This window comes from Nocardia callitridis, from assembly GCF_039543305.1.
GTDB classification, from domain to species: domain Bacteria; phylum Actinomycetota; class Actinomycetes; order Mycobacteriales; family Mycobacteriaceae; genus Nocardia; species Nocardia callitridis.
The window spans coordinates 115344-173014 of record NZ_BAABJM010000009.1; the positions used below are offsets into that span (position 1 = coordinate 115344).

Here is a 57671-nt window from a genome sequence, read left to right on the forward strand (position 1 = left end):
TCGAGCAGCGTGTGCACGTTGGCGTCGACCTCCAAGATCACGTCGCCGCCATTGCCACCGTTGCCGCCGTCGGGGCCGCCCAACGGCTTGAACTTCTCGCGGTGCACCGAGGCACAGCCGTGCCCGCCCTTACCCGCACGCACATGCAGCACGACACGGTCGATGAATTTGGACATAGGCCGATCATCCTCCTTCGGGAGTGGTCGTACTCGAGGTCGCGTCGCGGGTTCGCGGCACAGCCGATGACAGATCGCGTCGTCACGAGACACAGAAAGCGGGCCAGGGTGAAACCCTGACCCGCTCAGCTGTTGTCTACGTTGGGCCAGGCTATGCCTCGACCGGCTCCGGGACGACAATGTTGACGGTCTTGCGGCCACGCTTGCTACCGAAAGTGACCGCACCGGCTTCGAGCGCGAACAGCGTGTCGTCGCCGCCACGGCCGACGTTCACGCCGGGGTGGAAGTGCGTGCCACGCTGACGCACCAGGATCTCGCCCGCCTTGACGGCCTGACCGCCGAAGCGCTTGACGCCGAGGCGCTGGGCGTTGGAATCGCGTCCGTTCCTGGAACTGGACGCACCCTTCTTGTGTGCCATAGCTGATTCTCCTCGAAGTCTTTACTTGATGCCGGTGACCTTGATGACCGTCAGCGGCTGACGGTGACCCTGGCGCTTGTGGTAGCCGGTCTTGTTCTTGAACTTGTGGATGCGGATCTTCGGGCCCTTGGTCTGCTCGACGACCTCGGCGGCCACGGAGACCTTCGCGAGCTTCGCGGCATCGGCGGTGAGGTCGGCGCCATCGACGACGAGGACCGGGTCGAGCGCGACGGCCGTGCCGGGCGCTCCCTCGATCTTCTCCACCTTCACCAGGTCACCGACCGCGACCTTGTACTGCTTTCCGCCGGTCTTGACGATCGCGTACGTTGCCATCGGTCGGCTGCCCTTCTTCCTGTAGTGCTCGGCACTCGCTCACGCGGCAAAGGCAACCGGCCGGATGATTCCGCCGGACGCGCACAGCCGCAAGACTGGTCTGGTATTTACCGCCGCCTCGGCGCCTGGTGATGCTCGGTGTCGACCTTCGACGACGTCTTGCGACGGCGTGAACGCCTCTCCTCGAGTACCGGGGCCACGAAGACAGCACATGCTGTCACCTGGCAGCGACTGGCCAAGATTACAGGACGGGCACCATCACAACCAAACCGGTCCCCGGCACGACCTCGACAGCAGTGCCCGAACCGCACGAACACGTGTGGCCTCCGTCATCGATCGATGACGGAGGCCACACGTGAACTGGCACAACTCAGTCCGGCGCCCCCGCAGGACGGCCGACGGCCCGACGCCGCGGGCGCCGCACCGGAACCTCGGGCGGCTCGGGATCGGAGTAGTCGATCGCCACCGGCGCGGCCTGCTCGGCGCTCGGCAGGACGAACACCGCACCGGCGCTGTCGGCCGCCGGAGCCGCGGTGGAACGCGCCACCCTCCGGCGACGCGCGGGACGCTGCGCGGGCGCTGGCGCACCGTTGGTCGGCGCGTCCGACCCTGCGGGTGCCGTCGGCTCAGCGGGAGCGTGCGCTTGCGCCGGGACGCTCGCCTCGACCACCGCACTCGTTGCCGCGGCCTCCTGCGTGTCCGTCGGCGCGGTGACGGCCTCCGGCTGCTCCACGGCAGCACTGTCGGCGGGCTTGTCCGAGGAGCGGTTCTTGGCCGACCGTCCGCGTCCGGAACGCTTCCGAGGGCTCGCCTCCCGCGCTTCGGCGACCTCGACCGCCTCCGCGGGCACCACCTCGGCATCGTCGGCGGGCACCGCGACGGCGGCCTCCTGCTCGACCACCGCCGTGTCGTCCGACGACGCGGCGACCTCGTCGGAATCCGGGTGATGCGAGGCCATCGCCAACGCGACCGGATGCGCGCGCTTGACCGCGATGTCTTCCTCGGCGGGTGCTGGGGCCGACCCGTTGGTCGCGGGCTCCGGCGTACTCGGCGCAGCGGCGGCGGGCGCGTTCTTGTCCCGACCGCGACGACGCCGCGAACCACTGTCCTTACGGCCACCGTCGTCGTTGGACGACGACGCGGACGCCTCCACCGGGTAGGTGTGCACCAGAATGCCGCGACCCTGGCAGTGCTCGCAGGTGGTCGAGAACGCCTCGACCAGCCCGGTTCCCAACTTCTTGCGGGTCATCTGCACCAGGCCGAGCGAGGTCACCTCCGACACCTGGTGTCGGGTCCGGTCGCGCCCGAGCGCCTCGGTGAGCCGACGCAGCACCAGATCCCGATTCGACTCGAGCACCATGTCGATGAAGTCGACGACGATCATGCCGCCGATATCGCGCAGCCGCATCTGGCGCACGATCTCCTCGGCCGCCTCCAGATTGTTGCGGGTGACGGTCTCCTCGAGATTGCTGCCGCCGGACCCGGTGAACTTGCCGGTGTTGACGTCGATCACGGTCATCGCCTCGGTGCGGTCGATGACGAGCGTGCCACCCGAGGGCAGCCACACCTTGCGATCCAACGCCTTCGACAACTGCTCGTCGATGCGATGCGCCTCGAACACGTCGACACCGTTGTTCTCGTGCCGCGACACCCGCGTGAGCAGGTCGGGCGCCACCGTGCCGATGTACTTCTCGACGGTGCTCCACGCCCGGTCACCCTCGATGACCAGCTTGGAGAAGTCCTCGTTGAACAGGTCGCGAATGACCTTCACCAGCAGGTCGGGCTCTTCGTACAGCGCCTTGGGCCCGCTGGAATCCTTACCGGCGGCGGCCTTCTCGATCGTGCGCCAGGTCGCCTGCAACCGTTCGACGTCGCGCGCCAGTTCCGGCTCGCTGACCCCCTCGGAGGCGGTGCGGATTATGACACCCGCGTCGGCGGGCACGATCTCGCGCAGGATCTCCTTGAGCCGCTTGCGCTCGGTATCGGGCAGCTTGCGGCTGATCCCGGTCGAGGTGCCGCTCGGCACGTACACCAGGAACCGACCGGCCAGGCTGATCTGGGTCGTCAGTCGAGCACCCTTGTGCCCCACCGGATCCTTGGAAACCTGCACCAGTACCTGATCGCCCGGCTTGAGCGCCTGCTCGATCTTGCGCTCACGTCCGCCGAGGCCGGCGGCCTCCCAGTTCACCTCACCGGCGTAGAGCACGCCGTTGCGGCCACGGCCGATGTCGACGAAGGCCGCCTCCATGCTCGGCAACACGTTCTGCACCCTGCCGAGATACACATTGCCGACCATCGACGCCGAGCCTGTGCTGGTCACGAAGTGCTCGACCAGGATGTTGTCTTCCAGCACCGCCACCTGGGTCGCGGTCGGATGGTCGGGGAACGACTTCTCGCGCACCACCATCACCCGGTCGACGGACTCGCGGCGGGCCAGGAATTCCGACTCGGTCAGAATCGGCGGCCGACGCCGACCCGCCTCCCTGCCGTCACGACGGCGCTGGCGCTTGGCTTCCAGCCGAGTGGAGCCGCTGATGCCCTGCACCTCGTCGGACGGTGTCCGGTTGCGGCTCTTGTTCCTCGGCTCGCGTTCGTGCACGACGGTGTTCGGCGGATCGTCCTGGGTGGCGTCGTCGCCGGAGTTGTCGCCACCGGAATCACCCGAGACCTTCCGACGGCGACGCCGCCGACGCCGCCGCGTCGACCCGTCGGAGTTCTCGTCGTCCTCGGCGTCACCGTCGGAGGCGTCGGAGTTCGACGACTCGGACTTGGCATCACCGGACTTGGCATCACCGGACTTGGCATCACCGGACTTGGCATCACCGGACTTGGTATCGCCGGACTTGGCATCACCGGTCGACTTGGCGTCGGCACCGGTCGCCGAGTCGTCGTTCTTGCCGCCCGAACCGGACTGCCGGTCAGCGGTGTCCGCGTCGTTCTGGTCGACCGAATCGTCGTCACCGTCGTCGCTCTGCTGCTCGCCACGACCGCGGCCACGGCCGCGTCGCCCGCGCCGCCGCCGCCTCGGCTGACCGTCGTCGTGCTGATCACCGGAATCATCGGATTCGCGGTCGCCGTCGGACTCCACGTCCTCGGACTTGTCCGCGTATTCGGCGTGCTCGCTGCTCTCGGGTTCGGCCGGTTCCGCCGCGGCCTGCTGCTGTTCGGCCTTGCGGCTCTCCCGGGCCAGCCGTCGCTGCTTGCGCGCCTCCTCGGCCGCCGCAGCGTCCGGGGAAAGGAACAGCGGCGCCGACACCTCCGCCGGTGCCTCGAAGGCCACCGGCGCGGGAGCCTGCGGTTGGGTACCGGCCAAGTGGGTGAACAACTGCACCGAGGGCCGGTGCGCCGGCTCGACGCTCGGCTCGGTACCCGGGATCACCGGGTCGGGTGCGGAGAACATGACACCGCGGTTGCCCGACGCCGTGGCGCCCTTGCCGGTGGACCGGGTGTCCTCGGTGGTCTCGGCGGCCTTCTCCTGGCCAGCGGCGGATTGCCGCGGCTCGGAGGTCGGGTCCGGCGCGGGCGCTACCGGCTCGGCGGCAGCGGCCTCGTCGGGGACCAACGCATCACGGACCGACTCCGCGACCGACCGGTCGACGTTGGACTGGGCACTGCGAGCCTCGGATCCCAACTCGGTGAGTTTTGCCAGGATGCGCTTGCTCGTCGTCCCCAGCAGTTTGGCAAGTGCATGAACTCGGATTCGCTCCGGCAATTGTTCGGCATCCTGTGCTGTTGTGTTCGGCGGCTCTTGATCGGCCACGAAAGTCTCCTCGCCGCCCCCGGGCGCGTCCCTCCCAGCGGGAGTGACGCGGCCGACGCGGGGGCGCTGTCCGTCTGCCTCGCACCTGTTGGGCGCAAGGTCCTATGGTCTCGCCCCGCGTTTCCGGTTATCACCTTGTCGTTCGTCGGTCGGGCTAACTGGTCACGCGGCGCCTGGCTATTGGCTGATCCGCGATGTCGAGCGCTCATCCAGCGTGCCGACGCGAACAACGCACCCGATAACCGGGTACACCGTCCGTAGCAGCGATGATCGGCATCGAACCGCGGTGTCATCCGGCTGCGATCGCATCGATCGTTCGCATACCTGCACGAACAGTCCATGGCAAAGGCGGCCGCTGTCAGTATCCCACACCGTGCGCCGAGGGTTCGCCGTGGCGCATGCGAACCCGACGCCCGCGCTCACCTCGAACACGGGTCGACAGGCCGTCTCGGTGCGGGATTCCGGCAGCGATCCGGCGGGTTCAGGCGGGGTTTATGCGGGCAATTCCGGGAACCAGAGAGCGATCTCACTCTTCGCCGACTCCGGCGAGTCGGACCCGTGGACGAGATTGTTCTGGGTCTCCAGAGCGAAGTCGCCGCGAATGCTGCCCGGCACGGCCTTCTCGACCGGATCGGTGCCACCGGCGATCTGGCGGAACGCCGCGATCGCGCGGGGACCCTCCAGAATGGCCGCGACGACCGGACCCGAGGTGATGAATTCGATCAACGAGCCGAAGAACGGCTTTTCGGCGTGCTCGGCGTAGTGGCTCTTGGCCAGCTCCTCGGACACCTGCTTCAGCTCGAGTGCCGCGATGGTCAAGCCCTTGCGCTCGATCCGGGCCAGCACCTCGCCGACCAGACCTCGGGCCACACCGTCCGGCTTGATCAGTACCAACGTCTGCTCAGTCACGGCGCACACTCTAATCGGCAGGTGCGCTGGTCATGCACGGGGTTGTCCGCGCAACGGGATCGTTCGCCCGCGAGCGCTCACTCAGGGCCGCTCGTCAGAGTCGCTGACTGGGCAGCAGACCCTTCTCCATCCGCGCTCGTACGTCGGCGCGCAGCACCAGCAGAATGCCCCAGACCACGGCGAACACGATGCCGATAATGCCGATCGACAGGTGGAAGAACGTGCCGAGCAGAAGCAATACCTGTAGGCCGAGGTTGAACGAGATAGCCCACGGCTTGCGTTGCACACCGGCGCCGAGGAACATCACCACCGCGAGAATGACCAGGTAGCTGCCGGAAGCCCAGGTGACTCCGCCGCCGACCGCGGCGACCACCGGCAAGGCCAGCAGCACCACGATCGCCTCGAGCACCAATGTGGCGGCCATGACGCCACGGAAGCTCTTCCACGGGTCGGTCGCCGGTGGCGACACCTCGGCGTCGGGTTCACCCGGTTCGGTCATTGCGCATCCTTCTTTTCCGTATCGCCCTGCGATCGGTTCGCACGCACCGTAGCGCCGCGCGCGCCATCGTCGAGCGCGCGGGGCACGCTCACGCGGGATCCTTGCCGAACAGCGCGCGCGTGGCGCCCGCCGTCACCACCGAGCCGGTCACCACGACCCCGGCGCCGGAGACCATCTCCCCGGAGTCGCCGACCTCTTCGGCGATCGCGATCGCGGTCTCCAGGGCGTCGGGCAGTGTGGTCGCGGTGACGACGCGTTCGTCACCGAATCGCTGTACCGCGAGGTCGGCCAGTGCGTCGACATCCATCGCGCGCGGGGAACCGTTGGCGGTAACGACGATCTCGTCGAACACCGGTTCCAGGGTGTCGAGAATCCCCGCGGCGTCCTTGTCGCTGAGCACCGCGACCACCCCGACCAGCTTGCGGAAGTCGAACTCCGTGGTCAGTGCCGAGGCGAGGGCCTTGGCACCGTCCGGGTTGTGCGCCGCATCGATGAAGATGGTCGGCGCGGCGCGCATGCGTTCGAGCCTGCCGGGGCTGGTGACGCTCGCGAACCCCGCGCGCACGGCGTTGATATCGAGTTGATGCTGCGCACCGGCACCGAAGAACGCCTCGACGGCCGCGAGTGCCAATGCGGCGTTGTGCGCCTGATGCTCGCCGTGCAGCGGCAGGAAGATCTCCTCGTAGACGCCGCCGAGACCCTGCAGGCGCAGTTGCTGACCGCCGACGGCGATCTGGCGACCCAGCACGCTGAATTCCGACCCGGCACGCGCCACCGCGGCATCGACTTCGACGCTGCGGCGCAGCAGCACCTCCATCGCCTCGGGAGCTTGCTCGGCGATGACGGCGACGGTGTCACGCGGCACCAAGCTCTCCGGCGCGCGCTTGATGATCCCGGCCTTCTCCCCCGCGATGCTGGCCAGATCCGGGCCGAGGTACTCGGTGTGATCCATGCCGACGGGGGTGATGACCGCGACCTGACCGTCGGTGACGTTGGTCGCGTCCCACGTGCCACCCAACCCGGTCTCCACGACCGCCACATCCACCGGCGCCTCCGCGAACGCGGCGAACGCCATCGCGGTGAGCACCTCGAACTTGCTCATCGCCGGGCCGTTCTCGGCACTGGACTTGGCGTCGATCATCTCGATGTAGGGCTGGAGTTCGCGGTAGGTGGCGACGTACTCGGCCGGGCTGATCGGCCGGTTGTCGATGCTGATCCGCTCGGTCGCCAACTGCAGGTGCGGACTGGTGATCCGACCCGTGCGCCGATGCAGTGCCGTGAGCAGGGCGTCGATCATCCTGCTGACCGAGGTCTTGCCGTTGGTTCCCGCGACGTGGATGGACGGGTAGCTGTGCTGCGGCGAGCCGAGCAGATCCATCAGGGCGGCGATGCGGGTGAGCGAGGGTTCGATCTTGGTTTCGGGCCACCGTTTGTCGAGTTCGGCCTCGACCAGCGCCATTTCCGCCAGCTCGACCGGGGAGGGGCCGGAGCTCAGTCGCGGCCCCACCGAGGGGTGGCGGTCGTCGTCGTATTGCGGTTCCGGCTCCGCGTTCATTTGCCGCTCAATTCCGCCAGGCGCGCGCCGATGCGCTCGACTTCGGCGGCGGCGACATCCCTGCGCGCGGTGATCTTGCCGACCACCTGCTCGGGCGCCTTGGCGAGGAAGGCCTCGTTGCCGAGTTTGGTTGTGGTGGAAGCCAAGTCCTTCTGCGCGGCGGCCAGATCCTTCTCCAGTCTGCGGCGTTCGGCGACGAGGTCGACCGCACCCGAGGTGTCCAGTTCGACGGTCACCGTGCTGACACTCAAGCGCACCTCCACCGAGGCGGTGGCGGCGAACTCGGGACCGGGTTCGGTGAGCCGCGCGAGGCTGGTCACCGAGGCACGCAGCCCGGTGAGACCGGCCGCTTCGATGCCGACCAGACTGGCCGAGACCTTCTGCTTGTCGGCCAGACCCTGATCACTGCGGAAGCGACGAATTTCGGTGATCAACCGCTGAGCATCCGAAACATGCTGCGCCGCAACCTCGTCGGTCGGCACACCGGAGGCTTCCGGCCACGCGGCGATCACCACCGACTCGCCGCCGGTCAGCGCCTGCCACAGCGACTCGGTGACGAACGGGATCACCGGATGCAGCAAACGCAGCACGGTGTCGAGCACGGCGCCGAGCACGAGTTGCGTGGCCTCGCTCCGGGGGCCTTCCTCGGCGAATTGCGCCTTGGCCAGTTCCAGATACCAGTCGCACAGTTCGTCCCAGGCGAAGTGATACAGCGCCTCGCACGCTTTACCGAACTCGTAGTTGTCGAACGCCGAATCCGCCTCCGCGCGCACGGTTTCCAACCGGTCCAGGATCCAGCGGTCGGCGTCGGTGAGTTGTGCGCGGTCGGGCAGCGCACCGGAGCGCGCGCCGTTCATGAGCGCGAACTTGGTGGCATTGAACAACTTCGTCACGAAGCTGCGCGAGGCGAGCGCGTGTGGCTCACCCACGGAAAGATCGCTACCCGGCTGCGCCCCCCTGGCCAACGTGAAACGCAGTGCGTCGGCACCGAATTCGTTGATCCACTCCAGCGGGTCGATGCCGTTGCCGCGCGACTTCGACATCTTCTTGCCATGCTCGTCGCGAATCAGCCCGTGTAGGAACACATCTCGGAACGGCACCCGCCCCTGCGCGAGCACGGGATCGTCGGCGATAAAGGTGCCGAACATCATCATCCGCGCCACCCAGAAGAAGATGATGTCGTAACCGGTGATCAGTGCGCTGGTGGGATAGAAGGTACGCAGTTCCTCGGTGCTCTCGGGCCACCCCATGGTGGAGAACGGCCACAGACCCGAGGAGAACCAGGTGTCGAGCACGTCCGGGTCCTGCACCCAGCCCTCCGGTGCGGTCTCGTCGGGTCCGACGCAGGTCACCTCACCGTCGGGCCCGTACCAGATCGGGATCCGGTGACCCCACCACAGCTGCCTGGAGATGGTCCAGTCGTGCATGTTGTCCACCCAGGAGAACCAGCGTGGCTGCGAGCTGGCCGGATGGATCACGGTGTCGCCGTTGCGCACCGCATCACCGGCGGCCTTCGCGAGCGTTTCGACCTTCACCCACCACTGCATGGACAGGCGCGGCTCGATCGGCTCGCCGCTGCGTTCGGAGTGGCCGACGCTGTGCAGATACGGCCGCTTCTCGGCGACGACGCGTCCTTCGGCGGCGAGGCGTTCGCGCACCGCCACCCGCGCCTCGAACCGGTCCATCCCGTCGAAATCCGTTCCGGTGCCGGTGATTCGACCGCCCTCGTCCATGATGCTCGGCATCGGCAGGTTGTGGCGCAAACCCATCTCGAAGTCGTTGGGGTCGTGCGCGGGCGTGATCTTCACCGCGCCGGAACCGAACTCGGGGTCGACGTAATCGTCGGCGATCACCGGGATCCTGCGGCCGGTGATCGGATGCTCGAGGGTGGTGCCGATCAGCGCACGGTAACGCTCGTCGTCGGGGTGCACCGCCACGGCGGTGTCACCGAGCATCGTCTCCACGCGGGTGGTCGCCACGACGACGTGCGGCTGCGCGTCGTCGAGCGAGCCGTAACGCAGCGAGACCAGCTCGCCCTCGACGTCCGCGTACTTGACCTCGATATCGGAGATCGCGGTCCGCAGCTGCGGCGACCAGTTGACCAGTCGCTCGGCGCGATAGATCAGCCCCGCGTCGTAGAGCCGCTTGAAGATGGTCTGCACGGCCCGCGAGAGGCCCTCGTCCATGGTGAAGCGGTCACGTGACCAGTCGACGCCGTCGCCGAGCGCGCGCATCTGCCACTGGATGGCACCGCCGGACTCGCGCTTCCAATCCCAGACCTTCTGCACGAACAGTTCGCGACCGAAGTCTTCCTTGGTCTTACCGTCGACCGACAGTTGCTTTTCCACCAGTGTCTGGGTCGCGATACCGGCATGGTCCATCCCGGGCAGCCACAGCACCTCGTAGCCCTGCATACGCTTGCGGCGAGTGAGGGTGTCCATCAAGGTGTGGTCGAGCGCGTGGCCGATGTGCAGGTTCCCGGTGACGTTGGGCGGCGGCAGCACAATGGAGTACGGGGGCTTACCGCTGGTGACGTCGGCGGTGAAATACCCAGCGGCTACCCAGCGCTCGTACATCTGCGCCTCTACGTCGCCTGGGTTCCAGGACTTGGGCAGGGCATCGGCACGATCGCGTGTGTTATCGGGGGCTGTGCTGGTCACCAGGCGATTCTAATAGCCGGGAGCAAACCGTTTTGCCACCTCCCTCTCACCCGCGCGCGCACGTCGGGGTGTAGTCGCGCGAACCGAGGGAGCCCAGGCGATGGACCTGCACCGGGACAACGGGCCCAGACATGAAGTAAGGCAGAGTCTTCGGTGGATGAGGGACACCGAAGACTCTGCCTACGTCCACGATCCTACCGTCTCCTCGGGGCCCGAACCCCAATCCATAAGCAATTCTCAGTTTCTGGCGACCAACCGCGAGTTCGCCTCACCGAGCGCCGACGGCAGCCGCCTCGACCGCGCTGGCCACCTCGGCCTCGACCAGGTCCGCGTTGATCATCATCGCCGCACCCGAGCCCGCGGCCGTCGAGGCGATCACGTTCGCCGCCGGATTGGTCACATTGCCCGCCGCCCAAACGCCGTCGACGCTGGTGCGACCGAACGCGTCGACCCGCACCCAGCCGCCGTCGTCGAGCTCGCACCGCAGGTCGGCCAGTACCCGGTTGTTCGGTATGAAGGTTGTCGCGACGAACACCGCGGTGCGCGCCACGGCGCTCCCGTCGACCAGTTCGACGCCGCGAACGCGACCATCGGTCACGGCGAGCCGGGCGACCTCGCCGTCGACCACCCGCACGCCACGGGCGTCCAGCCGCGCACGGTCGGCATCCGACAGCGTCATGGTGTGCGGGAAGAACGTGAGGTCACGCGACCACTGCGGCAGCATCAGCGCCAGGTGCACCGCACGCGCGAGGGCGCCCGGTTCGCTCCCACCGAGCACCGCGATCGGCTGATCACGCACCTCGTAGCCGTCACAGTACGGACAACCGAGCACGTCGGTGCCCCACTGTTCGCGCACGCCGGGCAGTTCGGGTAGCTCGTCGCGCAGACCGGTCGTCACCAACAGCTTGCGGGTGCGCAGCCGCGGTCCTCCGGTCAGTCGAACGGTGAAATCGGCGGTGTCACCGTGGTTCTCGACTTCGGCCACGAAATCGTCGACCAACTCGGCACCCACCGAGGCAGCCTCGGCGACGCCCGTCTCGATCAGCTCCGACGGTGCCATGCCGTCACGGGTCAGGAATCCGTGCATATGCCGCGACGGCGCGTTGCGCGCGGGGCCGCCGCGCACCACCGCGACCTTGCGGCGCGCTCGCGCCAAGACCAGGGCGGCCGAAAGCCCCGCCGGTCCGCCACCGACGATCACCACGTCGTAGTTCTTCTGCGTCTCGCTCATCAGCGATCACCTCCACGACTCAACGTGCCAGGCAATAACAAAATCAGCAACTGATATTGCTGTTTCTGGGAAAAATCGGATACTGGGGTCATGACGACACCACCGTCGGTCGCGGCGACACTGGCCGATATCGGCCCACGTTTGAAGGCCATGCGCACCCAACGCAACGTGACCCTCACCGCCTTGGCCACGAGCACGGGCATCTCCAAGAGCACGCTGTCGCGGCTGGAAGCCGGCCAGCGCAAGGCCAGTCTGGAACTGCTCTTGCCGATCTCCGTCGCGCTCAAAGTGCCCCTGGACGAACTGGTCGCGGCACCGAAGGTCGAGGACCCGCGCGTGCACACCACCACCCGAAAGATCAACGGGATCACCGTCATCGGGCTGACCACCCAGCCGGGACCGTTGCAGGCCTACAAGATGATCATCCCACCCGACCGCGGCGAACCCGACCCACGCGTGCACGAGGGGTTCGAATGGCTGTACGTGCTGGCGGGCCGACTGCGGTTGGTGCTCGGCGAGCACGACATCGTGCTCGGCGCGGGCGAAGCCGCCGAGTTCGACACCCGCCAGCCGCACTGGTTCGGCAGCGCGGGGCACGGGCCGGTCGAGCTACTCAGCCTGTTCGGCAAACAGGGCGAGCGCATGCATCTGCGCGCGAAGTCACCAGGACGCGGCGGCGCATAGTCCGAAACCGGCTACCAGCGACCCGCCGGCGCGAGGACGGTCAGCGCGGCGGGCACCGATCGGATGGTGATCGGGAGCATGCCCGCGGGCTCGCCGTCCGCGGTGACCGGCGTTCCCGGCGCGCTCACAGTGATCTCCGACGCGCGGAATTGCACAACTTTCGGGTGGGTGGTCGGCTTGCCCGCAGCGAGAACGGGCAGCAACCGCATCATCTCGAAACGGGACAGCTCACCGACCACGGTCAGGTCGAGCAGGCCGTCGTCGGGGATCGCGTCGGGGCAGATCAGCATGCCCCCGCCGTAGGTGCTGGTGTTGCCGACCGCGACCATCACCGCGTCAGCCCGCACCGCCGAACCCACCCCCGGATTGCGCAGACCCTCGGTGCTCGCATCCGACATCGTCACCCGGTACGGCGCATGACACTTGTGCGAGAGTTCCGCAACCGCGGCAGCGGTGTAGCGCGAGCGCCCCTTCGGCCACTCCATCTCGTTGGCGCGCAAGGTGACCCGGGCGTCGAACCCGGTGCCGACCACGGTGGCGAACCACATCGGCGCCGAACCCGATTCCGCCGACTCGAGCCGACCGAGGTCGATCGTGCGCGTGCGACCGTCGAGGACGATGTCGGCCGCGGCCACCGTGTTCTTGGTCGGTATGTCGAACACCCTGGCCAGATCGTTGCCCGAGCCCGCGGGCACCAGCGCGAGTGGAACGCCGGTCTGGGCCACCGCGGGTAACAGCACGTTCATCAGCCCGTCGCCGCCGACGGACACCACGGCGTCGGGGCGCCGGCAGGCGATCGAATGCCGTACCTGGCGAACGGATTCCGCGGCCGAGTCGGTCCTGACCTCGACCACCTCGACGCCACGCGCCCGCAACCGTTCGGCCGCGACGGCGGCGACCGCGCTCGCTCGTCCGAGCCCGGACGCCGGGTTGGTCACCATGGTGACCAACCGCACGTCGCGGCGTGTGCTCGAGCTCAAGAGACCAGCTTCTCTGGATTCATGATCCCCGTGGGATCCAGTTCGGCTTTGACCGCACGCAGCACCCGCACGCCCAGGTCACCGACCTCCTCGGGCAACCAGTCGCGATGATCGGTGCCGACCGCGTGGTGATGGGTGATCGTCGCCCCCTCGGCGATCATCACGTCACCCGCGGCCTTTTTCGCCGTGTACCACTGGGTAATCGGGTCATCGAGTTGCTTGGCGACGACGGTGAAGTACAGCGAGGCCCCGCTGCGGTAGGTGTGCGAGATGTGGCACATGACCAGTGGCTGCGCACCCTGATCGCGCAACGAGCCGTTGAGCGCCGCGGTGACCTTCGACTTCAGGTTCGCCAGATTCGCCCATGTGGTCGCGGTTTCCAACGTTTCACACAGCACGCCCAGGTCGAGCAAGGCGTCGCGCATGTACGGCGCCGAGAACCGGCCGTGTTCCCATTCCTTGGCGGGAGCCTCACCCAAGGATGTTCCTCCGTTGGCGGCGAGGAGCGCGCCGGCTTCGGCACTGCGCGCCGCCACATGCGCCGCGCTGCCTTCGAAGGTGGTGATCGCGAGACAACCCGAGACCGTCTGACCGCCGATATCACCAGCGCGGGCCAGATTGAGGCCGGTCTCGGCCTCGTCGGACAGCCGGAACACCGTGGGTTGCGCGCCTTCCTGCACGACCGCGCGCATCGCCGCGGCGCCGGTGCTGAAATCGGGGAACGACCACGCCTGGTAGACCACGTAGTCCGGCACAGGGTGCACCCGGACGGTGACCTCGGTGAGCACGCCGAACGCGCCTTCGGAGCCGACGAACAGGGCACGCAGGTCCGGCCCCGCCGCCGAGGCGGGGCCGCGCCCGAGATCGAGGGCGCCCTGCGGTGTGGCGACACGCAGTCGTTGGACCATGCTGTCGAACCGGCCGTAGCCCGCCGAGGCTTGGCCGGAGGACCGGGTCGCCGCGAAGCCGCCGATGCTGGCGAATTCGAAACTCTGCGGAAAGTGCCCGAGCGAGAAGCCCTGCTCACGCAGCAGTTCCTCGGCCCCCGGACCGGACAGGCCCGCGCCGAGGGTCGCGGTCGCACTGACCGGATCGATCGAGACGAATGCGTCGAGCCGACGCAGGTCGAGGGTGATGACGGCCGCGAAGCCGCCGCGCAACGGGTCGACACCGCCGACAACGCTGGTGCCACCGCCGAACGGAACTACGGCGATCGAGTGCTGCGCGCAGTGCGCGAGTACCGCGAGCACTTCGTCGTGGTCGGCGGGGAACACCACCGCATCCGGCGCTTGCTGGGTCGCTGCCCTCTGGCGACGCAAGAGGTCGGGGGTGCTCTTTCCGCCCGCGTGCCGAAGCCGGTCGAAGTGGTCGGTGGACACATTGTCCGCGCCGACCACCTCGGCCAAGCCGTCTCGCAGCGTCGACGTCAACGCCGACTCACGCAATGGCACATCGCCCTCATCGCGACGCGTCACCGGGTCCCCTGACACTCCGAAAACCTGCGTCACCAGGCCACGAAGCTGGTCTGACAACGGTTTGCGTCCGGCGGGCACACCCCAGGCATCCCAGACCATACCCGGCGTAGACCCGGCTATGTCCGACATCGTCGCTGCCTCGGAATCATCGCCGGATTTCTCGCCGATGCGGTGTTGTGTCTCGACCATGCATTACATTGTGACATAGAACGTAACGAAGTAAACCAAAACCCGTATATTTCACTTATGCCGAGCGACGTTTCGGCTACCCCGACCGACGGTGGTGATGGTGACCGATTCCGCAGAGTCCGCCGAGAAGGCGACCTCCTCCATTGATCTGGCGATTCTCGACGCCGCCCGCGCCTGCGTCGCAGAATTCGGCGTGCGCCGCACCACCCTCACCGAGGTCGCACGCCGCGCACGGGTGAGCCGACCGACCGTCTACCGACGCTGGCCCGACACCGGGTCGCTGGTCTCGGAATTGCTGGTGCGCGAATTGCGAGCGATCATCACGGCCACCATGCCGACCGGCGGGCGCGCGCGCACCCGGCTGGTCACCGGAATCGTCGTCGGTGCCGCCCAGGTTCGGACGAACAAGCTGTTCGACAAGATCTTTCGCACCGACACCGACCTCATGCTCACCTACGTGTTCGGCCGACTCGGCCGCAATCAACGCGCGCTGATCGAGATGTTCGGCACGGGCATCAGCGAGGGACAGCAGGACGGCTCTATCCGCGACGGCGACCCGGAGCAACTGGCTGTCATGGTGCTGCTGATCGCACAGTCGACCGTGCAATCGGCGAATACCGTCGCGCCGCTGCTGGCCGACGCCGCTCTGGACGCCGAACTGACCCGTGCGCTCGACAGCTACCTCAGCCCCGCACACGCACCGACTTCGTCCCCGCGACCCGATCCAGACGCTGCCGTAGGAGTCACTTCGTGATCCGCGACGGGCAGCGACGTCGACACCGAAAGGCATTGTGATGACGACGAATTCGACCACAACGGGAGACAGCGCACTCAACGCGACAAGACGTGCGCGCGAACAGGACCAACTCGACGACCGCGCGAGCATCGACGTCTTGGTGATCGGCGGCGGCATCACCGGCGTCGGCGCGGCACTCGACGCCGCCGCGCGCGGCTTACGCACCGTGCTGGTCGAACGCCACGACCTCGCCTTCGGCACCAGTCGATGGAGTTCCAAACTCGTGCACGGTGGCCTGCGCTATCTGTCCAGCGGCCGGGTGGGCATCGCCCACGAGAGCGCGGTGGAGCGCGGAATCCTGTTGCGCAGCACCGCACCCCACCTGGTGCGCCCGCTCCCGCAACTGCTGCCGCTACTGCCCGGCCTGAGCAAGGTCCAATCCACGACGGTGCGAGCCGGTTTCCTCGCGGGTGACCTGCTGCGGCGCAGCGCCAAAACCCCCGCCGCGCTGCTCCCGCGTTCGCGTCGAGTCACCGCCACCGAAACCCTGCGCCTGGCACCCACCGTGCGCCGCGAAGGGCTGCGCGGCGGATTGCAGTCGTGGGACGGACAACTCATCGACGACGCCCGGCTCGTTGTCGCCTTGGCACGCACCGCCGCCGCACACGGAGCGAAGGTGCTGACCCGCACCGAGGCGCTGGAGGTAACCGGCGACTCCGCTACCCTGCGCGACACCCTGACCGGCGAGAAGATCACCGTCCGCCCGCGCACGGTGATCAACGCCACCGGCGTGTGGGCCGACCAGGTGGATTCGAGTATCGAATTGCGGCCGAGCCGAGGCACCCACCTGGTGTTCTCCGCGTCGACATTCGGCGACCTCAGCGCCGGGCTCGTAGTGCCGCTGCCCGAGAGCGTCAGCCGATTCGTCTTCGCGCTGCCAGCCGCCCACGGTCGCGTCTACGTGGGACTCACCGACGAGGACGCGCCCGGCCCTGTGCCCGACCAGCCGAAGCCCGCCGAATCCGAGATCGATTTCCTGCTCGACACCGTCAACACGGTGCTGCGCGAATCGTTGACCCGTGCCGACATCCTCGGCAGCTTCGCGGGACTGCGGCCGCTGCTGCACACCGGCGGCGACAGCACCGCCGACCTGTCGCGCTCGCACGCGGTGGTGCGCGCACCCAACGGCATCATCACCGTCGTCGGCGGCAAGCTCACCACCTACCGGCGCATGGCCGAAGACGCCGTGGACGCTGCGGTGAAACACGGAAAGCTGGACGCCGGCCCCTGCCGGACCAAGCGACTGCCGGTGGTCGGCGCCGTCTCCGGAGCCGACCGCGACCACATCGACGCACCGCAAATACTGATCGACCGCTATGGCAGCGAGGCGAAGGACATCGCCGCCGCCACCCGCCGCGACCCCCGCCTCGCGGAACCGGTGGCGCCCGGAATCGACGTCACCGCAGCCGAATTCGCGTTCTCTGTCGCCAACGAGGGCGCGCTCTACACTGAAGACCTCCTCGACCGACGCTCGCGCATCGGCCTGGTCGCCAAAGACCGAGAAGCGGCACGCGCCGCCGCCCAGGCCGTCCTGGCCGATCAGCCGTCACCCGCCACAACCCCGATCGAAAGCCCCTGACCCCGAACACCTCCGCCCACCGACCGTCACCTTGCCGATCGAAAGACCGGCCGAGGCTCGGGCCCACATCGCCCAGAACGCCCACATCATTCGTGCCCGCAGGCCGGATGCGGAGAAGCCGGAGTCTCGGCTGTCCGGCGCTGAGCCCCGGACAGTCGTGAGATGGGTCTACGCGCAGCGCACCCGAACCGGGGCCGGGGTCGCGCCGCCGGGGGCAACGTAGACCTGGACCGCGAAGGGACCGTCGGATTCCACGGCCTCGCAGTTCTCCGGCACGCCGGTGATCTTCAGTCCGTAGCAGCCCGGCGCCACCGGAATGGTGGCATCGTTCTGCGCGTCCTTCACGTCCGATCCCGAGGTGAGTGTGGCGAATTCCGGGCCACCATCGCACGGGGCCACGCTGGCCCGCACACCGCCGATGGGCTCGCCGACCAGCGGCACGGCACCCTTACCCACACTGTTCGCGGTCAGGTGCAGCGCACCCTGTCCCGGGGGCGGGAACTGGTCGGCTCCGGCCAGCGGTGCGGCCAGCACCGCCGCACCGAAAACGGACGCGGCCAGTACGGATTCGACGAACAGGGCACGGCGCACAGTGGACCTCCGATGATCAAGATTTGCTCCCTAGCGCCTGCAATATAGACCGAGGTCGCCGCGTGCGGTCAACAGCGCAGGTGAGAAGGACGTCCGTTCGATGACACGGCATGGGTGTCGGCCGCACCGATCCCACCGCACCGAGCGGTGCCATAGTCCGTTGCCTCGCAACGCTGTTCAGTCGAATTTCCAGTCCGCCAGTTCGACGCGCATGCACGCACGCGGCCATCGATCCAGACCGCGCTCTCGTTCCTGTGCGCGAATCGCACGCAGGCCGGGGGTCTGCTCGGCGGCGGTGAGATACCGGAACCCGAGGCGCAGATAGTACGGACCGTTCCACTCGACCTCGACGAACGTGGTCAGGGTGAGCGCGGCCAGCGCGCGATCACGCGCCCACCGCGCGGCGTGTTCGATCAACGCCCGCCCGATCCGGCGGTGAGCATGGTCGGGGTGCACCGACACCTGCTCGACATGCGCGGCGCCGTCGACAACGGCGAGAACAAGATAGGCGACCGGGTGGTCGAGTTCATCGGCCCACACCCACGCGCGGCCGGCACGCTGAAACTCCCGCAGGGTCGCCACCGAGGCGGGCTCGTCGCGCGCGACCGCCGCCATCCCGACCCGCGCGAACACTTCCCCCGCCGCCCACTCGATCCGACGCAGTTCGGGCAAATCCGCCTCGGTCGCGTCTCGAATCACTCTGTGCTCCTTGATGGTTTCGATCTCGGCACGAACACGGCTCGCGCGGCGCTCGTCGTTTCGCGACGCGCGGCGCGACATCCGCACCCGCGTGCGGGGGCCGCGCCATTACCCGACCGAATGTACGAGGGGGCACGCGCTTTTCTCGAGCAGCTAGCTCGCGTTCGATCCGACCGGGACTGCTCGATCACGTATTCGCGCGCTCCCTCACCGCATACCCACAGACGCATGGACAACTCATTGTGTCGCGCCTCGCGTGCGGATTTCCACGTATTTTTCGCCGGAGCGACCAGGCGGGCTCTCGTGCGCGGGTGAGCGCTCGAGGTCACGCAAGAACGGCCGTGCGGCGCCCCGACATGGAGGCGCACACGACGAACGAGGTCACGCACGAACGTGCGTGCCGCGTCCCGGCATGAAGGCACACATCAACGAACGAGGTCCCGCGAGAAACGCCAGCGCCACGCCCCGACGTGACGGCGCGGGACAGCTCGGGAACACCTACCGCGGCCGGCGACGAAGTCGACCTCGGCACCGAACCGAACCGGTCGGCACACGGGAGGAGGACAATACGAATCATGCACCGAAACGGACCCAGCGAGGACATCGACGAAGCGGCGCTGACCGTCACACCGCCCAAGCGCCAGGCCGCGGGTGTCACTGCGGTCACCGTGGCACTCAAGCGCGCGGTCGAGGAAATGGGAGTCCTGCGCACCACACGCACCCTGACCAGGGTCAACCAGGTGCACGGCTTCGATTGCCCCGGCTGCGCGTGGCCGGAACCAACGGGGCATCGACGTCCAGCCGAGTTCTGTGAGAACGGCGCGAAAGCCGTCGCCGAGGAAGCCACCCTGCGCACGGTGACCCCGGAGTTCTTCGCCGCGCACTCGATTCGCGAACTAGCCGACAAGAGCGGTTACTGGCTCGGCCAACAGGGCAGGCTGACACACCCGATGGTGCTGCGCCCGGGCGACACTCACTACTCCCCCATCGCCTGGGACGACGCCTACCGACTGATCGCCGAGAATCTGCGCGCGCTGCCCGCACCCGACGCCGCGGTGTTCTACACCTCGGGACGCACCAGCAATGAGACCGCGTTCCTCTATCAACTGCTCGTGCGCTCCTACGGCACCAACAACCTGCCCGATTGCAGCAATATGTGCCACGAGTCATCCGGCGCCGCGCTCAGCAACGCGATCGGCATCGGCAAGGGTTCGGTGACGATCGACGATTTCGCCGCCGCCGATCTGATCCTCGTCGCGGGCCAGAACCCCGGCACCAACCACCCGAGGATGCTCAGCGCCCTGGCCGATGCGAAAGCCGAGGGCGCCAAAATCATCGCGATCAACCCACTGCCCGAAACCGGGCTGCTCGGGTTCCGTGACCCGCAGACCGTGCGCGGCTTCACCAGTGGGGTCGACATCGCCGACGAATTCCTGCAGATCCGCCTCGGCGGCGATATGGCGCTGATGCGAGGGTTGGCTCGCCTGTTGATCGAGGCCGACGACCGCGCGCCGGGGTCGGTGCTCGACCGCGAGTTCATCGACGCCCACTGCGCGGGCTTTCCCGCATACGAAAAGCAGGCCCGCGCGGTCGATTTCGAGACCGTCCTCGCGGCGACCGGACTCACGATGGACGAACTCGAGCACACCGCGCGGTTGCTCGCCGCGTCGAAAGGCACGATCGTCTGCTGGGCGATGGGCCTGACCCAACACACGCACGCGGTCGCCACGATCGAAGAGGCGACGAACGTGCTGCTGCTGCGCGGCATGATCGGTAAGCCGGGCGCGGGTGTGTGTCCGGTTCGTGGCCACTCCAATGTGCAGGGCGACCGCACCATGGGCATCTGGGAGAAGATGCCCGATCGGTTCCTCGACGCACTCGACCGCGAATTCGGCATCACCAGCCCCCGCGAGCACGGTCTGGACACCGTCGACTCGATCCGTGCGATGCGTGACGGTCGGGTGCGGGTATTCGTGGGTATGGGCGGCAATTTCGCGTCCGCGACCCCGGACACCGAGGTGACCGAGGCGGCGCTGCGTGATTGCGCGCTCACGGTGCAGATCTCCACCAAGCTCAACCGCAGCCACCTCGTGCACGGACGCACGGCACTGATCCTGCCCACCCTCGGCCGCACCGACGCCGACCTGCGCGACGGACACAAACAGCAGGTGTCGGTGGAGGATTCGATGTCGATGGTGCACCTGTCCACCGGTCGACTCACCCCGGTGAGCGAACACCTGCGCAGCGAGGTCGCCATCGTCTGCGAACTCGCGAGTGCCCTGTTCGGTCCCGACCACCCGGTGCCGTGGCGGGAGCTGAGCCTCGATTACGACCTGATCCGTGCGTCGATATCGCGGGTGGTGCCCGGCTGCGCCGACTACAACACCAAGGTGCGCGATCGCAACGGGTTCCAGCTGCCACACCCACCGCGCGACCGTCGCGAATTCGCCACCGCCACCGGCAGAGCCAATTTCGCGGCCAACGACCTGAGCTGGACACCGGTCCCGCCGGGCAAGCTGATCCTGCAGACCATGCGCAGCCATGACCAGTACAACACCACCATCTACGGCCTGGACGACCGCTACCGCGGTATCCACCACGGCCGCAAGGTGGTGCTCGTACACCCCGAGGACATCGCCGAATTCGGTTTCGCCGAGGGCGATCTGGTCGATGTGGTGTCGGAGTGGGCCGACGGCGTCGAGCGCAGGGTGGCGAACTTTCGGCTCGTCGGCTACCCCACGCCCCGCGGCAATGCCGCCGCCTACTACCCGGAGACCAATCCGCTGGTCGCCCTGGATCATGTTGCGGCACGGTCGAATACGCCGGTGTCCAAGGCAGTGGTCATCCGATTCGAGCCCGCGACCGCACCGGAGGTACTCCCGTGAGCCGCGTCACCGCGCGCCGCAGGATGCGTCGCATCTCGCCCGAGGGCGAGATCCAGCGCCCCGACACCCTCGCGGTGGAGGAACCCCTGGAGATCAGGATCGGCGCAGCGCCACTCATGGTCACCATGCGCACGCCGGGCAACGATGTCGACCTGGTGCACGGATTCCTGTTGAGCGAGGCCATGATCGGCGCGGCGGAGGAGATCGTGGCCGCGCGGTATTGCTCGGGCACCGACGACGAGGGGCGCAACACCTACAACGTCCTCGATGTCACCCTACGCACCCCCACCACGGTGCCGACCCGCAATGTCCTGACCACCGGCGCCTGCGGGCTGTGCGGCAAGACCGCTCTCGACGAAGTCCGCACGCGCACCAAGTTTCCGCTCCCCGACAACGGTCCCACCCTCGACCGACGCGTGCTCTCGGGCATGACCGACACCCTGCGCGCGCAACAGGCGGTGTTCGAAGCCACCGGCGGCCTGCACGGCGCGGGCCTGTTCACCACCGACGGCACGGTGCTCGCCGTGCGTGAGGATATCGGCAGACACAATGCCGTGGACAAGCTACTCGGCTGGGCACTGCGCGAGAACCTGATCCCCGCCCACGATCTCGTGCTGGTGGTGAGCAGTCGCGCGTCGTTCGAACTGGTCCAGAAAGCGGTGATGGCGGGCATTCCGATGCTCGCGGCCGTCTCCGCACCGAGCTCACTCGCGGTCGACCTGGCCGCCGACGCGGGCCTGACCCTGGTCGGCTTTCTTCGCGGCGACACGATGAATGTCTACACCAGACCCGATCGCGTCCTGAACGAACGCGCCGCCCCGCAGCCCGCCTGACCCGACATGGCGCACACGGCCCCTTGTTCGGGCGGATTGCCCACTTTACGGTGAACACGAGGATTCCGGCGAGACAAGGTGAGCCGATGAGAATCTCGATGGAGGGCGGCAACGAGGGCGTGCGGATTCGCATGCGCTTCGATCAATACCGGCGCCGACTGCTCGCCACCCGCGTCATTCTGCTGTTGCTGGCGCTACAAGGCGCGTTCACCGGCTTGTGGGCGGTCTGCGCGCCGCATTCCTGGTACACGAGCTTTCCTGGGTTCGCGATGCGGTGGGTCTCGGTCGATGGACCGTACAACCATCACCTCGCCGCCGATGTCGGCGCGTTCTTCCTCGCGTTGACCGCCGTGACCGTCGCGGCGCTGGTCGTGGACACCACGACGGTGGCGCGGATCGCCGGACTCGGCTGGGCGGTCTTCAGCGTCCCGCACGTGATCTACCACGTCTCCCACCATCCGCACGACATCGGCGCCGTGAGCTTCACACTGAGCCTGGTCGCGGTGCTGCTGTTGCTCGCGGGCGGGATCGCCGCGCTCGTCCTGCCACCGCGCGGGGATATCCCGATGTCGGACCCGGCGCCGTTGCGGCTGCGATTTCCGCGCCGACCACGGCGCGGTGGCACACGTTAGTGTTCGCCTCGACAGAGGTCCGGGACGCCCGTGGCCGGTTCGATCGTCGCCACGGGCGTGATCCGGTGCGCCGACGACGCGGCGCGATCCTTCGACTTGCTTTACTGGCGTATTCCTCGCGGGCAAGCACCCTCTTCGACGATCGCGCCGAACCCAGGGTTTGTTGCCCACTTCTACGATCACGATCCGAACTCGGCGGGATCAGTCCTTCAAGGCGTCGAGCAGTGCCGCGCGCTGACGCGCACCGAGACCACCGATTCGACGGTCCTCGGGGATCTCGGCCTGATCCAACAATTTCGCCGCCTTGACCGGCCCTACGCCGGGCAGCGCCTTGATGACGGCGGCGACCTTGGTCTTCTTGACCAGTTCGTCGCTGTCGGCCTTCTGCAAAAGGTCGGACACCGAAACCTTGCCCGCCTTCACCTTGCCGATCAGTTCGGAGCGTGCCTTGCGGACCGCAGCCGCTTTGGCCAACGCCTCAGTGCGCTGCTCCGCGGTCATGGTAGGCAGTGCCATGTCTCCTCCGCTTCCACTCGTCACTCGAACATCTGGTTGACCGTGCCGAGTAAACAGCACGGTGCCGACCGTACAACGTCGACACACCGGGGCCGACCGGCGCAAATAGCGATGAGTTTTCCGATTCCGGCCCCATCGTCCTCAGCCTACGCGTGCTGTTAACCTGCAAAATTAGAACAAGTTCTATTTCTGGAGGTTCCATGGGCAGCAAGATTCGCACCACGATCGAACGCTATGTCGAGCTGGTCGGCGCGGGGTCCGCCGACGACGTAGTGAGCCTGTACGCCGCCGACGCCACCGTCGAGGACCCGGTCGGCACGCCGGTCAGGAAGGGACACGACGCTATCCGCGAGTTCTACGAGCTGCTGGTGCCGCTGGAGCGCGAGACCACCCTGCACCCCGAAACGGTGCGCATCGCGGGTAACAGCGCCGCCTTCATGTTCACGGTCGTGACCACGGTGAACGACCAGCGTTTCGTGCTGACCCCGATCGACGTCATGGAATTCGACGACGACGGCAAGATCACCGGGATGCGCGCCCTGTGGAGCCAAGACGACATGCGAGTCGACACCGAGTAGACACCCGCCGCGTTGTGCCTGCGCGGGACAGCCGCCGTGGTGGCCGCGATCACCCGGCAGACACAACGCGGGAGCGTCACATTTCGGGTCCGTACTTCGTCCGAGAAGCAAGAGCCACTCTCGAACGAAGGAGACAACCGTGAGCACCTCCCGCATCCCCGGTCTCAGCCCGCAGCAGGCGGGCCCATTCACCAAGCTGCTCTACCGGATCACCCGCCGGAGGTTCGGCGAGGTGCCGGAGCCCTTCACCGTGCTCGCCCACCACTCGAAGCTCTTGGCCGCCAGCACCGTCCACGAACTCGCCGCCGAAAAGGCGAGCACCGTCCTGCCGACCCATATCAGGGAAATCGCCGTCTACCGCACCGCGTGGACGCTCGGCTGCTCGTGGTGCGTCGACTTCGGCGCCATGCTGATGCGACTGAGTAATTTGGATATCGCGCGACTCGAGCACATCGCCGACTACGCGAACTCCTCGCTGTATTCCGCGGATGAACGCGCGGCCATCGCGTACGCCGACGCCATGACCGCCACCCCGACGACGGTGACCGACGAACAGATCGCCGACCTCGTGCACCGCTTCGGGAACGCGGGCGTGCTCGAATTGACTTTTCAGGTCGGACTGGAGAATTCACGCGCGCGCACGAACTCCGCACTCGGTATCACCGCCCAGGGATTCAGCACCGATTCCTGCCGCGTTCCCTGGGCCTGACCAGGCCGCTCACGGGTCGCACGGTCGCGCAGTGCGACCCGTGAGTGGGCGACGAAACACCGTGACGCGCCGTCGCTTTCATGGCAGGTTGGGATCCGACCTGTCGTTCCGGCGGCGAATGGACTAAGAAGAGTATGTGTCGACGCCACATGCCGCTACCCTCTTTCCTGAGCAACCACCCAGCTGTCGGTAGCCGCGACCACCACTGATCACCGACTTCCCTTCAGCCCACTTTCTTTTGGAGCCGCATGCGCGACGAAACCTTCCCCGACGCCGATGTCGCGCAGTTGGCGAAGCGGGTGGACCACGCCCGTAGCCGACTGGTCTATCAGTTCGATCCCGCGCTCACCGAAGCGCTGTCGGAAGACGAACTGGACGCCGAACGCGCACTCGCGGAACGGATGCGCGCACAGGAACGCGACATGCGGTGGCGCCAGGTGCAGGCCGAAGCGTCCGCCGCCGACCGCGCGCGCCAGGCCACCGAGTCGATCGAGAAGGCTGACATCCGCGACCTGCTGACCGCGCGCAAGGCCATCGCCGCCCAGCGCCGCCAGTCCAGCCCGCACGCGCGGATGGCCTCGCTCTACCAGCACCGCGCGTGGTCGCTGCGGGCATTGGCCGGCGTCGTCGCGGCAGGCATGCTGTGGTCGGCGGTCAACGTGCAGCACAACATCGCGCCGTCGGGCCCGAGCGACCCGCTGTACTGGTTCAGCTACCTCGTCGAGGCCATGATCAGCGTGTGTCTGATCATCGTCATGGTCGGAACCAACAAGGTCGCCGAATGGGGCGTGCTCGACAGTCGCCGTCAGGTCGCCATCGCCGAAATCGCGCTGCTCGCACTGACTGTCACCCTCAACACCTACCCCTACATCCGCGACAAGCACTGGTTCGATGCCGCCATGCACGCCGTCGCGCCCGTGATGATCGGCGTGGCGCTGCTGGTGCACGACGCAGCGAGCACCCGCTACGGCCTCGCCATCACCCGCGCCTCCGATCAGGTCCGCGAGATGCCCGACCCGGTGGAGCGGATCAAGCGAGCCATGCCGATGGACGTCTACCGCCCCGGCCCGCCGCACATCAATGCCCCGATGATCATCGAGGCGGGGACGCCGGTGGTGGAAGAGGAACAGCCGCAACAGGAAACACCCGAACCCGACGAGGACGAGGGCCAAGAAGCGACGTTCCACCCCTCCTACGCCAACGGCGACGAACTGGACCAGGAACTGGCCGACCTCGCCGGCCGGGGACGCGGCTGAGCCTCCCGGGCCTCGGCGCGCTCGCCGCTCAGTAGTCTCTGGCGCGTGCCTCGATGGCATCCTTGGCATCTTTGAGGCCGCTGCCGGTCAGCTCGCGATAGCGCTTGATCGCCTGAATCTTCTTGCCGCGAGCCAAGAGCTCGTCCAGCTCCGCGAATCCCGCGCCGGAGACAACCGGCGCGGCCGACGGCGACGAATACGGCGGCCGGGTTGCACCCAGCTGCGCAGACGAAAGATCTTGGATACCAAGATGATTCAGGATGAGATCGAGTTTCGCATTGGCGGCATCCATCTTGCGCTCGAGGCGACGGTTGTCGAACATCCTCAAACCTTATTCTCGTCGCCCACCAGCTGATCGGCGCGCCTGCGCAGCATCGCGTAGCAGATGTACCCCGCGCCCACCTGGCGGTTGAAAACCGCCGCCACCTCGAAGTCGAAGTGCTCGTCCAACCATTCGACACAGGTGGTGACGGTCTCGAACACACCGAAACCGTCGGGGTGGGCCACGGCGGACATGGCGGACAAGCCGCCCGACCGTGCGGGCGGCGCGGCGTAGATCGTCAGATACCTACGGCCATAGGTCCGCATGTCCACGATGCCGTTGAGGACGTCGGTGGCTTCCATCAACGACCCTGGACCGGCAGGCAGCAGCGACTGTGGCGGATGCATGACCCCCCGAACGCGAGAGCTGTGCGCCAGCCTAGGCCGACTTCTCCCTGCGCTCGGACCGCTGCGCCTTGCGCGGCACAATCGTCGGCAGCACATTGTCGTTGACGGTATCGGCGTTCACGACCACCTTGGCGACGTCGTCGCGGCTCGGGATGTCGTACATCGCGGGCTGCAACACCTCCTCCATGATGGCGCGCAGGCCACGGGCGCCCGTGCCACGCAGGATCGCCTGATCGGCCACGGCATCGAGTGCGTCATCGGTGAATTCGAGGTCTACGCCGTCCATTTCGAACAACCGCACGTACTGCTTGACGAGCGCGTTCTTCGGCTCGGACAGGATCTTCACCAAGGATTCCTTGTCGAGGTTCGTCACCGACGCCACGACGGGCAGGCGGCCGATGAACTCGGGAATCAGGCCGAACTTGATCAGGTCCTCCGGCATCACCTCGGCGAAGTGGTCGGACGTGTCGACCTCCGCCTTGGAGCGAACCTCGGAACCGAAACCGATACCGCGATGACCGGTGCGCTCGGAAACGATCTTCTCCAGACCAGCGAACGCGCCCGCCACGATGAACAGGACGTTGGTGGTGTCGATCTGAATGAATTCCTGGTGCGGGTGCTTACGCCCGCCCTGCGGCGGCACGCTGGCCTGGGTACCTTCCAGGATCTTCAGCAGCGCCTGCTGGACGCCCTCGCCGGACACGTCGCGGGTGATCGAGGGGTTCTCGCTCTTGCGGGCGATCTTGTCGACCTCGTCGATGTAGATGATGCCGGTCTCGGCGCGCTTGACGTCGTAGTCGGCGGCCTGGATCAGCTTCAACAGGATGTTCTCGACATCCTCACCGACGTAGCCCGCCTCGGTCAGCGCGGTGGCGTCGGCGATGGCGAACGGCACATTCAGCATCTTCGCCAGCGTCTGCGCCAGGTAGGTCTTGCCACAGCCGGTGGGGCCGAGCATCAGAATGTTCGACTTGGCCAGTTCGACGGTCTCGCCACGGCTGTCGCGAACCTTGTCACCGGCCTGGATACGCTTGTAATGGTTGTAGACGGCCACCGCGAGGGTGCGCTTGGCGGTGTCCTGCCCGATGACGTAGTTCTCCAGGAAGTCCCGGATCTCGGCGGGCTTGGGCAGCTCATCGAGTTTGACCTCGCTCGATTCGGCGAGCTCCTCTTCGATGATCTCGTTGCACAGGTCGATGCACTCGTCGCAGATGTACACCCCTGGCCCCGCAATGAGCTTCTTGACCTGCTTCTGGCTCTTGCCACAGAACGAGCACTTCAGCAGATCGCCGCCATCTCCGATGCGCGCCATTTCGTGGGTCCCTACTTCCTTGTCCGCGTGCAACCGTCCGTCCAGGTTGCCAGCTAGCTGCCGTCCTCGGACCTGTCGCACAAGCGCCGTTGTCGCACAAGCGCGTCGACCATTTCCGCTATCTGGGTGGTGCCGTCAACCGGGAGCAAAGGTCCCTAGGTCGACCGTACCCGGTGTGCGCAAAGGAGGTCGACAACTCGAGCATGTTTCTCGGGTGCGTTGTGCCAGTTCTCACGACACCGAGGCACGTTGGTCCGTTCACGTTGTCCATCCACGGCCGTCGATGTCGACCGTGTACTTCGGCACACAACAGATCGGAGATGGCTTCTGCGAGTGCGGTGGCATCGAAGCGATCCGGCCGGTCCGCGCGCCACCTGGCGCACGTCCCGGCCGGAATCTCCCTGTTATACAACAACTTACGAGCCAACCGCCACCGGGATCAGCGATCTGCCGCCGTGCTGTTACCTACTTCTGCGCACTCAGCTTGCGGTAGTCGAACACGGTATCGACGATGCCGTACTCCTTGGCTTCCTCCGCGGTCAGGATCTTGTCGCGGTCGGTGTCCTTGCGGACGGTGTCCGGATCCTTGCCCGTGTGCCGAGCCAGCGTGGTCTCCATCAGACGCCGCATACGCTCGATCTCGGCGGCCTGGATCTCCAGATCCGAGACCTGCCCCTGAATGCCACCCTCCAGCGACGGCTGGTGGATGAGCACGCGGGCGTTCGGCAGGCAGGCACGCTTACCCGGCGTCCCGGCGGCCAGCAGGATGGCCGCGGCCGAAGCGGCCTGACCGAGGCACACGGTCGCCACGTCGGCACGCACGTACTGCAACGTGTCGTAAATGGCCATCAGCGAGGTGAACGAGCCGCCGGGCGAGTTGATGTACATGGTGATGTCGCGGTCGGGGTCCAGCGACTCCAGCACCAGCAGCTGCGCCATCACGTCATTGGCCGAGGCGTCGTCCACCTGCACGCCGAGGAAGATGATGCGTTCCTCGAACAGCTTGTTGTACGGGTTGGATTCCTTGACACCGAAGCTCGAGTGCTCGATGAACGACGGCAGGATGTATCGCGACTGCGGGCCCTGCGGCGCCATGCCGCCGAGGCCACGTGGGTCAAACTGGTTGGCCATCTTTCGTCTCCAAAGTGTGTGAGTAAACGGCGGGAACGCGGCTCGAAACGGGGGCCGGGTTACTTGTCCGTGCCGCCGGACTTGCCCTTGCCTTTACCGTTGACCGCCTGGTTCGCGTGGCTGATCACGTGGTCGATGAAGCCGTAGTCCAGCGCCTCCGCCGCGGTGAACCAGCGGTCGCGGTCCGCGTCCGCGGCGACCTGCTCCAAGGGCTTGCCCGTGTGGAACGACTGCAACTCGTTCAGCTCACGCTTGGTGTGCGCGAACTGCTCGGCCATGATCGCGATGTCGGCCGCGGAACCACCGATACCCGCCGACGGCTGGTGCATCATGATCCGCGCGTGCGGCAGCGCGAAACGCTTGCCCTTGGTGCCCGCGGTCAACAGGAACTGGCCCATCGACGCGGCCAGGCCCATGCCGTAGGTGGCGATGTCGCACTCGGCGAACTGCATCGTGTCGTAGATGGCCATACCGGCGGTCACCGAGCCGCCCGGCGAGTTGATGTAGAGCGCAATGTCCTTGGTGGGATCCTCCGCGGTGAGCAGCAGGATCTGAGCGCACAGCTTGTTCGCGATGTCATCGTCCACCTGGGTGCCCAGGAAGATGATGCGCTCGCGCAGCAGGCGCTCGTACACCGAGTCACTGAGGTTGAGACCAGCAGTCGGGGATGTCATGACCTCTGCCTGGTTAATTGTCACGGATACCTGCCTTCTCTCGCCGGCTCGTTGATCGCCACACGGCTATCACTGGTTGGCTACGCCGAAACACTATGGGATATGTGGCTTATCCCCATCGCTACGGCATGTCCACCTTGCTGTCACAAACACTAACGAAGCAGGGCGGCACCGAACTCCCGGTACCGCCCTTCTTCGCTCACAGCGCAATCACGGCAGGTCGATGGCCGACGTTCGCGCTGGTCACGCATGAAAACTATTCGGCGCTCGCCGCGACCGACTTGTCGTCGGACTCCGGCGCCTGCTCCGCGTCGGAATCTTCTGGCGCGCCGAACAATTCGCTCGTGTCGACGGTATTGCCCTCGGAATCGGTGACCGTCACCTTGCCGACGACACCCGCCAACGCCTTGCCGCGGCGCACATCGGCGAACACCGCACCGAGCTGACCGGCCTGCTGCACCTGCTGGATGAACTGCTCGGGCGACATGCCGTAGCGCTGCGCCTGGAACAGGATCCGCTCGGTGAGCTCTTCCTGGCCGACCTGGGTGTTTTCCGCCTCCGCGACCGCGTCAAGCAGCAGCTGGGTCTTCACCGACTTCTCCGCCGATTCCTTGGCGTCGGTGTCGAACTCCTCGCGACTGCTGCCCTGCGCCTCCAACGCCTGCGCGAAGGCGGCCTCGTCGTGGTCGAAGCCGTGGACCGCGTCGTGCACGACGGCGTCGACCTCGGCCTTGACCACCGAATCCGGCAGCGGCACCTCGACCTGCTCCAGCAGGGCCTCGAGCACCTTGTCGCGGATCTCACCGGCCTGCTCGACCTGCTTGGACCGCTCGACGCGGCTGCGCAGATCGGTCTTCAGTTCCTCCAGAGTGTCGAATTCGCTTGCCAGTTGCGCGAATTCGTCGTCGGCCTCGGGCAGCTCGCGCTCCTTCACCGAACCGACGGTGACCTTGATCTGCGCTTCGTTGCCCGCGTGCTCGCCAGCAACGAGGTTCGAGGTGAACTCGCCGGACTCCTCGGCCGACAGGCCGATCAGCGCCTCGTCCAGGCCCTCGATGAGCTGACCCGATCCCACCTCGTGCGACAGGCCGGTCGTGGAGGCTTCGGGAACTTCCTCACCGTCCACAGTGGCCGACAGGTCGATGGAGACGAAGTCGCCGTTCTGGATCGGCCGCTCGACACCGGTGAGGGTGCCGAAGCGCTGCCGCAGCGACTGCAACTGCTCGTCGATGTCGTCGTCGGTGATGGTGAACGCGTCGACCGTCACGGCGATCTTCTCGTAATCCGGCAGGGCGACCTCGGGGCGCACGTCGACCTCGGCACTGAAGGCGAGCTCGTCGCCGTCCTCGATCTTGGTGACCTCGATCTCCGGCTGCCCGATCACCTTCACCTCAGCGGTGGTGACGGCTTCGCTGTAGCGGGCGGGCAGCGCGTCGTTGACGACCTGCTCCAGGATCGCGCCGCGACCGAGGCGCGCTTCGAGCAGCTTCGCCGGAGCCTTGCCAGGACGAAAGCCGGGGATGCGGACCTGCTGGGCCAGCGCCTTGTAGGCCTTGTCGAAATCCGGCTTCAGTTCCTCGAAGGGCACCTCGACATTGATCCGGACCCGGGTCGGGCTCAGCTGCTCGACGGTGCTCTTCACGGACATGCTCCTTGATCGTTGTTCGTACTGGTTGACATTGGTACCGCTCGGCTCGTGATCGGTTTGCTCGTGATCGGATTCTGCTCACCGCGCGGCGTTCGTGCCGCACGGCGTTTCGTGCTGGTGCACCGCACCGCACGATCACGGCGACGGCTGACTCGCACTCCTCGACCGTGTTCATCGACCGCACAGCACGTGTTCGGGACACGGCCGGGCAGGCGAATTCGCACTGTTGACGCAGCACTGGCTGACCAGGTTAGTTGACCGGTCGCGACGCCCTGCACGCGGCGGGGGCCTGTCGAGGTGTCAGTTACCGACCTTGACGGCGTCGGTGACGAAGACCAGCGTCTCGTTCGGTGCGACACCGTTGCCACCCTGACCGTAGCCGAGTTCCGGCGGAACGATCAGCAGCCTGCGCGAGCCTTCCTTCACACCGATCAGCCCCTGGTCCCAGCCGGGGATAACCTGACCCGCTCCGAGACTGAGTGGGAAGGGCTCGCCGCGCTGGAACGAGCTGTCCAGAGTCTGCCGGTCCGACCAGGTGACCAGCGCGTAGTTCATGGTCAGCTGCTGACCGGACTCGGCGGCGGGGCCATCGCCCTCACTGAGGTCCTTGACGATGAGATGGGTCGGCGGATCACAGGTGTCGGGAATGGTGATCTTCGGTGCCGTGCCGAAATCGCCGGTGACCCCGATGTCCTCGGCGGTGCATTCCTTGCCGGTCTTGGCCGCGGGGGCGGTCGAGGCGGCGGCGCCGGTGCTCTGAACAGGGCTCGTCGCCGCTGTCGTGTCGTCGGAATCGTCGCTGGAACCGCAGGCGGTCAGCGCGATGACCGCGAGCGCGGCGGTACCGATCCCGAGAATCCTGCCGAGTGTGTGCATGGGCGGACCCTAGACCACCCGTGCGCGCATACCGCTTCCGCCACCCGTTGCGCGCGACGCCGTTACGCTGGCCAGGAATCTCGATCCGACGTTGTCGATCAGGAGCAGCGCGGGTATCCGCGTGTCCGGTCCGCCCGGAACTGCTCTCGGAGCGTGCGTGAGGAGTCGACCGATGACCCACCCGACGAGTGACACCGCCGCCGACAATGCCGTCGGTGGGAGCGGCGAGACAGTCGCTCCAGTCCCCTATCCACTCACCGACCGGCCCGGCCCACTCGATCGCGCCGAGTTGTTCGCCATCGACGCGTGGTGGCGGGCCGCGAACTATCTCGCGGTCGGCCAGATCTATCTCATGGGCAATCCCCTGTTGCGCGAATCGCTGCGCGAAGAGCACGTGAAACCGAGACTGCTCGGTCATTTCGGCACGGTTCCCGGACTGAATCTCGTGTGGGCACATGCCAATCGCGTCATTCGAGCCAACGACCTCGACGCCGTGTTTCTCGCAGGTCCCGGCCACGGTGGGCCAGGCCCGAACGCCTGTGCCTGGCTGGAAGGCACCTATTCCGAGCTCTACAGCCACATTCCGCGCGACGCCGAAGGGATGGGCGCGCTGTTCGCGCAGTTCTCCTTTCCCGGTGGCGTCCCGAGTCACTGCGCACCGGAGACGCCTGGCTCGTTTCACGAGGGCGGTGAACTCGGCTATTCCTTGCTGCACGCCTTCGGCGCGGTGCTGGACAACCCCGACCTCACCGTGTTCTGCGTGGTCGGCGACGGTGAGGCCGAGACAGGCCCGCTGGCGACGAGCTGGCACGCGGCCAAGTTCCTCAACCCCGAGCGAGACGGCGCGGTGCTGCCGATCCTCGCGCTCAACGAGTACAAGATCGCCAATCCGACGATCTTCGGCCGGATGCCGGAATCCGAGCTGCGCACGCTGCTGCGCGGATACGGCTACGACGCCGTCGTCGTCGCGGGCGACGATCCGTCGACGGTGCATCAGGCGATGGCCACCGCGATGGACGAGTGCGTGCGACGGATCGCCGAGATCCAGCGGGCCGCACGGGAAAACGCCGCCGAGCAGCGTCCGATCTGGCCGATGATCGTGCTACGCACCCCGAAGGGCTGGACCTGTCCGCCGATCGTCGACGGGGCGCGCGTCGAGGGCACCTTCCGCGCCCACCAGGTGCCCTTGCCCGACGCGCGCACCGACCCGAAGCACCGCGAGGTACTGGAACGGTGGATGCGCGCCTATCGTCCCGAGGAGCTGTTCGACGCCGACGGCGCGCCGGTGCCTCGGCTGCGCGCGCAGAACCCGACCGGCGCGCGCCGGATGAGCGCCAACCCGGTGAGCAACGGCGGCTCACTCGTACGCGACCTACGTCTGCCCGACTGGCGCGAGTTCGCCGTGGAGGTGGACAACCCCGGTGCTTCGACGCACGGGGCGACCCAGGTGCTCGGCACGTGGCTGCGCGAGGTCGTCAGGAACAATCCCGACAATTTCCTGACCTTCGCTCCGGACGAACTGGTCAGCAATCGGCTCCAGGACATCCTCGACGTCACCGGCCGCGACTGGCAGGACGAGATCGGACCCGAGGACGACCGGCTCGACCGCGAAGGTCGGGTGATCGAGGTGCTGTCCGAGCACATGTGCCAAGGACTGCTCGAGGGCTATCTGCTCACCGGCAGGCACGGCGTATTCACCTGTTACGAGGCGTTCGTCCACATCGTCGACGCGATGTTCAACCAGCACGCGAAATGGCTCGACGCGAGCTCACGGGTGGCGTGGCGGCGGCCCATCGCGAGCCTGAATTATCTCCTGTCGTCGCACGTGTGGCGGCAGGACCACAACGGCTTCACCCATCAGGATCCCGGCTTTCTCGACGTGGCGATGAACAAGCAGCCCTCGATCGTGCGGGTGTACCTGCCGCCGGACGCGAACACGCTGCTGTGTACCTACGACCACTGCCTGCGGTCGCGCCACTACGTGAACGTGGTCGTCGCGGGCAAACAGCCGCAGGCGGACTGGCTTTCGAGCACCGAGGCCGCCGCGCACTGCGCGCGGGGCATCGGTATCTGGGACTGGGCGGGCCACAACGACGAGATCGGCACCACCCCGGATGTGGTACTCGCCTGTGCCGGTGACGTGCCGACACTGGAGACGCTCGCCGCGGCGGCGATCCTGCGAGACCGTCTGCCGCAACTGCGGATTCGGGTGATCAACGTGGTCGACCTGATGCGGTTGCAACCCAACGACGCACATCCACACGGGCTGCCCGACCAGGAATTCGACACCCTGTTCACCCCCGACCGACCGGTGATATTCGCCTTCCACGGCTATCCATGGTTGATCCACCGACTCACCTACCGCCGTACCGGACACGGCGACCTGCACGTGCGCGGTTACCAGGAACGCGGCACGACGACGACGCCGTTCGACATGGTGATGCTCAACGATCTCGATCGCTATCACCTGGTGATGGATGTGCTCGACCGAGTGCCCGGCCTGCGCGAACGCGCCGCGCCACTGCGTCAGGAAATGAGCGACGCGCGGTTGACCGCGCGTGCGTGGACTCGCTCGCACGGTGCGGACATCCCCGAGGTCGCGGACTGGACCTGGCCGTACGCGAAGCCCTGAATCACGAGCCTCGGGCCGACGCGCCCTTGAATCGCGGGACGCCGACAACGACCATGGCCGAGTGTCCTGTCACACCCGCGACGGCTACGTCGTCTCCTCGATGAATTCGCCCGTTCTCATCGAGGAGACCACCGATGTACAACGCTCATCTCGTCGTCACCGTCGGCGCCGCCCTGTGGGTCGGTTTCTCCGCGTTCGCGATTCTGACCCGTCAGTCGTGGGTGGTCGACCCGCTCACGGAGTACGGCGTCCCCGAATCGTGGTGGCCCTGGTTGGGATCGGCGAAGGCCGCGGGCGCCGTCGGCTTGCTGATCGGCCTGTGGCTGCCGGTGTTGGGAGTGCTCGCCGCGATCGGGCTGGTGGTGTACTTCACCGGCGCGATCGTCACAGTGTCGCGGGCGCGCGCCTACCACCATCTGGCGTATCCGATGCTGTACCTGGTGCCGGTCGTCGTGGCGGTGGCGCTCGGCGCGGCGGCCTGACCCCGCGCCGACGTCGAATCGGTGGCGACTTTTCGGCAACGGGTAACAAAACCCTGGTCGACCACCGATTCCTCGGCATGAGAGTGTCTGCCGCGGCTGCCCGGCGAATCATAGCGCTCGGGTTCGTGGGGACCATCGCGCTCGTCGGTTGCGGCAGAGCCGAGACCGACACGACCGACACCTCCACCGCGACAACACCCTCGGTATCCACGATGCCGAAACCCGCCCCGCCGTGCACCCCGTTCGACTCCCCCGCCTGCGGCGACCCACAACACAAGGACTGGGTGGACGGTCAACTGCGCGACGCCTGCGCCGAGGGCGCGGTGGACCGAGAAGTGTGCGAGCGCAGGGGAATTCCCTTCGGCCGCTGGCCGAACAACGCACCGCGCTGACCCGAGGCAGGATCGTCTGACACGCATCGCCGTGCGCGGACCTACCGAAAAGCTGTGCCGAGCGGCGGTCTCTCCGCGCAAGACGCGCGACATACGCACTGCGCGGGAAGTCGGCTCTCGCCCTGCACCGCCCGCCCCTGCGAGGTGAATCGATGTCGAGCGGGCGACAAGAATCGAACCCGCACCACCAGCTTGGAACGCTGAGACGCCCCTGTCCGACGAACTCACAGAGCCGCCGGACTGCCCACACATCCCCTACCCAGGGGATAGAGCCTCGAATCGTTGTCGGGGTGACAGGATTTGAACCTGCGACCCTCCGCTCCCAAAGCGGATGCGCTACCAAGCTGCGCTACACCCCGTTGTCCTCGCGGCGACGCCGACGAGGTGAGTCGATTTTGAGCGGGTGACGGGAATCGAACCCGCACCATCAGCTTGGAAGGCTGAGGTTCTACCATTGAACTACACCCGCGAGCACAGGACATCTACGGGATCGCCGCGATGTCGTGTGCGAGACGACTCTACCGAACCCGATCGCGGATGTGCCAATCAGCCCCCTCTCGGCCGGTCGCACGCGTGCCACACCCCGAAATTTTCGAGGAGTTCATTCCTCGAAAATGACGCGCGGCGCGCCACGAAAGTGGAATATGAGTGAACGCGTGACGGCCCCCGCAGGGAACGCCGTGGATCACCGTCCGCACGCGGAAACATCATCGCCGCCAGAGGATTCCGATGGGGAAGTCACGACTCGTCGCCACAGCCGGTGCGCCGGTAGGCACCGCCGCCGGATCGGCCCTGGCGACCACGGCCCGCGCACCGCTGGCTAACCCTCCCGCGACCACACTGACATCTGTTGCGGTTCCCGTAGTTTCGCGAGGACGGGAGTACACGGCCACACGCCCGCGTGCTACCGTCCGCGCGCCACCAACGCATGCCTTCGTCAGCGCGTCGTAGCGCGATTTCGCAGCGAACGAAATCGGTTGTAACACCGCCACGATCGAGGGCGATGTACATCCGATCGCCATTCGCGAGGCAGGCGAACGCGTTGCAAAACGGCGCATTTCGATGCCGAGTGGCTTGCTAGGATCCTTTTTGCCGGAACGGGGTATCTGGAAAGGGGGCGGTGAGGGTGTGCCGAGCCAGGCGGACACAGCCGCGTAGCAGTGTGAACGATCGAAGCGATATCGGCTTCCGCGCCGCGATGAGGCACCGGGATTCCGACGTCACCAAGACCGGGTGAGCTCGATGTCGACGAACATCGAGGACCCGGTCGCCGTCATGGCCAAGGAGTGGGCGGGAGCGGTCTGCACCGAGCCAGGCTCAGCGGCGACAGCGGCCACGCTGGGGCCGGTCCTGATCCAGATCATCGATGGCCTGCTCGCGCTCGCGGAGTCCGAACCCTTCCCGATCCGGCATGCCCGCGCACTCGGCGCTCGGCTCGCCGAGGAACCCTTCGACCGAACTCGGATGCTGGCGCAGGCCACCCGATCGCTGCTCGGGTTCCGGCCCGGCACGCCGGGTTCGCTCGTCGCCACCCGCTGGCCGTTCGTCGCCAGTCAAGCCATCGACAGCTACGCCAAGGTGCTGGAAGTGCGCGCGCTCGCCAAACAGGAGGAGAACCTCAAGGCGAAAGTGTCACTGCGCGTTCAGGAAATCGCCGCACTACAACATCGGCTCCGCCACGAAGCCACCCACGACGCGCTCACCGACCTCGCCAACCGGACACTGCTGCAAGATCGGGTGCGCCTGATGGCCAGCGACCCGAGCCGAGGCGTCGGCCTGCTGCTCATCGACCTGGACCGGTTCAAGCAGATCAACGACGGCTACGGGCACGCCATCGGCGACGAGGTCCTGGTCGACCTGGCCAACCGGCTGCGGGAGGTGTGCCCGCCGGAGACGGTGATCTGTCGCTACGGCGGCGACGAGTTCGTCCTCGCGGTCAACCCGAAACGCAACACCCTCGGCGATCTGGCCCATGCGATCGTCGCCGCGCTGCGCGACCCGGTGTGGTCGAGCGCGGGACCGGTCCCGGTGTCGGCGAGCATCGGAACGGCCTACTGCCCGCCGGGCGCCCGCTGCGACTTCAGCGACCTGTTACGCAGGGCCGACCGCGCGATGTATTCGGCGAAGACGGCGGGCGGTAAACGCTTCGCTCTCGCCGACGACCCCGACATCGACACCGCCGTCGCGGGCTGACCGACCAGCCGCTGTCGGCTCGCGACTCGTTGGTCAATCCGGCTGGCAGGTGGGACACCAGAAGAGGTTTCGCGCATCAAGGACCGCGTGCGCGATCGGTGTGCCACAGACCCGGCACGGCTGCCCCTGTCTGCGGTAGACGTAGGTGCGCGGCCGATCCGGCGCGTAGGACGGCGCGCCGTGGTCGTGCTCGGGTCGCACGACGACCATCTTGCCGACCCGAACACCGACCGGCATGAGCACCAGCAGATCCGCCCACATGTCCCTCCACTCGGACGCCGACAGCGCGGTGCCCGGCCGACGTGGTGCGACCCCGTGTCGGAACAGCAGTTCCGCGCGATACACATTGCCGACACCGGCGATCACTCGCTGATCCATCAGCAGCGCGCCGATCGCTCGGCGCGAACGTCGAATGCGTTGCCACGCACGATCCTGGTCGGCGTCGGGACGCAGTGGGTCGGGGCCGAGCCGTTCGGTCAGCGCGGTGACCTCGGGTTCGCTCAGTACCTCGCACGCGGTGGGTCCACGCAGATCGGTGCCGAATCCCGATCCGCCCACGACGCGCATCCGCACCTGACCGACCGGTTCACCCATCGGCACAGCGGATTCGGTGAACTTTCCGTACAGGCCGAGGTGCACATGCACCACTCGACCCGATTCGTACCGGTGTAGGAGGTGTTTGCCCCACGCTTCGGCGTCGATCAACTGTTGACCGTCCACGAGTGCGGCGCCGGCGGCGAAGCGCCCCTGCGGGCTCGAGACCCGCACCGGCGCACCGACCAGCCGACGTTGATGCAGCCGCGCCAGCCGGTGCAGGGTATGTCCTTCGGGCACAGTGTTATACGCCCTTGCGCGGGTTAGCTGACCGGCAATGCCGGTGCCACACCGGTCTTCTCGTACTCCGAGAGGATGTCGATGCGGCGCTGGTGGCGCGCCTCGCCCGACCACGCGGTCGCGATGAACGCGTCCACGATGGCCAGCGCCTCCTCCGTGGAGTGCATACGGCCGCCGATGCCGATCAGTTGGGCCTTGTTGTGCTCGCGGGCAAGTTTCGCGGTCTCGACGCTCCACGCCAGGGCACAGCGGGCGCCGGGCACCTTGTTGGCGGCGATCTGCTCACCATTGCCGCTGCCACCGAACACCAGGCCGAGGCTGCCCTCGTCGGCCACGGTGCGCCGCGCCGCCTCGACGCAGAACGCGGGGTAGTCGTCGAGCGCGTCGTATTCGAGGGCGCCGCAATCGACCACCTCGTGACCCGCCTGCTCCAGATGAGCCTTGACGTGATTCTTCAGTTCGAAACCGGCATGGTCGGCTCCCAAGTAAACGCGCATGGCTAGGCATTGTGTCAGGCGTGCGCGCGCACGACGTCGACAGGGCTTATCGCCGCCGCGGCCACCGGACGTTCACGCGGGCGACACACGGCACCCGGCCGCAGCGCCGGGGGAATGCCTAGAGTTCTTCTCATGCAGCCGCACGAACCGCAGGACGGGCCGCCGTCCGATCCGCACGTCACCCAACAAGGCGGCTGGGGGTATCCGCACGGAGTTACCGCGGGACAGCAGTACCCGTCGGGCGCGCACCCGGTCGCCGCTCAGCCGCAGCCCTATCCCCCCGGCTACGGGCAGTTCCCCTCGGCGCCGGTGCCGCCCGCTGTCCCTCCGCAGGAGCAACCGCGCGGCTTGTCCCCGTTCGGCCGCCCGGCCAGGCACAGCTGGGAGATCGCCCTGCTGGTGATCGTCATCGTGTGCACGGTGCTCGCCTACCTCATCGCGCTGCTGCTGATCGCGTTCGGCAATGTCGACCAGTACGTCGTCGCGTTGGCGGCCGCGCCGCTGCTCATCTGGTTCGGTCGCGGTATCAACTATTCGACCCAGCGGGTCAACGGGGTCAAGATGTCACCGACCCAGTTCCCCGAGGGCTACCGGATGGTGCAGGAGGCGGCGGCACGCTTCGGCATGCCAACGCCGCCGGACGCCTACGTGGTGCTCGGCAATGGTCAGATCAACGCCTTCGCCTCGGGCCACGGCTTCCGCCGCTACGTGGTCGTCTACAGCGACCTGTTCGAAGTAGGCGGTGCGGCAAGGCAACCCGACGCGCTCGCGTTCATCATCGGCCACGAGGTCGGCCACATCGCGGCGGGACATACCTCGTATTGGCGCCAACTCGGCATGTTCCTCGTGCCGTTCCTGCCCATCCTCGGCAACTCGCTGATCCGCTCGCAGGAGTACACCGCCGACAACCACGGCTACTGCAACCGGCACACCGGTGCCCCCTCGGCCATGGGCACGCTCGCGGCAGGTAAGTACATGAACACCCTCGTCGGATTCGACGAGATGGCCGACCGCGCGGCGACGGAGAAGGGCTTCTTCGTCTGGGTGGTCAACGCCACGTCCTCGCATCCCGTACTGACCTGGCGAATGTGGGCGCTACGCGACAGGAGCAGGCACGGAAAATTGTTCCTGCGCCCGAGCCGTCCCGCGATAGCGGCCGGTGGATACCCGAATGCCTACGGCCAGACTCCGCTGCCACCGACGGGTCCCTATCAGCACTGAGCGCCGCCGAATCCTCGGCCGAGCCGGGTCGGCGGCGCTCGTGGTGGCACTCAGTCGAATTCCGGGCCTTCGGTGCGGGTCCGCTTGAGCTCGAAGAAGTGCGGATAACCCGTCAACGTGACGGCGGCGTCCCACAACTTGCCCGCTTCCTCGCCGCGCGGAATGCGCGAGAGCACCGGACCGAAGAACGCGACACCGTTGATGTGAATGGTCGGCGTACCGACATCGGGGCCGACCTTGTCCATCCCGGCATGGTGGCTCTTGCGCAGCGCCTCGTCGTACTCGGTGCTCTCGGCGGCCTCGGCGAGCGAGGCGGGCAGCCCGACCTCTTCGAGCGAGTCGGCGATCACCGCGGCGAGCGTCTCGGCACGGCTGTCGCGTTCGTACTCGGCGCTGCGATTGTGGATACGCGTGCCCAGTGCGGTGTACAGCGGTGACAGTATCTCGTCACCGTGCTGTTGCGCGGCGGCGATCGCGACCCTCACCGGGCCCCATCCGGTGGCGAGCAGCTCACGGTATTGCTGCGGCAGGTCTTCTTTGTCCTCGTTGAGCACCGACAGGCTCATCACGTGGAAATTCGCGTCGATGTCACGGACTTTCTCGACTTCGAGAATCCAGCGGGAGGTGATCCAACACCACGGGCACAGCGGATCGAACCAGAAGTCGGCAACGTCCTTGGCGGCCTCGGTGGCTTTATCGCTCACGGCAATCCTTTCGATCACAGGCGTCGACAGTCGAGTGAGTCTCCTCGCTCCCCCGAAGCAACCGCCGACGGCGCCGATTCGTTCCCGTGCCGCCGATTTCCGCGAGCGGGGGCCCGGCACAGCAGTAGGCTCGAGCCACCAGGTTTCCGGCTCGGTTTCCGATAGGAGTCCAGATGACCACTGATCGGCATTTCGTCATCGTCGGCGGCGGGCTTGCCGCGGTCAAGACCGCGCAAGCATTGCGGGACAACGATTTCGACGGATCGGTGACGCTGATCGGCGCCGAGGAACACCTGCCCTACGAGCGACCACCGCTGTCCAAGGAACACCTCGCGGGCAAGCAGACACTCAGCGAGTTCACACCGAAACCCGCACAGTGGTTCCGCGACGAGAACATCGATCTTCGTCTCGGCACCGAGGCCACCGCGCTCGATCCCGCGGCGCGGACCGTCACGCTGCCGGACGGGTCGACGCTGTCCTACGACAAGCTCGCGCTCGCCACCGGGTCCACGCCGCGCACCCTCCCGATCCCCGGCGCCGACGCACCCGGCGTGTACACGCTGCGCACGATCGAGAACTCGGACGCGTTGGTCGAATTGTTCGCGAAGATCGACCGTCTCGCCATCGTCGGCGCGGGATGGATCGGGTTGGAGGTCGCCGCGGCGGCGCGGGCCGCCGACGTCGCGGTGACCATCCTGGAGTCCGCGCGGTTGCCGTTGCTCGGAGTCCTCGGATCCGAGATGGCGCAGGTGTTCACCGATCTGCACCGCGAACACGACGTGGACTTCCGATTCGAGGCGCGGGTCGCCGAAATCGTCGTACGGGAGGGCCGCGCGGCCGGTGTTCTGCTCGCCGACGGCAGTACCGTCGAGGCGGATGCCGTGCTGGTCGCGGTCGGCGCTGCCCCCAACACGCAACTCGCCGCCGACGCCGGACTCGCGGTGGACAACGGCGTCTTGGTCGCGGCGAACCTGGCGACCAGCGACCCGAATATCGTCGCGGTCGGCGACATCGCCGCGCAGCGACATCCGCTGCTCGAGCGCCGAATTCGGGTGGAGCACTGGGCGAACGCGCTCAACCAGCCGACCACGGCCGCCGTGACCATGCTTGGCGGCGAAACCGAATACGACCGGCTGCCCTACTTCTTCACCGACCAGTACGACCTCGGTATGGAATACACCGGCTACACCGCGCCGGATGACGACACCACGGTGGTGGTGCGCGGCGACAAGGCCGGTCGCGAATTCGTCGCGTTCTGGCTCGATGCCGACCATCGCGTGCTCGCGGGCATGAATGTCAACGTGTGGGATCTGACCGACCGCATCAAGGAACTCATCACCGCGGGCGATCCCGTCGACCCGACACGGTTGGCGGACTCCTCGATTCCGTTGTAACCGAGGCTTTTCCGCTACTTCCCACTGGTCGGCGGGCGCGATCATGGCACCGACGGAGCCCGGGTCGGCACCCCGTGTCGCCAGCGCGAACCGAGCAGCCGGGGCGGGCGACGACTGCTCGGTGCGAAATTCGCCCCGGTGGTGCGGACGTCCATTGTCGCCGTTCGCTGAGGTCGGCCCTGGAGCGGACCTTGCATCCCGAAGCGCTGCGTTGTCGATTCGGCGGGACTGAACCATATGCGCATATGGTGCCCGGCGGGCTTGTGTGCGTACGCGGGCGACAGTCGGAAACTGTGTCTAGCCGGAGTGGGCCAGGCGGCCTCGTTGTCGACGCGGCCACACATTGCCGCCACGAGGCGCAAGCGGCGTGTCGCCGGAAACGAAAGCGGTGGCGCAGCTGCGCCTTACGGCGTCGTGGCGAGCGTTCGGATGCGCGGGAGCCGACCAGCGGGCAGACTGTTAGTTGCGCAAAACATATTTATCGATGGCGTATTTCGCCTCGTTCTCGAGGAGACGTGATGACCACACCGACCGACACCGTGCGCCCGCAACTACCCTTCGATCGACCGAGCGTCCTCGAACTGTCGCCGCTCTACGCGTTGTTGCGACAGAACGCACCCGTTACCGAAGTACTCACCCCCGCAGGCGATCTCGCCTGGCTGGTCACCCGATACACCGAGGTGCGCGCGCTGCTGTCGGACCCGAGACTCGGGCGCTCACACCCCGACGCGCAGCGAGCGGCACGCATCTCCGACGCCGCCATCCAGAACGGACCCACCGGCGACTACGACACCGAGAAGGCCGCGCACACCAGGATGCGCAAGCTCCTGCGGCCCTCGTTCTCCGTGCGCAGGATGCGCAGCCTCAACGACCATGTGCAGGAACTGGTCGACGGCTACGTCGACGAGTTGATCGCCGCCCGCGACAACGCCCCCGACCACGTCGCCGACCTGCACGAACACCTCTCGTTCCCGCTACCGGTCGCGGTGATCTGCGAACTACTCGGCGTCCCCTACGGCGACCGCGCGTACTTCAGCGATCTCTCGCAGCGGATGAGTTCCATGGTCAGCGGCACCGACGCGCAGGCAGCGCGCGACGAATTCGGCGTCTACATGGGCGGATTGGCCGAGACCAAGCGGACCGAGCCGGGCGAGGATGTCATCTCCGACCTGGTCGCCGCACAAGCCGACGACCCCACCTTCACCGAGGACGAACTGGTGGACCTGTGCGTCGGGTTGCTGTTCGCCGGGCACGAGACAACCGTGAACCGCATCGACCTCGGCGTACTGCTGCTGGACACCCACGAGAAGCTACGCGCCGACCTGCGCGCGGATCCGACGGGCAGGATCGAACCCACCGTCGAGGAGATTTTGCGCTACTCGGCGCCCGGCGGGCTCGGGTTGCTTCGCTACGCACACACCGACGTCACCGTCGGGGACACGACCATCCCCACCGGCGACGCGGTCCTGCTGTCGGTCGCCGCCGCCAACCGCGACGACACCGCCTTCGACGCCCCCGATATTTTCGACACCACCCGCGCCCCGAACACCCACGTCGCGTTCGGCCACGGCAATCACTTCTGTGTCGGCGCCGCACTGGCACGCACGGAACTGCGCAGCGTCTTCACCACACTCGCCCGCCGCCTGCCCGACCTGCGCCTCGCCGGGGAGATCGGCGACCTCGCCGTTCGCGACGGCCACGTCACCGGCGGCATCAGCGGACTTCCGGTGACCTGGTAACCAGCCGCATCCCGCCGTCCGTGGGTGGGGCTCGGGCTATGTCCATGTCCCGCCCGCGGGCGGGTATGTCCACGTCCCGCCCGCGGGCGACCGGCATCAGGCCATACATGTTCGGCGCGTCTCAGGTCCACACCCACGGCTACGAAGCCTCGATCATCGATGTGCCGGAGCTCGCGCCCTTGTCGCCACAGATCGCTGCATCCCCACGCGGGACCGGCTCCGTTCGCCGCTGTCGACAATGGATAACCGGCAGGTCCGCATACTGCGCACGTTGAAGTTCAACCAGGGAAACCCCGACGACGATCTGCGTGCGATCTCGGAACCACACTGGAACCGCATTATTCGGCGGAAGCCGCGATCCGCGCGTGGGCAGCCAACGACGGTGTGGCAGGCGGTGGCGATTTCGACTTGGCCGCCGGTGGTGGCGCCGCGGTGGGGTGTCGTGGTGGCGTTGCTGCTGGCCTGGATCCGCCGCAGGATCAACGACCCAGTGCTGGACACCATGGGTCGTTACCCGGTCAGCAGCTACAAGGGTGTCGGGGCCATGCGGCAGACTGCTGAGGTGACCGAAAAGTACAGCGCGGGTGTCCTGGTGTTTCGACGCGACGCCGAAGCCGGGGTCGAGGTATTGATCGGACACATGGGTGGCCCGTACTTCACCCGCAAAGACCTTGGCGCATGGTCGATTCCGAAGGGCGAATACGAACAGGACGAAGAAGAGCCGCGCGCCGCCGCGGCCCGCGAGTTCACCGAGGAACTCGGTCTCCCTGTTCCAGCCGGACCGTGGATCGCGCTGGGCGATGTGCGCTACGGCAGCGGCCGTGGCAAGAAGACCGTCACCGTCTGGGCTGTCGAAGGCGACCTCGACCCCGCAGATGTCGTACCAGGCACCTTCGAGATGGAGTGGCCGCCGAAATCCGGCAAGCTGGCCGAATTCCCCGAAATCGACCGCGCCGCATGGTTCGACCTCGACACCGCACGGGAAAAGCTCGGCGCCGGGCAACGACCTTTCCTGGACCGCCTGGCCGAACAGTTGGAGCATGCGAGTCCGTAAACATGACGGACCGGGCAGACATGCCAGCTCACCCGTCGCGTGCGCACGTTCCTAGCGTGGACCAACCGGACCACGCCCGCGCCGCCATGGCCGTGTGCAGGAATCCGACGCGTTGCGGCACCCCTCGGCGAGCAGCATCGCCTATTCGTGCGGCAAAGCGGGACTGATCCATCTGACACATCGCACGCGCCAGCGGAGGCTGTCCTACCCCGAGTCGACGACTAACGCGACACCGCCTGATCCGCACTCCTTGACTGCGCGGCGCCATGCGGAAGTGGAAAGCGGTTGCCGCACCCAGCACACCGTGCTGACACGCTTCGGACGGAAAACACGGCCGCCGCTGGCATTCCTTCGGCGCCGAGCAATGCGGCCAGCGCACAGATCATCGACGGCACAGTAGCGCGCTGCGGATGCGCGTCGTGGGCGGATCGGGATTCGGCACCGATCTGCGTGGACCCACCGCGTGCGAGGTACTGAGCGAACCCGAGGTCACCGCGCTGACCGAACGGCTCGGCCCCGACCCACTGCGTCCCGACGCCGACCAGGATCGTGCGTGGCAACGCATTCGACGCCTCCGGCCTCGGTCACCGGGTGAATCGGGACCCACGCCGCGCAACCCTCCGAAGCGAACGTGTCAAAGCGCTACGACGCTGTGTCCCACTTGTTTCCGGTGATGAGTTCGTACGCCTCGAGGTACTTCTGGCGAGTCGCCTCGACGATATCGGCCGGGATGGCGGGGCCGGGAGGCTCTTTGTCCCATCCGGTGGAGGTGGCCCAATCGCGGACGAACTGCTTGTCGAACGACCGTTGCGCGCGACCGGGTTCCCATTCGTCGGCGGGCCAGAAGCGCGAGGAATCGGAGGTGAGCACCTCGTCGGCAAGTGTGAGTTCGGCACCGTCCCAACCGAATTCGACCTTGGTATCGGCGACGATCACGCCTCGTCCCGCCGCGTGCGCCGCGCCGCGGGTATAGATGTCGAGGGTCACCTCACGCAGCCGCCGCGCGACCTCGTTGCCTTCCTGGTTCACCACATCGGCGAAGGTGATGGCCTCGTCGTGTCCCTCGGACGCCTTGGTCGTCGGGGTGAAAATCGGCTCGGGCAAACGGTCGCCCTCCCGCAATCCCGGCGGCAGCGCGATCCCCGACACCGAGCCGATCCGCTGGTACTCCGACCACCCCGACCCCACGAGATAGCCCCTGGCGATGCATTCGACCTGCACCATCTTCAGCGGCTTCACCCGGATCGCGCGTCGGCCGAATTCCGCAGGGACCTCGGTCGCCGACACCACGTGATTGGGGATATCGGTGAAGTAGTCGAACCACCAGTTCGACAGCTGCGTCAGCAACGCGCCCTTGTCCGGAATCGGCGTCGGCAGCACCACGTCGTACACCGAGACCCGATCCGAGGCGACCAGCAGCAGCGTGCCGTCGTCGTCGTAGAGATCCCGAACCTTCCCGGCGTGCACATGCTTCAACGTCGAGCCTCCGATTCCGTTGCTGGTGAACCTGCGCCGCAGGAACAATACCCGCGGCCCGGTGCGGCGGAATGCGCCCGTCGCCGCCACCGCATCGCTCTCGCCGACCGAGGCAAGCAGGGCTTCTGCTCACCGCTCACCGGCCGCCGGCCGCCGAACACACTCGGCGGCGATGAACTCGGCACGTGCCCCAGGCCGACACAGGACTCCGCACTGTCGCAGTCGCACCGGCGCCGCGGTCACACCATCACGCTGTCAGGCCGTCAGGCCGTCAGGCCGTCAGGCCGTCAGGCCGTCAGGCCGTCAGGCCGTCAGGCCGTAATAGTTGGCCACCGCCGTCAGAGACGGTGATTCCGCCCGCGACGATGCTCATTACCTTGCCGCGCGCGTTGTGCAGGACCGGGCTGAGTGCGGTGACGGCGGCCCAGAACGCTCGACTAGATCGAACCCACCCAGGTGCGCGGCAGTCGACGCGACCCCGGGCTTCTCTGGGGGACCTGCGGCGCCGCCAGTACACCGCCACCGGGATCTGCGCGTCAGGCCGCACGGGGCGGCGAATGTCGGAGAACACACCCTCGGCCGAGCTGCGGCGAAGAACTCGGGCGCGCACACCGGACGCGAGGTGGCATTGTGGGTGCTGCCCGTGCCAGTTCTTCGACAACGAAGGAGCCTTATGTCCGCACCCAACCTCACTCGTGACCAGGCGATCGAACGCGCCTCGACAGTGTCGGTCGAGAGCTACCGCATCGACCTCGACCTGACCGACGGTGCGGGTAAGCCGGGCGAGCAGACCTTCTTCTCTCGCAGCACAATCGCCTTCACCGCGACGCCGGGCGCGCAAACCTTCCTCGACATCGTCGCGCGCGGAGTTCGCTCGGCCGTGCTCAACGGCACCGCACTCGATGTCGCCGACTACGACGAGTCCACCGGCCTCACCCTGCGCGGACTGGCCGAGCGCAACGAACTCGTCGTCGAGGCCGACTGCGAGTACTCGAACACCGGCGAGGGTCTGCACCGCTTCGTCGACCCCGCCGACGACGCGGTCTACCTGTACTCACAGTTCGAAACCGCCGACGCCAAGCGCATGTTCGCCTGCTTCGACCAGCCGGACCTGAAGGCCACCTTCGACATCACCGTCACCGCGCCCACCGACTGGCAGGTAATCTCGAACGGCGCGACCACCCGAAACGACGCGGGCACACACGTTTTCGCCACCACACCGCAGCTGAGCACCTACCTGGTAGCGCTCATCGCCGGTCCGTACGCGAAGTGGACCGACAGCTACACCGACGAGCACGGCACCATCCCCCTCGGCATCTTCTGTCGCGCCTCACTGGCCGAGCACATGGACGCCGAGCGGCTGTTCACCGAGACCAAACAGGGCTTCGGCTTCTACCACCGCAATTTCGGCGTTCCGTACGCGTTCGGCAAGTACGACCAGCTGTTCGTCCCCGAATTCAACGCGGGCGCGATGGAGAACGCGGGTGCGGTCACCTTCCTCGAGGACTACGTCTTCCGCTCCAGGGTGACCCACGCCTCCTACGAGCGCCGCGCCGAGACCGTGCTGCACGAGATGGCGCACATGTGGTTCGGCGATCTGGTCACCATGAAGTGGTGGGACGACCTGTGGCTCAACGAGTCCTTCGCCACCTTCGCCTCGGTGCTGTGCCAGGCCGAGGCCACCGAATACACGAAGGCGTGGACCACTTTCGCGAATGTGGAGAAGTCCTGGGCCTACCGCCAGGACCAGTTGCCCTCCACGCACCCGATCGCCGCCGATATCCCCGACCTGGCCGCGGTGGAGGTCAACTTCGACGGCATCACCTACGCCAAGGGCGCGAGCGTGCTGAAACAGCTCGTCGCCTACGTCGGCTTGGAGCCGTTCTTGGCGGGACTGCGCGCGTACTTCGCCGAACATGCTTACAGCAACGCCACTTTCGATGATCTGCTCGCGGCCTTGGAGAAGGCCTCGGGCCGCGACCTCTCGGACTGGGGCGCGCAGTGGCTCAAGACCACAGGACTGAACATCCTGCGTCCCGACTTCGAGGTCGACGCCGACGGAAAGTTCAGTTCCTTCGCCGTCGTCCAAGAGGGCGCGGCCCCCGGCGCGGGTGAACAGCGCGTGCACCGGCTCGCCATCGGCGTCTATGCCGACCAGGACGGAAAGTTGGTGCGCACCAAGCGCGTCGAACTCGACCTGCTTGCCGAGGAGCGCACCGAGGTGCCCGAGCTGGTCGGCGTCGAACGCGGCCAATTCGTGCTGATCAACGACGACGACCTCACCTACTGCTCGGTGCGGCTGGACGCCGATTCGCTCGACGTACTCGTCAACCGCATCGCCGATATCGCCGAACCGCTGCCACGCACCCTGGCCTGGTCGGCCGCGTGGGAGATGACCCGTCAGGCCGAGCTGCGGGCCCGCGATTTCGTCGCGCTCGTGCAACGCGGTGTCGGTGCGGAGTCCGAAATCGGTGTGGTGCAACGTCTTCTGATGCAGGCCAGCACCGCCCTCGGCAGCTACGCCGACCCCGAATGGGCCGCGAGCACCGGATGGGCGCAGTACGCCGACCGGCTGTTGGAGTTGGCGCGCGCCGCCGAGGCCGGATCTGATCATCAGTTGGCGTTCGTCAACGCACTCACCTCCGCCAAGCTGTCGGCACCGCATGTCGAGGCGCTGCGCGCGCTGCTCGACGGTGACCACGCGAACGCCGGGCTCACCGGACTCGAGGTGGACACCGACCTGCGGTGGCGCGTGGTGACCGCCTTGGCGGCGGCCGGTGCGATCGACAACGACGGCGTGGCGACCCCGTTCATCGATCGGGAACTCGCGGGCGACTCGACGGCTGCGGGCAAGCGGCACGCCGCCTCGGCCGCGGCCGCGCGCCCGATCGCGGCGGTGAAACAGCAGACCTGGGAGACCGTCGTTACCGACGACACCGTCGCGAACATCACCGCGCGTGCGATGGTCACCGGTTTCGCACCGCAGGGCCAGGCCGAGCTGCTCGCGCCCTTCGTCGAGCGGTACTTCGCCGAGATCCCCGGCGTGTGGGAGCGTCGCTCCAGCGAGGTGGCGCAGACCGTGGTGATCGGCCTGTATCCGTCCTGGGCGATCAGCGCCGACGCGGTCGCGGCGGCGGACAAGTTCCTGTCGGCGCAGCACCCGCCCGCGCTGCGTCGCCTGGTGATCGAGGGCAAAGCGGGGATCGAGCGCTCGCTGCGCACGCGCGCGTTCGACGCACAGTAGCTCCGCGTCGTTCGGTCGGAGGGTCGGGCGACGGCCCTCCGACCGGCCTCGCGCCGCCGCCCAGCTGGACGGCGCTGTTTCCGGATGGTGCGCCGACGAAAGCGACCGCGCGATCTCGTCCGTTCTGCGCAGGGTTGACGCTGCTTCGCCCCGGACCCGACGTCGGTAATGTCCGCGCTGTAGCGCAGCCGGACGTGATCGTCGAGTCCGCCAAGCCTTTCCCGCACAATGCGGGAATTCCGGCGTCGGTGCAGTCGTCGGGACGTGGACCGGCAAGCTCGCGGTCATCCTGCCCGGCGCAGAGGTTCGGCGTCGGATACCTAGGCCGGGCAGGGGAATCGGGCGACCAACAGTGGGCACGTACTCGGTCGTGCGCGCCGTGCGCCCTCAGTGCTGTGCCGACCGCCTGGGCGAACGTGGTCGGATGGACGACGAATGCGTCCGGTTGAACCTTCCGGCCGAGCGTCGCTCTCCTTCGGCATGCTGCGCCAGCGTCATCTCGATGACGGACTCGTTGCGCTGTCATCCACCATCTCCGTGCGGTCGCGTGGACCGAGTCGGTCGGGTGCCGCGAAGATCTCGCCCCACAAACGGCTTCGGCGCGCCCACTCATCATGAGCGAGCGCGCCGAAGCTGCGTTCGATGACGCCGATTCGGCGCCGAGGGATACGCGGTGTGGTGCTCAGCGACCGATGGCCGCCGACATCACGCGTACCGCGGAGATCAAACCGTCGATCAGGTTGCCCTGCCGGAACGAACTCGATGCCGCGGTCACACCCAACTGGCAGACCCGCTCGGTGGCACGGTCGGCGACCGCGTGGCCCGAACGCACCTCGATCGCGTTGTCGTTCGGCGAAACGGCGATGAGCACCGAATGCGCCGCCTCCGGCGTGCTCGGGAACAGTTCGTCGGCGCCGGAGGACGGATCGCCGCCCAGGTCACCGATGTAGATGTTGAAACGGACCTTGGTCGCCCGCGCCGCCTCGGTGAGGACGTTGTCGATGGCCAGGCGCTCTTCGTCGCGGAAGGGCGCTTCCTTGAAGACGTCACCCGCCTCGTGTACGCCCGAAACCCGGCCGCTGCTGGTGATCGCGTACCCGTGCGGCAGGTCCGCCTCGACCACCGCTGGCCACTTAGAACTTGCCACTTGCCCGGCCTCCGATCAGCTCCGACTGGCTCGCCCCGATCGCCTCGTGACGCGGGTGCGAAGTATGGGCGACCTCGTGGTGGCCCGCCGCGGCGGTCACCTCGTCGGTCGCGCTCCACAGCACCGGCTGTTGCGTCCACCGCTGACCGAGGTCGAAGTGGGCTGGCTTGGTGCCGGGCAGTGGCTTACCGAGATACGACAATCCGGCGAGCGCGCCGTAGATCACCAGGGGGATGCCGGCGTAGATCAGCACTGTCTCGAGAATGCTCACGAATCAACGTTAGACGATCGTGTGTAGTAGTTCATCCACCGGTCGAGTTTCACCCGCTCAGACCACCCACGCGGCGGAGTTCGGCGCCAGCAGCGCGCCCGTGCGCGGGGCACTCGACAACAGCACGTCACCGGGTGGCAGCGCGACGGGTTCGGGCGAGGCGTTGAGCGCGCACACCAGACCACCCGGCCTGCCGAAGACCAGCGCTCCCGGCGGGCTGGTGTACCACTCGATCTGATCACCGGCGAATTCCGGTCGCGCACCACGCAATTCGATCGCCATCCGATACAGCGAGAGCGTGGAGTCCAACTCCTCCAACTGCGCTTCGACGGTCAACTCCGCCCACGAAGCGGGAATCGGCAACCACGACGCCGCGCCACCACCCTCGGTATCGGGACTGAATCCGAACGGCGGTGCGCCGCCCTCCCAGGGGATCGGCACCCGGCAACCATCGCGGCCGCGCTCGGTGTGTCCCGACCGTTCCCACACCGGGTCGCGCAACACGTGCTCGGGCAGATCGTTGACGTTCGGCAAGCCGAGTTCCGAACCGTTGTAGAGGAATACCGCACCCGGTAGCGCCAACTCGAGCAGGATCATCGCTCGCGCGCGGTCGAGACCCTCGCGGCCGCCGCCGTAGCGGGTGACCTCCCGTTCGATGTCGTGATTGGACAGCGTCCAGGTCGGCGCGGCACCCACCGAGGTGACGGCCGCTATCGAATTCTCCACGGCCGCGCGCAGCGGCTCGGCGGCGAACGGCGCTTCGGCGAGTCGAAAATTGAACGCCATGTGCAGTTCGTCGGGACGGACGTATTCGCCGAAGCGGACATTGTCGTCGACCCACACCTCGCCGATGGTCACGGCCTCGGGGTATTCGTCGAGGACGCGGCGGATCCCCCGATGGATCTCGTGCACGCGCGGATTGTTGAACCGTGGATCGTTGTCGTCGTTCACCAGCAGGGTGGTGCTGACCTGCGCCATGTCGGGCAACCCGTCCGGCTTGGCCATCCCGTGCGCGACGTCGAGGCGGAACCCGTCGACTCCCCGATCGAGCCAGAACCGCAGTGTTCGCTCGAAATCCGCGGCGACCTCCGGGTTGTCCCAGTTCAGATCCGGCTGCTCCGGCGCGAAGATGTGCAGGTACCACTGGCCCGGCGTGCCGTCGGGCTCGGTGACCCGCGTCCACGCGGGACCACCGAAGATGCTCGGCCAATTGTTCGGCGGCTGCGCGCCTTCGGGTCCGCGACCGTCGCGGAAGAGATAGCGCGCGCGTTCGTCGCCGCCGGGCGCTGCGGCCATTGCCGCGGTGAACCACGGGTGTTGGTCGCTGGTGTGATTCGGGACGAGGTCCATCACCACCCGGATCCCGCGCAGATGTGCCTGCCTGATCAGCTCGTCCATCGCGGCGAGACCACCGAAGGTTTCGTCGATGTCGCGCGGGTCGGCGACATCGTAGCCACCATCCACCATCGGCGAACGCAGCACGGGACATACCCAGATCGCATCGACCCCAAGCAGTTCCAGATAGCCGAGCTTGTCGCGAATTCCGCCGAGGTCGCCGACTCCATCGCCGTCGGAATCGGCGAAGGAGCGGGGATAAACCTGGTAGAACACGGCCGAACGCCACCAAGGTGGCTCGGTCGAGTGCGCCTGTGCGGGCGCCGCCGATGTCTCAGCCAGTGCGGCTGGGGAGTCGGCGGGCGCGGCGGGTGTATCAGTCACAGCTGTCATAGTGCCAAAGGCGTGCGGCAAACCTTGTGCCGCACAGCACTATCCTCCGCTACGAGCAAACTACCAGCGCATAGTGGAACGACCCGGTGAATCTCACCACGGCGCGTTCATCATCGAGTTCGCCGCCATCTCCAGATAGTTCAGCAGTGCCGCGCGATGCTCGTCGTCGAGAACTTCCGGTTCGATCTCGCCGACCGCGATCCACATGCACCGCAACCAGGCGTCGCGTTCGATGGGCCCGATCGTGAACGGCGCGTGCCGCATCCGCAGGCGCGGGTGTCCACGCTCCTCGGAGAACGTGCGCGGTCCGCCCCAATACTGTTCGAGGAACATGCGCAGCCTGCGCTCGGCGGGGCCGAGGTCCTGCTCCGGGTACATGGGGCGTAGCACCTCGTCGGCGGCCACCTCACGGTAGAACGCCGCCACGATGCGCCGGAAGGTGTCCGCACCGCCGACCGCCTCGTAGAACGACGTCGCTGTGTGCTCGCCCGAAGTCATGAAGTCTCTCGAATCCTCTCGCTGCGTGGAGTGCGCCAGGGTCCATTGTGCCCGTCCCGCGACGTGGCCGCCGCCACGTCGGTGCGCGGGATCAGCGGTGCAATGATCGACGGTAGCCCGCAGGGGTGGTCCCTGTCGCGGCACGCAGGTGCGTACGCAGTGCGGTGACACTGCCGAAACCCGCTTGCGCGGCAACGACTTCCACCGGGAGGTCGGTGGTCTCGAGCAGTTCGCGCGCGCGGACGGCGCGTTGGCTGTCCAACCACCGGCCGGGCGTGGTGCCGACCTCGGCTTTGAACCGGCGAATGAAGGTTCGCTCACTCATCAGCGCGTGTTTTGCCAGATCGGCGACCGCCAAATCGGGCGCCGGTGCGGCGGCAGCCCAGCTCAGGGTAGCCGCGAGGCTACTTCCATGCCCGTCGCGGCGCACGGCGGGGATGTACTGTGCCTGACCGCCCTCACGGTGCGGTGGTCGCACGTTCCACCTGGCCACATCGGCGGCCACCGCCGCCCCGAGTTCCCTGCGCACGATGTGCAAGCACAGATCCCACCCCGCGGACAGCCCCGCCGAGGTGAGCACGTCACCGTCGTCCACATAGAGCGCGCCGGGGTCCACCCGGACCGCGGGGAAACGCCGCGCCAAATCTTCGCAGAAGGCCCAATGCGTGGTCGCTGGCCGCCCGTCGAGCAGACCGGCGGCGGCCAACACGTAGGCGCCGACGCAGATACTGACCATGGTCGCGCCGCGTGCGGCCGCGGCACGCAAAGCCTCGATCACCGCGGCAGGGACCGCACCGGGAACGCAGCCGGGAACAACGACGATATCGGCGGATTCTATGGCCGCCAAACCGTGTTCGACGTGCAACGCGAACCCGTCCGGTGACAGCACCTTCCCGGCTCGTACCCCGCAGGTCTCCAGCTGGAAGGCCAGCGGCTCACCTTCGGTGCCAGGGCAATACCGGAATGTTTGCACGACACACGCCAGGTCGTAGGACACGACACCGTCCAAGGCCACGGCGACAACTTTCTTCACACCCCCACTTTGGCAGAAACCCACCCATGGGTGGCACCGCTGCCGCTTGTCCGGAATCCGCGTGCCCGATTCACTGATAGCCGGACACAGCAGGCGGCATCGGAGGTTGGCGTGGGCGCACCAGCGGGCATGGACTGGGACTGGGCGATCGAAACGGGCGGCGCGCTCACGAGCAGCCAGCGCCGGTCGCTGACTCTCGAACTCGTCTCCGCGGTGCCGCGCCTTGTCGCGGGCCGGGTTCGGGTGGCACTGGGTCGCCGCGGCGACGGTCGGGTCGACTTCACCGATCTCCGACTTCCCGACTCGGCCCTGGCCAAGGCCGCCGAAGCCGAGGCGCGCGAATGTCTCACCCCGCACGTCCTCGCGCACTCCTATCGGACCTATTTCTTCGGTCGCGCGCTGTCGGAGCTGCACGACGTTCCCTACGACGACGAACTCATGTACGTAGCCAGCCTGCTCCATGACCTGAAACTCGAACACCCCACTCCCGGAAGGTGTTTCGCGGTTACCGGCGCCGAAAGGGCGGTCGATCTCGCCGCCGCGAACGGCGCGACACCCGAGCAGACGCGCATCGTCGGGGCCGCCATCGCCGCCCACCTCACCCTCGGTGTCTCCGACGATCTCGGCGACCTCGGCTTCGTTTCCGCGGGCGCGGGAGTGGACGTGTTCGGCGCGGAACTCGCCGACCTGGACCCCGCCTGGGTCACCGATCTACTCGCGCGTCACCCGCGACACCACTTCAAGCGGCACATGATCGCGGCCATCACCCAGGAGGCCGGCGCCGTGGCACACGGTCGCACCCGATGGCTGATCACCGTCGGCGGCTTCCGCCAGCTGGTGCGCTTCGCGCCGTTCGCGGAATGACGCGAGGCCACTTCAGCCTCCGTTAACCCGACATTGTCGAAAATCACCGTGCGCTGCCCGCCGTTCCGTGGTGCACTTGGTGAAGTCTCCTGCCCGGAGACGACACTGCCCTGAGAAAAACACATGATCCTGCCAATCATGGGATTGAGGTTCAGATGAAGCAGCGGCACGGCCGATCACACGAGGCCAGGGCGCACCGACAACTCCAGCCCGCCGATGTCCACAACCGTGGATCGGGGGCTGCTCCGCTGCACATCCTGTCCGACTATCTCCCCAATACTCGTCACGGCCCCGCCGACCTCGCGCCCGAGCCCGTGACCCACATAGTTCCGCCACCGGGCCCGCCGGTCTGGTCCAAGCGCCGGGTGTTGCTTCTCAATGCCACCTACGAGCCGCTTACCGCGTTATCCGCGCGCCGCGCGATCATCCTGCTCATCTGCGACAAGGCCCATACCGTCCACGACGACGCCACGGGCCCCGTAATCCATTCCGCCGAGACCGCGCTCTCGGTCCCCTCGGTGATCCGGCTGCGCAGCTACGTTCATGTCCCCTACCGCGCACGTGTCCCGATGACCCGTGCCGCCCTGATGCACCGCGACCGCTATCGCTGCGGGTATTGCGGCGCCAAAGCCGAAACCATCGACCACGTGATTCCGCGCAGCCGCGGCGGCGAGCACTCGTGGGAGAACTGCGTGGCCAGCTGCGCACCGTGTAATCACCGCAAGGCCGACAAGATGCTCAGCGAAATCGGCTGGACCCTGCGCGCACCACTGGTTTCCCCGAAGGGACCGCACTGGCGACTGTTGTCCACCAGTGCGGATCTCGACCCGGTGTGGTTGCAGTATCTCGGCGAAGGCGCCGCCTGAGTCCTCCTCAGCGCGATTCGATCACCAGCGCCGCGGTGGTTCCCGGTTCGCGCGCCTCGAAGACGTGCGGGATGTCTGCGGGATAGCAGATGTAATCGCCGGCGTGCAGCTCGACCGGATCATCGAGCGGTCCGACCAGCGCGTGGCCGGTGGCCAGCAGCACGTGCTCGACGGTCCCCTCGCTGTGCGGGTCCGACCGCCGTGGGTGGCCGGGCTCGGTGGCGATGCGATACAGGTCGCGGCGCGCGTTCGGCGGCCCCGGGGCGAGCAGGGTGACGCGGTAGTCGGATTGTTCGGCGACGACCACCGGCCCTTCGCCCACACGAATCACCTGCACGCTGGCCCGCTGCGGCTCCAGTAGCTGAGAAAAAGGGATATCCAGCGCGACGCACAGCGCCCACAGCGTTTCCAAGCTGGGGTTGCCGGTGCCGGATTCCAGTTGCGACAGTGTGGATTTCGCAATGCCCGCCCGTTGGGCCACCACACTCAACGACAGCCCCGCGTCGACACGGCGACGCCGCAGCGCCGCGGCGATCACCACCTGTGGGGGTTGCGCCGGTTCCTGTCGCCCCATATCCACGTCCGCTCCCGTCGTCGTACTCGGTGAGAACCTAATTGATGACACCCACGACCCGATCGGCCGGGCGACTCGATGCCTATCCCGGCCTATCCCGGCCTATCCCGACAACCCGTCCCGACGTTCGGGGATAGGTCGCACGCTTTCGCGAACCTGAACAAAAGCGGTTCGGTGAAACGATCCGCCACCGAAGTGGTCGCTCTGCGTTGCGCGGTGATACCCGCTGCCGAGCCACTGGCCTTGCCGGAGATGCCGAACGCCAGATGGTGTACGCCGGAGAACTCGGCTCCCTCGGCCACGATCAGTCGGCTCCCACCGATGTCCACGTCAACACCATCGGGGTGTTCTGTCACGGGGAGTTCGATGGCTGCCAGGCGACCGATCGGGCGACGCAAATCCCATCCGAGTATCGCGGTTCCCAGAAGCCGGCAGGACCCTGTCGGTACGAACTCACCGCGATCCGATACGGCAATCAGATCGGACGGCAGCTCCGCTCGAGCGGGCTCGCGAATCCTGGTCACCCGTCGAGTGGGACGAATGATCGACCGTGGGAAAGCCGGTTGACGAATCGT

The 57671-nt window shown here is 67.0% G+C and carries 51 protein-coding genes, 2 tRNA genes and 1 pseudogene (1 of these 54 only partly in view); 21 read left to right on the plus strand and 33 right to left on the minus strand.

Annotated features, from left to right (window positions below; genetic code table 11):
• From obgE to ABEA50_RS29755, 9 genes are all read right to left on the minus strand, one after another.
• A protein-coding gene (obgE, locus tag ABEA50_RS29715; RefSeq protein WP_345499719.1) for a GTPase ObgE crosses the window boundary here: on the minus strand, positions 1-176 show its start. Its footprint begins 1333 nt before the window's first position; 176 of the gene's 1509 nt are visible here — the first part of the coding sequence; the start codon lies at positions 174-176; its stop codon lies beyond the left edge, outside the window.
• A gap of 151 nt (positions 177-327) precedes the next feature.
• Positions 328-594, minus strand: a complete 267-nt coding sequence (rpmA, locus tag ABEA50_RS29720; protein WP_345499720.1) for a 50S ribosomal protein L27 — start codon at positions 592-594, stop codon at positions 328-330.
• Between the two features lie 21 nt (positions 595-615).
• The gene (rplU, locus tag ABEA50_RS29725; RefSeq protein WP_345499721.1) at positions 616-927 is read right to left on the minus strand and encodes a 50S ribosomal protein L21; all 312 of its coding nucleotides are present in this window, start codon (positions 925-927) and stop codon (positions 616-618) included.
• A 370-nt stretch (positions 928-1297) separates the two neighbouring features.
• Positions 1298-4687, minus strand: a complete 3390-nt coding sequence (locus ABEA50_RS29730) for a translation initiation factor IF-2 N-terminal domain-containing protein (RefSeq protein ID WP_345499722.1) — start codon at positions 4685-4687, stop codon at positions 1298-1300.
• A gap of 492 nt (positions 4688-5179) precedes the next feature.
• Positions 5180-5596 (minus strand): nucleoside-diphosphate kinase, encoded by a 417-nt coding sequence (gene ndk, locus ABEA50_RS29735; protein WP_345499724.1) that lies wholly within the window; start codon positions 5594-5596, stop codon positions 5180-5182.
• Positions 5597-5690: 94 nt separating this feature from the next.
• Positions 5691-6095, minus strand: a complete 405-nt coding sequence (locus ABEA50_RS29740; RefSeq protein ID WP_345499725.1) for a DUF4233 domain-containing protein — start codon at positions 6093-6095, stop codon at positions 5691-5693.
• Positions 6096-6183: 88 nt separating this feature from the next.
• Positions 6184-7650 carry a bifunctional tetrahydrofolate synthase/dihydrofolate synthase gene (gene folC, locus ABEA50_RS29745; RefSeq protein ID WP_425577742.1) on the minus strand — a complete coding sequence of 489 codons (1467 nt, stop codon included), beginning with the start codon at positions 7648-7650 and terminating at the stop codon, positions 6184-6186.
• The gene (locus tag ABEA50_RS29750) at positions 7647-10310 is read right to left on the minus strand and encodes a valine--tRNA ligase (protein WP_345499726.1); all 2664 of its coding nucleotides are present in this window, start codon (positions 10308-10310) and stop codon (positions 7647-7649) included. The genes folC and ABEA50_RS29750 overlap by 4 nt, the downstream gene beginning before the upstream one ends.
• Positions 10311-10578: 268 nt before the next feature.
• Positions 10579-11541, minus strand: a complete 963-nt coding sequence (locus ABEA50_RS29755) for an NAD(P)/FAD-dependent oxidoreductase (RefSeq protein ID WP_345499727.1) — start codon at positions 11539-11541, stop codon at positions 10579-10581.
• 90 nt (positions 11542-11631) lie between these two features.
• Here ABEA50_RS29755 and ABEA50_RS29760 point away from each other — a divergent pair, with 90 nt between their 5' ends.
• Positions 11632-12225 (plus strand): helix-turn-helix domain-containing protein, encoded by a 594-nt coding sequence (locus ABEA50_RS29760; RefSeq protein ID WP_345499728.1) that lies wholly within the window; start codon positions 11632-11634, stop codon positions 12223-12225.
• A gap of 11 nt (positions 12226-12236) precedes the next feature.
• On the opposite strand, the gene ABEA50_RS29765 is transcribed toward ABEA50_RS29760, so the two are convergent.
• Together ABEA50_RS29765 and ABEA50_RS29770 are read right to left on the minus strand one after the other, a co-directional pair.
• Positions 12237-13205 carry a YegS/Rv2252/BmrU family lipid kinase gene (locus ABEA50_RS29765; protein WP_345499730.1) on the minus strand — a complete coding sequence of 323 codons (969 nt, stop codon included), beginning with the start codon at positions 13203-13205 and terminating at the stop codon, positions 12237-12239.
• Positions 13202-14779 (minus strand): FAD-binding oxidoreductase, encoded by a 1578-nt coding sequence (locus ABEA50_RS29770; RefSeq protein ID WP_345499789.1) that lies wholly within the window; start codon positions 14777-14779, stop codon positions 13202-13204. Before ABEA50_RS29770 ends, ABEA50_RS29765 begins: the two co-directional genes overlap by 4 nt.
• Positions 14780-14966: 187 nt before the next feature.
• Between ABEA50_RS29770 and ABEA50_RS29775 the strand changes: the two genes are divergently transcribed.
• Together ABEA50_RS29775 and ABEA50_RS29780 are read left to right on the plus strand one after the other, a co-directional pair.
• Positions 14967-15623, plus strand: coding sequence for a TetR/AcrR family transcriptional regulator (locus ABEA50_RS29775; RefSeq protein WP_425577743.1), 657 nt, complete (start codon positions 14967-14969; stop codon positions 15621-15623).
• Positions 15624-15663: 40 nt separating this feature from the next.
• Entirely contained in the window at positions 15664-17244 is a 1581-nt protein-coding gene (locus ABEA50_RS29780; protein WP_345499732.1) for a glycerol-3-phosphate dehydrogenase/oxidase, read from the plus strand.
• A gap of 168 nt (positions 17245-17412) precedes the next feature.
• On the opposite strand, the gene ABEA50_RS29785 is transcribed toward ABEA50_RS29780, so the two are convergent.
• Complete coding sequence (locus ABEA50_RS29785; RefSeq protein WP_345499734.1) at positions 17413-17835, minus strand: hypothetical protein; 423 nt, start codon at positions 17833-17835, stop codon at positions 17413-17415.
• 177 nt (positions 17836-18012) lie between these two features.
• Positions 18013-18615, minus strand: a complete 603-nt coding sequence (locus ABEA50_RS29790) for a GNAT family N-acetyltransferase (RefSeq protein WP_345499735.1) — start codon at positions 18613-18615, stop codon at positions 18013-18015.
• A 494-nt stretch (positions 18616-19109) separates the two neighbouring features.
• Between ABEA50_RS29790 and ABEA50_RS29795 the strand changes: the two genes are divergently transcribed.
• The 3 genes from ABEA50_RS29795 (at position 19110) to ABEA50_RS29805 (ending at position 22884) form a co-directional block, all read left to right on the plus strand.
• A complete protein-coding gene (locus tag ABEA50_RS29795) occupies positions 19110-21419 on the plus strand; it encodes an FdhF/YdeP family oxidoreductase (protein WP_345499736.1) in 2310 nt (769 codons plus the stop codon).
• Positions 21416-22252: a formate dehydrogenase accessory sulfurtransferase FdhD gene (gene fdhD / locus ABEA50_RS29800; RefSeq protein WP_345499737.1), complete on the plus strand. Its 837-nt coding sequence runs from the start codon at positions 21416-21418 to the stop codon at positions 22250-22252. Before ABEA50_RS29795 ends, fdhD begins: the two co-directional genes overlap by 4 nt.
• An 86-nt stretch (positions 22253-22338) precedes the next feature.
• Positions 22339-22884, plus strand: coding sequence for a hypothetical protein (locus ABEA50_RS29805; RefSeq protein WP_345499738.1), 546 nt, complete (start codon positions 22339-22341; stop codon positions 22882-22884).
• 201 nt (positions 22885-23085) lie between these two features.
• Here the strand turns inward: ABEA50_RS29805 and mihF are convergent, their stop codons facing one another.
• Entirely contained in the window at positions 23086-23400 is a 315-nt protein-coding gene (gene mihF / locus ABEA50_RS29810) for an integration host factor, actinobacterial type (RefSeq protein WP_345499740.1), read from the minus strand.
• Between the two features lie 200 nt (positions 23401-23600).
• Here mihF and ABEA50_RS29815 point away from each other — a divergent pair, with 200 nt between their 5' ends.
• From ABEA50_RS29815 to ABEA50_RS29825, 3 genes are all read left to right on the plus strand, one after another.
• Positions 23601-23978: a nuclear transport factor 2 family protein gene (locus ABEA50_RS29815; RefSeq protein ID WP_345499741.1), complete on the plus strand. Its 378-nt coding sequence runs from the start codon at positions 23601-23603 to the stop codon at positions 23976-23978.
• Between the two features lie 139 nt (positions 23979-24117).
• Entirely contained in the window at positions 24118-24687 is a 570-nt protein-coding gene (locus ABEA50_RS29820; protein WP_345499743.1) for a carboxymuconolactone decarboxylase family protein, read from the plus strand.
• Between the two features lie 248 nt (positions 24688-24935).
• A complete protein-coding gene (locus ABEA50_RS29825; protein WP_345499745.1) occupies positions 24936-25943 on the plus strand; it encodes a hypothetical protein in 1008 nt (335 codons plus the stop codon).
• Between the two features lie 28 nt (positions 25944-25971).
• Here ABEA50_RS29825 and ABEA50_RS29830 read toward each other — a convergent pair whose 3' ends face one another.
• From ABEA50_RS29830 to ABEA50_RS29860, 7 genes are all read right to left on the minus strand, one after another.
• Complete coding sequence (locus ABEA50_RS29830; protein ID WP_345499747.1) at positions 25972-26265, minus strand: ribosomal protein L7/L12; 294 nt, start codon at positions 26263-26265, stop codon at positions 25972-25974.
• Positions 26266-26267: 2 nt separating this feature from the next.
• Positions 26268-26567, minus strand: coding sequence for a hypothetical protein (locus ABEA50_RS29835; protein ID WP_345499748.1), 300 nt, complete (start codon positions 26565-26567; stop codon positions 26268-26270).
• Between the two features lie 76 nt (positions 26568-26643).
• On the minus strand, positions 26644-27924 hold the full coding sequence (clpX, locus tag ABEA50_RS29840; protein ID WP_345499750.1) for an ATP-dependent Clp protease ATP-binding subunit ClpX: 1281 nt from the start codon (positions 27922-27924) through the stop codon (positions 26644-26646).
• A 465-nt stretch (positions 27925-28389) separates the two neighbouring features.
• Positions 28390-29055 carry an ATP-dependent Clp protease proteolytic subunit gene (locus ABEA50_RS29845; protein ID WP_345499751.1) on the minus strand — a complete coding sequence of 222 codons (666 nt, stop codon included), beginning with the start codon at positions 29053-29055 and terminating at the stop codon, positions 28390-28392.
• Positions 29056-29114: 59 nt separating this feature from the next.
• Complete coding sequence (locus ABEA50_RS29850) at positions 29115-29729, minus strand: ATP-dependent Clp protease proteolytic subunit (protein WP_345499752.1); 615 nt, start codon at positions 29727-29729, stop codon at positions 29115-29117.
• A 256-nt stretch (positions 29730-29985) separates the two neighbouring features.
• The gene (gene tig, locus ABEA50_RS29855) at positions 29986-31371 is read right to left on the minus strand and encodes a trigger factor (RefSeq protein ID WP_345499754.1); all 1386 of its coding nucleotides are present in this window, start codon (positions 31369-31371) and stop codon (positions 29986-29988) included.
• A 306-nt stretch (positions 31372-31677) separates the two neighbouring features.
• Positions 31678-32253, minus strand: a complete 576-nt coding sequence (locus tag ABEA50_RS29860; protein WP_345499756.1) for an FKBP-type peptidyl-prolyl cis-trans isomerase — start codon at positions 32251-32253, stop codon at positions 31678-31680.
• A 172-nt stretch (positions 32254-32425) separates the two neighbouring features.
• Between ABEA50_RS29860 and ABEA50_RS29865 the strand changes: the two genes are divergently transcribed.
• The 3 genes from ABEA50_RS29865 to ABEA50_RS29875 all read left to right on the plus strand — a co-directional run bounded on the left by ABEA50_RS29865 (position 32426) and on the right by ABEA50_RS29875 (position 35759).
• Complete coding sequence (locus ABEA50_RS29865; RefSeq protein ID WP_345499758.1) at positions 32426-34885, plus strand: phosphoketolase family protein; 2460 nt, start codon at positions 32426-32428, stop codon at positions 34883-34885.
• A gap of 134 nt (positions 34886-35019) precedes the next feature.
• Positions 35020-35367 (plus strand): DoxX family protein, encoded by a 348-nt coding sequence (locus tag ABEA50_RS29870; protein ID WP_345499759.1) that lies wholly within the window; start codon positions 35020-35022, stop codon positions 35365-35367.
• Between the two features lie 125 nt (positions 35368-35492).
• Positions 35493-35759: a hypothetical protein gene (locus ABEA50_RS29875; RefSeq protein WP_345499761.1), complete on the plus strand. Its 267-nt coding sequence runs from the start codon at positions 35493-35495 to the stop codon at positions 35757-35759.
• Between the two features lie 285 nt (positions 35760-36044).
• Here the strand turns inward: ABEA50_RS29875 and ABEA50_RS29880 are convergent.
• A tRNA-Pro gene (locus tag ABEA50_RS29880) sits at positions 36045-36118 on the minus strand.
• Between the two features lie 39 nt (positions 36119-36157).
• Positions 36158-36228: transfer RNA gene (locus tag ABEA50_RS29885), tRNA-Gly, on the minus strand.
• 773 nt (positions 36229-37001) lie between these two features.
• Here ABEA50_RS29885 and ABEA50_RS29890 point away from each other — a divergent pair.
• Positions 37002-37952: a GGDEF domain-containing protein gene (locus ABEA50_RS29890; protein ID WP_345499762.1), complete on the plus strand. Its 951-nt coding sequence runs from the start codon at positions 37002-37004 to the stop codon at positions 37950-37952.
• 33 nt (positions 37953-37985) lie between these two features.
• Here ABEA50_RS29890 and ABEA50_RS29895 read toward each other — a convergent pair whose 3' ends face one another.
• On the minus strand, positions 37986-38786 hold the full coding sequence (locus ABEA50_RS29895; RefSeq protein WP_345499763.1) for an Fpg/Nei family DNA glycosylase: 801 nt from the start codon (positions 38784-38786) through the stop codon (positions 37986-37988).
• 23 nt (positions 38787-38809) lie between these two features.
• Positions 38810-39283 (minus strand): ribose-5-phosphate isomerase, encoded by a 474-nt coding sequence (locus ABEA50_RS29900; RefSeq protein ID WP_345499764.1) that lies wholly within the window; start codon positions 39281-39283, stop codon positions 38810-38812.
• 132 nt (positions 39284-39415) lie between these two features.
• Here ABEA50_RS29900 and ABEA50_RS29905 point away from each other — a divergent pair, with 132 nt between their 5' ends.
• Positions 39416-40504 carry a M48 family metallopeptidase gene (locus tag ABEA50_RS29905; RefSeq protein WP_345499766.1) on the plus strand — a complete coding sequence of 363 codons (1089 nt, stop codon included), beginning with the start codon at positions 39416-39418 and terminating at the stop codon, positions 40502-40504.
• Positions 40505-40554: 50 nt separating this feature from the next.
• On the opposite strand, the gene ABEA50_RS29910 is transcribed toward ABEA50_RS29905, so the two are convergent.
• The gene (locus ABEA50_RS29910) at positions 40555-41208 is read right to left on the minus strand and encodes a mycothiol-dependent nitroreductase Rv2466c family protein (protein WP_345499767.1); all 654 of its coding nucleotides are present in this window, start codon (positions 41206-41208) and stop codon (positions 40555-40557) included.
• 173 nt (positions 41209-41381) lie between these two features.
• Here ABEA50_RS29910 and ABEA50_RS29915 point away from each other — a divergent pair, with 173 nt between their 5' ends.
• From ABEA50_RS29915 to ABEA50_RS29930, 4 genes and pseudogenes are all read left to right on the plus strand, one after another.
• Entirely contained in the window at positions 41382-42602 is a 1221-nt protein-coding gene (locus ABEA50_RS29915; RefSeq protein ID WP_345499768.1) for an NAD(P)/FAD-dependent oxidoreductase, read from the plus strand.
• A gap of 518 nt (positions 42603-43120) precedes the next feature.
• Positions 43121-44341, plus strand: coding sequence for a cytochrome P450 (locus tag ABEA50_RS29920; RefSeq protein WP_345499769.1), 1221 nt, complete (start codon positions 43121-43123; stop codon positions 44339-44341).
• A gap of 544 nt (positions 44342-44885) precedes the next feature.
• Positions 44886-45395, plus strand: a complete 510-nt coding sequence (locus tag ABEA50_RS29925) for an NUDIX domain-containing protein (protein WP_345499790.1) — start codon at positions 44886-44888, stop codon at positions 45393-45395.
• Positions 45396-45799: 404 nt separating this feature from the next.
• Positions 45800-45967: pseudogene (locus ABEA50_RS29930) on the plus strand (Fpg/Nei family DNA glycosylase); the annotation flags it as partial.
• 70 nt (positions 45968-46037) lie between these two features.
• On the opposite strand, the gene ABEA50_RS29935 reads toward ABEA50_RS29930, so the two are convergent.
• The gene (locus ABEA50_RS29935) at positions 46038-46871 is read right to left on the minus strand and encodes a phosphoribosylaminoimidazolesuccinocarboxamide synthase (RefSeq protein ID WP_345499791.1); all 834 of its coding nucleotides are present in this window, start codon (positions 46869-46871) and stop codon (positions 46038-46040) included.
• Positions 46872-47544: 673 nt separating this feature from the next.
• Between ABEA50_RS29935 and pepN the strand changes: the two genes are divergently transcribed.
• Entirely contained in the window at positions 47545-50115 is a 2571-nt protein-coding gene (gene pepN, locus ABEA50_RS29940) for an aminopeptidase N (protein ID WP_345499770.1), read from the plus strand.
• Positions 50116-50797: 682 nt separating this feature from the next.
• Here the strand turns inward: pepN and ABEA50_RS29945 are convergent.
• The 5 genes from ABEA50_RS29945 to ABEA50_RS29965 all read right to left on the minus strand — a co-directional run bounded on the left by ABEA50_RS29945 (position 50798) and on the right by ABEA50_RS29965 (position 54792).
• Positions 50798-51262: a DUF5130 domain-containing protein gene (locus tag ABEA50_RS29945; protein WP_345499771.1), complete on the minus strand. Its 465-nt coding sequence runs from the start codon at positions 51260-51262 to the stop codon at positions 50798-50800.
• Positions 51249-51533 (minus strand): aa3-type cytochrome oxidase subunit CtaJ, encoded by a 285-nt coding sequence (gene ctaJ / locus ABEA50_RS29950; RefSeq protein WP_345499772.1) that lies wholly within the window; start codon positions 51531-51533, stop codon positions 51249-51251. Before ctaJ ends, ABEA50_RS29945 begins: the two co-directional genes overlap by 14 nt.
• 57 nt (positions 51534-51590) lie before the next feature.
• Positions 51591-53261, minus strand: a complete 1671-nt coding sequence (locus tag ABEA50_RS29955; RefSeq protein WP_425577744.1) for a glycoside hydrolase family 13 protein — start codon at positions 53259-53261, stop codon at positions 51591-51593.
• Positions 53262-53354: 93 nt separating this feature from the next.
• Entirely contained in the window at positions 53355-53759 is a 405-nt protein-coding gene (locus ABEA50_RS29960; protein WP_345499773.1) for a globin, read from the minus strand.
• 91 nt (positions 53760-53850) lie between these two features.
• Positions 53851-54792 (minus strand): GlxA family transcriptional regulator, encoded by a 942-nt coding sequence (locus ABEA50_RS29965; RefSeq protein WP_345499774.1) that lies wholly within the window; start codon positions 54790-54792, stop codon positions 53851-53853.
• 129 nt (positions 54793-54921) lie between these two features.
• On the opposite strand from ABEA50_RS29965, the gene ABEA50_RS29970 reads away from it, so the two are divergent.
• Together ABEA50_RS29970 and ABEA50_RS29975 are read left to right on the plus strand one after the other, a co-directional pair.
• Positions 54922-55656: an HD domain-containing protein gene (locus ABEA50_RS29970; RefSeq protein WP_345499794.1), complete on the plus strand. Its 735-nt coding sequence runs from the start codon at positions 54922-54924 to the stop codon at positions 55654-55656.
• Positions 55657-55811: 155 nt separating this feature from the next.
• Positions 55812-56522, plus strand: a complete 711-nt coding sequence (locus tag ABEA50_RS29975) for an HNH endonuclease (RefSeq protein ID WP_425577745.1) — start codon at positions 55812-55814, stop codon at positions 56520-56522.
• Between the two features lie 7 nt (positions 56523-56529).
• On the opposite strand, the gene ABEA50_RS29980 is transcribed toward ABEA50_RS29975, so the two are convergent.
• Positions 56530-57096 (minus strand): helix-turn-helix domain-containing protein, encoded by a 567-nt coding sequence (locus ABEA50_RS29980; protein WP_345499776.1) that lies wholly within the window; start codon positions 57094-57096, stop codon positions 56530-56532.
• Positions 57097-57671 lie beyond the last annotated feature (575 nt).

Coding starts and splice junctions, on each gene's coding strand:
- rpmA (WP_345499720.1), bottom strand. CDS start 594: ATGGCACACAAGAAGGGTGCGTCCAGTTCCAGGAACGGACGCGATTCC.
- rplU (WP_345499721.1), bottom strand. CDS start 927: ATGGCAACGTACGCGATCGTCAAGACCGGCGGAAAGCAGTACAAGGTC.
- ABEA50_RS29740 (WP_345499725.1), bottom strand. CDS start 6,095: ATGACCGAACCGGGTGAACCCGACGCCGAGGTGTCGCCACCGGCGACC.
- folC (WP_425577742.1), bottom strand. CDS start 7,650: ATGAACGCGGAGCCGGAACCGCAATACGACGACGACCGCCACCCCTCG.
- ABEA50_RS29755 (WP_345499727.1), bottom strand. CDS start 11,541: ATGAGCGAGACGCAGAAGAACTACGACGTGGTGATCGTCGGTGGCGGA.
- ABEA50_RS29760 (WP_345499728.1), top strand. CDS start 11,632: ATGACGACACCACCGTCGGTCGCGGCGACACTGGCCGATATCGGCCCA.
- ABEA50_RS29770 (WP_345499789.1), bottom strand. CDS start 14,779: ATGGTCTGGGATGCCTGGGGTGTGCCCGCCGGACGCAAACCGTTGTCA.
- ABEA50_RS29775 (WP_425577743.1), top strand. CDS start 14,967: ATGGTGACCGATTCCGCAGAGTCCGCCGAGAAGGCGACCTCCTCCATT.
- ABEA50_RS29780 (WP_345499732.1), top strand. CDS start 15,664: ATGACGACGAATTCGACCACAACGGGAGACAGCGCACTCAACGCGACA.
- ABEA50_RS29790 (WP_345499735.1), bottom strand. CDS start 18,615: ATGTCGCGCCGCGCGTCGCGAAACGACGAGCGCCGCGCGAGCCGTGTT.
- ABEA50_RS29795 (WP_345499736.1), top strand. CDS start 19,110: ATGCACCGAAACGGACCCAGCGAGGACATCGACGAAGCGGCGCTGACC.
- ABEA50_RS29805 (WP_345499738.1), top strand. CDS start 22,339: ATGAGAATCTCGATGGAGGGCGGCAACGAGGGCGTGCGGATTCGCATG.
- mihF (WP_345499740.1), bottom strand. CDS start 23,400: ATGGCACTGCCTACCATGACCGCGGAGCAGCGCACTGAGGCGTTGGCC.
- ABEA50_RS29815 (WP_345499741.1), top strand. CDS start 23,601: ATGGGCAGCAAGATTCGCACCACGATCGAACGCTATGTCGAGCTGGTC.
- ABEA50_RS29825 (WP_345499745.1), top strand. CDS start 24,936: ATGCGCGACGAAACCTTCCCCGACGCCGATGTCGCGCAGTTGGCGAAG.
- ABEA50_RS29830 (WP_345499747.1), bottom strand. CDS start 26,265: ATGTTCGACAACCGTCGCCTCGAGCGCAAGATGGATGCCGCCAATGCG.
- ABEA50_RS29835 (WP_345499748.1), bottom strand. CDS start 26,567: ATGGAAGCCACCGACGTCCTCAACGGCATCGTGGACATGCGGACCTAT.
- clpX (WP_345499750.1), bottom strand. CDS start 27,924: ATGGCGCGCATCGGAGATGGCGGCGATCTGCTGAAGTGCTCGTTCTGT.
- ABEA50_RS29845 (WP_345499751.1), bottom strand. CDS start 29,055: ATGGCCAACCAGTTTGACCCACGTGGCCTCGGCGGCATGGCGCCGCAG.
- ABEA50_RS29850 (WP_345499752.1), bottom strand. CDS start 29,729: ATGACATCCCCGACTGCTGGTCTCAACCTCAGTGACTCGGTGTACGAG.
- ABEA50_RS29860 (WP_345499756.1), bottom strand. CDS start 32,253: ATGCACACACTCGGCAGGATTCTCGGGATCGGTACCGCCGCGCTCGCG.
- ABEA50_RS29865 (WP_345499758.1), top strand. CDS start 32,426: ATGACCCACCCGACGAGTGACACCGCCGCCGACAATGCCGTCGGTGGG.
- ABEA50_RS29870 (WP_345499759.1), top strand. CDS start 35,020: ATGTACAACGCTCATCTCGTCGTCACCGTCGGCGCCGCCCTGTGGGTC.
- ABEA50_RS29890 (WP_345499762.1), top strand. CDS start 37,002: ATGTCGACGAACATCGAGGACCCGGTCGCCGTCATGGCCAAGGAGTGG.
- ABEA50_RS29900 (WP_345499764.1), bottom strand. CDS start 39,283: ATGCGCGTTTACTTGGGAGCCGACCATGCCGGTTTCGAACTGAAGAAT.
- ABEA50_RS29905 (WP_345499766.1), top strand. CDS start 39,416: ATGCAGCCGCACGAACCGCAGGACGGGCCGCCGTCCGATCCGCACGTC.
- ABEA50_RS29915 (WP_345499768.1), top strand. CDS start 41,382: ATGACCACTGATCGGCATTTCGTCATCGTCGGCGGCGGGCTTGCCGCG.
- ABEA50_RS29920 (WP_345499769.1), top strand. CDS start 43,121: ATGACCACACCGACCGACACCGTGCGCCCGCAACTACCCTTCGATCGA.
- ABEA50_RS29925 (WP_345499790.1), top strand. CDS start 44,886: ATGCGGCAGACTGCTGAGGTGACCGAAAAGTACAGCGCGGGTGTCCTG.
- pepN (WP_345499770.1), top strand. CDS start 47,545: ATGTCCGCACCCAACCTCACTCGTGACCAGGCGATCGAACGCGCCTCG.
- ABEA50_RS29955 (WP_425577744.1), bottom strand. CDS start 53,261: ATGACAGCTGTGACTGATACACCCGCCGCGCCCGCCGACTCCCCAGCC.
- ABEA50_RS29960 (WP_345499773.1), bottom strand. CDS start 53,759: ATGACTTCGGGCGAGCACACAGCGACGTCGTTCTACGAGGCGGTCGGC.
- ABEA50_RS29970 (WP_345499794.1), top strand. CDS start 54,922: ATGGACTGGGACTGGGCGATCGAAACGGGCGGCGCGCTCACGAGCAGC.
- ABEA50_RS29975 (WP_425577745.1), top strand. CDS start 55,812: ATGAAGCAGCGGCACGGCCGATCACACGAGGCCAGGGCGCACCGACAA.
- ABEA50_RS29980 (WP_345499776.1), bottom strand. CDS start 57,096: ATGGGGCGACAGGAACCGGCGCAACCCCCACAGGTGGTGATCGCCGCG.